Origin of the sequence: Chryseobacterium sp. YR221 (assembly GCF_900176315.1) — a bacterium.
Classification (GTDB): Bacteria; Bacteroidota; Bacteroidia; order Flavobacteriales; family Weeksellaceae; genus Chryseobacterium; species Chryseobacterium rhizosphaerae.
The window spans coordinates 634,385-692,055 of the sequence record NZ_FWXM01000001.1 but is presented as its reverse complement, the minus strand read 5'-3'; the positions used below and the strand labels follow the sequence as shown (position 1 = coordinate 692,055).

At 36.5% G+C, this 57,671-nt stretch carries 54 protein-coding genes (1 of these 54 cut by a window edge); 39 read left to right on the top strand and 15 right to left on the bottom strand.

The features are described 5' to 3' along the window. Window positions 1-75: 75 nt before the first annotated feature. The 4 genes from B8967_RS03195 to B8967_RS03180 all read left to right on the top strand — a co-directional run bounded on the left by B8967_RS03195 (window position 76) and on the right by B8967_RS03180 (window position 9,067). The gene (locus tag B8967_RS03195; protein ID WP_084084345.1) at window positions 76-2,361 is read left to right on the top strand and encodes a fibronectin type III domain-containing protein; all 2,286 of its coding nucleotides are present in this window, start codon (window positions 76-78) and stop codon (window positions 2,359-2,361) included. A gap of 377 nt (window positions 2,362-2,738) precedes the next feature. Next, window positions 2,739-5,087, top strand: a complete 2,349-nt coding sequence (locus tag B8967_RS03190; protein ID WP_084084343.1) for a T9SS type B sorting domain-containing protein — start codon at window positions 2,739-2,741, stop codon at window positions 5,085-5,087. 101 nt (window positions 5,088-5,188) lie between these two features. Further along, the gene (locus B8967_RS03185) at window positions 5,189-8,272 is read left to right on the top strand and encodes a T9SS type B sorting domain-containing protein (protein WP_084084341.1); all 3,084 of its coding nucleotides are present in this window, start codon (window positions 5,189-5,191) and stop codon (window positions 8,270-8,272) included. 423 nt (window positions 8,273-8,695) lie between these two features. Beyond that, complete coding sequence (locus tag B8967_RS03180; protein WP_084084339.1) at window positions 8,696-9,067, top strand: DoxX family protein; 372 nt, start codon at window positions 8,696-8,698, stop codon at window positions 9,065-9,067. A 102-nt stretch (window positions 9,068-9,169) separates the two neighbouring features. Here B8967_RS03180 and B8967_RS03175 read toward each other — a convergent pair whose 3' ends face one another. After that, entirely contained in the window at window positions 9,170-9,535 is a 366-nt protein-coding gene (locus tag B8967_RS03175; protein WP_084084338.1) for a winged helix-turn-helix transcriptional regulator, read from the bottom strand. Between the two features lie 261 nt (window positions 9,536-9,796). Then, on the bottom strand, window positions 9,797-10,480 hold the full coding sequence (locus tag B8967_RS03170; protein WP_084084337.1) for a hypothetical protein: 684 nt from the start codon (window positions 10,478-10,480) through the stop codon (window positions 9,797-9,799). A gap of 387 nt (window positions 10,481-10,867) precedes the next feature. Here B8967_RS03170 and B8967_RS03165 point away from each other — a divergent pair, with 387 nt between their 5' ends. Continuing rightward, window positions 10,868-11,236, top strand: coding sequence for a hypothetical protein (locus B8967_RS03165; RefSeq protein WP_047492913.1), 369 nt, complete (start codon window positions 10,868-10,870; stop codon window positions 11,234-11,236). A 36-nt stretch (window positions 11,237-11,272) separates the two neighbouring features. On the opposite strand, the gene B8967_RS03160 is transcribed toward B8967_RS03165, so the two are convergent. Further along, window positions 11,273-11,974, bottom strand: coding sequence for a hypothetical protein (locus tag B8967_RS03160; protein WP_228406005.1), 702 nt, complete (start codon window positions 11,972-11,974; stop codon window positions 11,273-11,275). Window positions 11,975-12,070: 96 nt separating this feature from the next. Here B8967_RS03160 and B8967_RS03155 point away from each other — a divergent pair, with 96 nt between their 5' ends. The 19 genes from B8967_RS03155 to B8967_RS03070 all read left to right on the top strand — a co-directional run bounded on the left by B8967_RS03155 (window position 12,071) and on the right by B8967_RS03070 (window position 27,195). Beyond that, window positions 12,071-12,643: a C40 family peptidase gene (locus B8967_RS03155; protein ID WP_143330450.1), complete on the top strand. Its 573-nt coding sequence runs from the start codon at window positions 12,071-12,073 to the stop codon at window positions 12,641-12,643. 16 nt (window positions 12,644-12,659) lie between these two features. Then, the gene (locus B8967_RS03150; protein WP_084084335.1) at window positions 12,660-12,986 is read left to right on the top strand and encodes a LytR/AlgR family response regulator transcription factor; all 327 of its coding nucleotides are present in this window, start codon (window positions 12,660-12,662) and stop codon (window positions 12,984-12,986) included. Window positions 12,987-13,094: 108 nt separating this feature from the next. After that, window positions 13,095-13,490: a DUF2255 family protein gene (locus B8967_RS03145; protein WP_084084334.1), complete on the top strand. Its 396-nt coding sequence runs from the start codon at window positions 13,095-13,097 to the stop codon at window positions 13,488-13,490. Window positions 13,491-13,585: 95 nt separating this feature from the next. Continuing rightward, the gene (locus B8967_RS03140; RefSeq protein ID WP_084084333.1) at window positions 13,586-14,194 is read left to right on the top strand and encodes a methyltransferase family protein; all 609 of its coding nucleotides are present in this window, start codon (window positions 13,586-13,588) and stop codon (window positions 14,192-14,194) included. An 85-nt stretch (window positions 14,195-14,279) separates the two neighbouring features. Beyond that, window positions 14,280-15,092, top strand: coding sequence for a 2,3,4,5-tetrahydropyridine-2,6-dicarboxylate N-succinyltransferase (locus B8967_RS03135; RefSeq protein WP_047492905.1), 813 nt, complete (start codon window positions 14,280-14,282; stop codon window positions 15,090-15,092). 24 nt (window positions 15,093-15,116) lie between these two features. Further along, complete coding sequence (locus B8967_RS03130) at window positions 15,117-16,280, top strand: glycosyltransferase family 87 protein (protein WP_084084332.1); 1,164 nt, start codon at window positions 15,117-15,119, stop codon at window positions 16,278-16,280. A gap of 3 nt (window positions 16,281-16,283) precedes the next feature. Then, window positions 16,284-17,213 (top strand): glycosyltransferase family 2 protein, encoded by a 930-nt coding sequence (locus B8967_RS03125; protein WP_084084331.1) that lies wholly within the window; start codon window positions 16,284-16,286, stop codon window positions 17,211-17,213. A gap of 1 nt (window position 17,214) precedes the next feature. Further along, window positions 17,215-17,991 carry a polysaccharide deacetylase family protein gene (locus B8967_RS03120; protein ID WP_084084330.1) on the top strand — a complete coding sequence of 259 codons (777 nt, stop codon included), beginning with the start codon at window positions 17,215-17,217 and terminating at the stop codon, window positions 17,989-17,991. Window positions 17,992-18,079: 88 nt separating this feature from the next. Next, complete coding sequence (locus B8967_RS03115) at window positions 18,080-19,177, top strand: glycosyltransferase family 4 protein (protein WP_084084329.1); 1,098 nt, start codon at window positions 18,080-18,082, stop codon at window positions 19,175-19,177. A gap of 248 nt (window positions 19,178-19,425) precedes the next feature. Beyond that, a complete protein-coding gene (hisG, locus tag B8967_RS03110) occupies window positions 19,426-20,283 on the top strand; it encodes an ATP phosphoribosyltransferase (protein ID WP_084084328.1) in 858 nt (285 codons plus the stop codon). An 11-nt stretch (window positions 20,284-20,294) separates the two neighbouring features. Further along, on the top strand, window positions 20,295-21,572 hold the full coding sequence (hisD, locus tag B8967_RS03105; RefSeq protein WP_084084327.1) for a histidinol dehydrogenase: 1,278 nt from the start codon (window positions 20,295-20,297) through the stop codon (window positions 21,570-21,572). Between the two features lies 1 nt (window position 21,573). Beyond that, a complete protein-coding gene (gene hisC / locus B8967_RS03100; protein WP_084084326.1) occupies window positions 21,574-22,605 on the top strand; it encodes a histidinol-phosphate transaminase in 1,032 nt (343 codons plus the stop codon). Continuing rightward, window positions 22,602-23,696, top strand: coding sequence for a bifunctional histidinol-phosphatase/imidazoleglycerol-phosphate dehydratase HisB (hisB, locus tag B8967_RS03095; RefSeq protein ID WP_084084325.1), 1,095 nt, complete (start codon window positions 22,602-22,604; stop codon window positions 23,694-23,696). Before hisC ends, hisB begins: the two co-directional genes overlap by 4 nt. A 2-nt stretch (window positions 23,697-23,698) precedes the next feature. After that, the gene (gene hisH / locus B8967_RS03090; RefSeq protein ID WP_084084324.1) at window positions 23,699-24,277 is read left to right on the top strand and encodes an imidazole glycerol phosphate synthase subunit HisH; all 579 of its coding nucleotides are present in this window, start codon (window positions 23,699-23,701) and stop codon (window positions 24,275-24,277) included. A gap of 1 nt (window position 24,278) precedes the next feature. After that, window positions 24,279-25,001, top strand: a complete 723-nt coding sequence (hisA, locus tag B8967_RS03085) for a 1-(5-phosphoribosyl)-5-[(5-phosphoribosylamino)methylideneamino]imidazole-4-carboxamide isomerase (protein ID WP_084084323.1) — start codon at window positions 24,279-24,281, stop codon at window positions 24,999-25,001. Next, on the top strand, window positions 24,994-25,746 hold the full coding sequence (gene hisF, locus B8967_RS03080; RefSeq protein WP_084084322.1) for an imidazole glycerol phosphate synthase subunit HisF: 753 nt from the start codon (window positions 24,994-24,996) through the stop codon (window positions 25,744-25,746). The genes hisA and hisF overlap by 8 nt, the downstream gene beginning before the upstream one ends. Beyond that, the gene (gene hisIE / locus B8967_RS03075) at window positions 25,743-26,330 is read left to right on the top strand and encodes a bifunctional phosphoribosyl-AMP cyclohydrolase/phosphoribosyl-ATP diphosphatase HisIE (RefSeq protein ID WP_084084321.1); all 588 of its coding nucleotides are present in this window, start codon (window positions 25,743-25,745) and stop codon (window positions 26,328-26,330) included. The genes hisF and hisIE overlap by 4 nt, the downstream gene beginning before the upstream one ends. Before the next feature lie 220 nt (window positions 26,331-26,550). Then, window positions 26,551-26,688, top strand: a complete 138-nt coding sequence (locus B8967_RS22645; protein WP_228406003.1) for a hypothetical protein — start codon at window positions 26,551-26,553, stop codon at window positions 26,686-26,688. A gap of 177 nt (window positions 26,689-26,865) precedes the next feature. Next, on the top strand, window positions 26,866-27,195 hold the full coding sequence (locus B8967_RS03070) for a hypothetical protein (protein WP_084084320.1): 330 nt from the start codon (window positions 26,866-26,868) through the stop codon (window positions 27,193-27,195). A gap of 27 nt (window positions 27,196-27,222) precedes the next feature. Here B8967_RS03070 and B8967_RS03065 read toward each other — a convergent pair whose 3' ends face one another. From B8967_RS03065 to B8967_RS03035, 7 genes are all read right to left on the bottom strand, one after another. After that, window positions 27,223-27,660: a hypothetical protein gene (locus B8967_RS03065; protein WP_084084319.1), complete on the bottom strand. Its 438-nt coding sequence runs from the start codon at window positions 27,658-27,660 to the stop codon at window positions 27,223-27,225. 146 nt (window positions 27,661-27,806) lie between these two features. Then, window positions 27,807-28,976 (bottom strand): M28 family peptidase, encoded by a 1,170-nt coding sequence (locus B8967_RS03060; protein WP_084084318.1) that lies wholly within the window; start codon window positions 28,974-28,976, stop codon window positions 27,807-27,809. 228 nt (window positions 28,977-29,204) lie between these two features. After that, window positions 29,205-30,380, bottom strand: a complete 1,176-nt coding sequence (locus tag B8967_RS03055) for a M28 family peptidase (RefSeq protein WP_084084317.1) — start codon at window positions 30,378-30,380, stop codon at window positions 29,205-29,207. A 75-nt stretch (window positions 30,381-30,455) separates the two neighbouring features. Further along, window positions 30,456-31,637: a M28 family peptidase gene (locus B8967_RS03050; RefSeq protein ID WP_084084932.1), complete on the bottom strand. Its 1,182-nt coding sequence runs from the start codon at window positions 31,635-31,637 to the stop codon at window positions 30,456-30,458. Window positions 31,638-31,868: 231 nt separating this feature from the next. Next, window positions 31,869-32,213, bottom strand: coding sequence for a 50S ribosomal protein L20 (gene rplT, locus B8967_RS03045; protein ID WP_034694451.1), 345 nt, complete (start codon window positions 32,211-32,213; stop codon window positions 31,869-31,871). Window positions 32,214-32,331: 118 nt separating this feature from the next. Next, window positions 32,332-32,529, bottom strand: a complete 198-nt coding sequence (gene rpmI / locus B8967_RS03040; protein ID WP_047492860.1) for a 50S ribosomal protein L35 — start codon at window positions 32,527-32,529, stop codon at window positions 32,332-32,334. A gap of 228 nt (window positions 32,530-32,757) precedes the next feature. After that, a complete protein-coding gene (locus B8967_RS03035) occupies window positions 32,758-33,579 on the bottom strand; it encodes an alpha/beta fold hydrolase (RefSeq protein ID WP_084084316.1) in 822 nt (273 codons plus the stop codon). A gap of 219 nt (window positions 33,580-33,798) precedes the next feature. On the opposite strand from B8967_RS03035, the gene B8967_RS03030 reads away from it, so the two are divergent. The 9 genes from B8967_RS03030 to B8967_RS02990 all read left to right on the top strand — a co-directional run bounded on the left by B8967_RS03030 (window position 33,799) and on the right by B8967_RS02990 (window position 44,681). After that, window positions 33,799-35,283 carry a hypothetical protein gene (locus B8967_RS03030; protein WP_084084315.1) on the top strand — a complete coding sequence of 495 codons (1,485 nt, stop codon included), beginning with the start codon at window positions 33,799-33,801 and terminating at the stop codon, window positions 35,281-35,283. 18 nt (window positions 35,284-35,301) lie between these two features. Continuing rightward, the gene (locus B8967_RS03025; protein WP_084084314.1) at window positions 35,302-35,934 is read left to right on the top strand and encodes a hypothetical protein; all 633 of its coding nucleotides are present in this window, start codon (window positions 35,302-35,304) and stop codon (window positions 35,932-35,934) included. 87 nt (window positions 35,935-36,021) lie between these two features. Then, window positions 36,022-36,537, top strand: coding sequence for a hypothetical protein (locus B8967_RS03020; protein ID WP_084084313.1), 516 nt, complete (start codon window positions 36,022-36,024; stop codon window positions 36,535-36,537). 64 nt (window positions 36,538-36,601) lie between these two features. Next, complete coding sequence (locus tag B8967_RS03015; protein ID WP_084084312.1) at window positions 36,602-37,051, top strand: hypothetical protein; 450 nt, start codon at window positions 36,602-36,604, stop codon at window positions 37,049-37,051. A gap of 208 nt (window positions 37,052-37,259) precedes the next feature. Further along, on the top strand, window positions 37,260-38,024 hold the full coding sequence (locus B8967_RS03010) for a hypothetical protein (protein ID WP_084084311.1): 765 nt from the start codon (window positions 37,260-37,262) through the stop codon (window positions 38,022-38,024). A gap of 47 nt (window positions 38,025-38,071) precedes the next feature. Then, window positions 38,072-39,289, top strand: coding sequence for a hypothetical protein (locus B8967_RS03005; RefSeq protein WP_084084310.1), 1,218 nt, complete (start codon window positions 38,072-38,074; stop codon window positions 39,287-39,289). A gap of 21 nt (window positions 39,290-39,310) precedes the next feature. Continuing rightward, on the top strand, window positions 39,311-41,779 hold the full coding sequence (locus tag B8967_RS03000) for a tetratricopeptide repeat protein (protein WP_084084309.1): 2,469 nt from the start codon (window positions 39,311-39,313) through the stop codon (window positions 41,777-41,779). Window positions 41,780-41,841: 62 nt separating this feature from the next. Next, complete coding sequence (locus B8967_RS02995) at window positions 41,842-44,049, top strand: tetratricopeptide repeat-containing sensor histidine kinase (protein WP_084084308.1); 2,208 nt, start codon at window positions 41,842-41,844, stop codon at window positions 44,047-44,049. A gap of 2 nt (window positions 44,050-44,051) precedes the next feature. Next, window positions 44,052-44,681, top strand: a complete 630-nt coding sequence (locus tag B8967_RS02990) for a response regulator transcription factor (protein WP_047492832.1) — start codon at window positions 44,052-44,054, stop codon at window positions 44,679-44,681. A 249-nt stretch (window positions 44,682-44,930) separates the two neighbouring features. Here B8967_RS02990 and B8967_RS02985 read toward each other — a convergent pair whose 3' ends face one another. Continuing rightward, on the bottom strand, window positions 44,931-45,497 hold the full coding sequence (locus B8967_RS02985; protein WP_084084307.1) for a hypothetical protein: 567 nt from the start codon (window positions 45,495-45,497) through the stop codon (window positions 44,931-44,933). A gap of 89 nt (window positions 45,498-45,586) precedes the next feature. Further along, window positions 45,587-46,711 carry a resolvase gene (locus B8967_RS02980; RefSeq protein ID WP_084084930.1) on the bottom strand — a complete coding sequence of 375 codons (1,125 nt, stop codon included), beginning with the start codon at window positions 46,709-46,711 and terminating at the stop codon, window positions 45,587-45,589. A gap of 160 nt (window positions 46,712-46,871) precedes the next feature. Here B8967_RS02980 and B8967_RS02975 point away from each other — a divergent pair, with 160 nt between their 5' ends. Next, on the top strand, window positions 46,872-47,435 hold the full coding sequence (locus B8967_RS02975) for a hypothetical protein (protein ID WP_084084306.1): 564 nt from the start codon (window positions 46,872-46,874) through the stop codon (window positions 47,433-47,435). A gap of 408 nt (window positions 47,436-47,843) precedes the next feature. On the opposite strand, the gene infC is transcribed toward B8967_RS02975, so the two are convergent. Beyond that, window positions 47,844-48,404 carry a translation initiation factor IF-3 gene (gene infC, locus B8967_RS02970; protein WP_081989141.1) on the bottom strand — a complete coding sequence of 187 codons (561 nt, stop codon included), beginning with the start codon at window positions 48,402-48,404 and terminating at the stop codon, window positions 47,844-47,846. 106 nt (window positions 48,405-48,510) lie between these two features. Further along, window positions 48,511-50,430: a threonine--tRNA ligase gene (gene thrS / locus B8967_RS02965; protein WP_084084305.1), complete on the bottom strand. Its 1,920-nt coding sequence runs from the start codon at window positions 50,428-50,430 to the stop codon at window positions 48,511-48,513. A gap of 380 nt (window positions 50,431-50,810) precedes the next feature. Between thrS and B8967_RS02960 the strand changes: the two genes are divergently transcribed. Continuing rightward, complete coding sequence (locus B8967_RS02960; protein WP_084084304.1) at window positions 50,811-51,785, top strand: dipeptidase; 975 nt, start codon at window positions 50,811-50,813, stop codon at window positions 51,783-51,785. A gap of 159 nt (window positions 51,786-51,944) precedes the next feature. On the opposite strand, the gene B8967_RS02955 is transcribed toward B8967_RS02960, so the two are convergent. Then, entirely contained in the window at window positions 51,945-53,489 is a 1,545-nt protein-coding gene (locus tag B8967_RS02955) for a hypothetical protein (protein ID WP_084084303.1), read from the bottom strand. A gap of 148 nt (window positions 53,490-53,637) precedes the next feature. On the opposite strand from B8967_RS02955, the gene B8967_RS02950 reads away from it, so the two are divergent. The 4 genes in view from B8967_RS02950 to leuB are tightly spaced (at most 29 nt apart) and all read left to right on the top strand, a layout consistent with a single transcriptional unit that may run on beyond the window. Further along, entirely contained in the window at window positions 53,638-54,801 is a 1,164-nt protein-coding gene (locus B8967_RS02950; RefSeq protein WP_081989143.1) for a 2-isopropylmalate synthase, read from the top strand. A 29-nt stretch (window positions 54,802-54,830) separates the two neighbouring features. Next, the gene (gene leuC, locus B8967_RS02945) at window positions 54,831-56,219 is read left to right on the top strand and encodes a 3-isopropylmalate dehydratase large subunit (protein ID WP_084084302.1); all 1,389 of its coding nucleotides are present in this window, start codon (window positions 54,831-54,833) and stop codon (window positions 56,217-56,219) included. 16 nt (window positions 56,220-56,235) lie between these two features. Then, window positions 56,236-56,844, top strand: a complete 609-nt coding sequence (gene leuD / locus B8967_RS02940; protein ID WP_047492608.1) for a 3-isopropylmalate dehydratase small subunit — start codon at window positions 56,236-56,238, stop codon at window positions 56,842-56,844. Then, window positions 56,825-57,671 carry the 5' portion of a 3-isopropylmalate dehydrogenase gene (gene leuB, locus B8967_RS02935; protein ID WP_084084301.1) on the top strand. The gene runs 278 nt beyond the window's last position, so only the first 847 of its 1,125 coding nucleotides appear in the window; it begins with the start codon at window positions 56,825-56,827; the stop codon falls past the right edge of the window. The genes leuD and leuB overlap by 20 nt, the downstream gene beginning before the upstream one ends.

The window sequence follows — 57,671 nt, the reverse complement described above, 5'->3', positions numbered from 1 at the left end:
TATAGGTAAGATCATATGGATGACCATGAAATTCTTCAACAATACGATACTATTCTTAACTCTAAAAAATAAAAAATGAAAAAGCATTACCTATTATGGATGATTTTACTTATTCCGTTTTTACAATTGAATGGGCAGACGTACTGTGTGCCGGTTGCAGGAACATCCTCCACCTATTATTTGAAAAATGCCATTTTTTCGGATCAGGGAGCTTTGTATTATGATGCCGCTGCCTATCAGGCTTATGTAGACAATTCTGCAGGCAATACAGTAACCTCGTATCCGGGAGGTACCGTGAAAGTGCATCTGGAATTCGCAGGAGGAGGAACCAAATCTTTGGTCTGGGTAGACTGGAATGCCAACGGGGATTTTAATGATTTCTATGAAAACCCAATAGGAACGTCTCCTTATTCGGTTGTAGATGACCAATTCTTTATTCCCCCGTCACAGGCGCCGGGAATATACAGAATACGGGTACAGACAGGAACAAATCTTACGACCTCACCAAACCCTTGCGGGCCTAATTCCGGTAATAATGGTAACTTTGTAGACTTCAGTTTAAAAATTGAAGCTGCTGCCCCTACATGCTTCGTTCCTTCCACTCTTACTTCAGGTAATACCACCACCAATACAGCTGCTATTTCCTGGATGTCTCCTTCTACAGCACCGGGAAATGGTTATGAATATTATTACACCTCTTCTCCATTGGTTCCTGATGCTTCTACGGTAGCATCAGGAACAAGTACAACAACTTCGGCTTCTATCAGTGGATTAGCTCCGTTTACGACCTATTATTACTATGTAAGATCGGTTTGCAGTACATCCAATAAAAGTGCATGGTCTTTAAGAGGAACATTTAAAACAAAGTGCAATCCTATGACCTATATGTTTGAAGATTTTGAAAATGCTACAACAGGAACGTTTTATAATTTGGATTGTTGGGATAAAATTATATTAGGAAATGGCTATCAGGCTGTTACTTCAGGAAGTGGAGTTGGTAATTCAAAAGGGATGTATCAGAGTGCTAACGGTGCAGCCAATATTGTGATTGCTGTGCTTCCTGCTTTCAGCAATGTGAATGCCGGAACTCATTGGCTAAGATTTAAGGGCAGATATGCCGGATCCACACAAGGTCCTTTAGATATAGGCTATGTAACCAATGATACAGATGCATCTTCGTTTGTGAATATCCAATCTGTAAATATGGTCAGCAGTGTATTTGATGGCTATGAATATTCGGTAGTTATTCCCAATACAGTTCCTGCTAACGCCAGATTGGCTATAAGACATGGGGGTACACCCTCAAACAGTTATTATCTGGATAATATCTACTGGGAGCCTAAACCTAGCTGTATGGCACCGTCCAATGTTGTTTTATCCGGTGCTACAAGTGCATCTGTCAGTATTGGCTGGACAGCTTCAGCATCTGCTCCCGTGTCAGGATATGATGTGTATTACAGCACAAGTAATACGCCTCCGACTTCTTCTACCATACCTAATCTAACAGGAGTAACAGCAAATCCTTATATGGTATCAGGACTTAACGCTGCAACAACCTATTATTTCTGGGTTAGAGCAAGATGCAGTGCAACAGATCAAAGTGCATGGACAAATATAGCTTCCGTATTGACACTTTGTGCTCCTCAAACATCACTTTTTGAAAATTTTGATTCTTATAACTCCGGATATATTACAAATGCGCCTTGTTGGGGAAGATTGGTGACGGGATCGGGAAATGTAAATATAAACGGAACAGGAGCCTATTCAGGAACGAAACATATTATACAAAGGCCTATCACAGGATCTTCCATGGCTATTTTACCTGAACTGAGCAATATAAGTGCAGGAACCCATTCATTAAGATTCAGAGCATATTGCAGTACCAATGCGGGGATCATGCACATCGGTTATGTCACCGATCCAACGAATATCGCTTCATTTGTATTGATCCAGGATGTAAATATTACCAATACATCTTATGCAGAAGGAAACGAGTACAGTATAGCGGTTCCCAATACGGTTCCTGCTACTGCTAGACTTGCCATATTGACCGACGGTGCCAATCTTAATTATTATTATGATGATATATCCTGGGCTCCTACTGCGCCTTTGGGAGTGAATGAAATAGCAGCAAAACATGATATCATTATATATCCAAATCCGTTTACAGACCGTATTAGCATCTCAGGAGAAATACCGCTAGAGTCTGTTTCGGTATATGATGCTTCGGGGAAGATGGTAAAAGAAATAAAATCTTCGGAAAGAACCGTTTCATCACATGAGCTTGAGTCAGGCATGTATATGATCCGATTAATCATGAAAAATGGTACTTCCAAAACTATAAAAGCAGTTAAAAAGTAAATATGTTGTCTGACATTCATCAAGCGGTGAGACTTTTTTCACCGCTTGTGAGGCAGCTTTATTCATGATCTTCTGTGACAGTATTATAAATTTTATTTCTCTCTTTGTATCGTTCAAATACATTATACTTCTATAACCAGAGGGATATTGACCCTTATTGCCTGAGAACTCCTGTTTTCTCTGATCAAGAGACAGATATGATAAGAGTATTTACTCCTAAACCATAAGCGGATCTCTGCGATAATAAACGTCGAAACTATTCCATCCCTTTTATGGCAGGTTTCCATCTTGATTATCGGGTTTATTCTTAATGCTGAAAACATTCAGAAAGATGATTAAGAGCGAAATCCATCCTTTCTTATAAAACAAAAATATTTATGATCCCTAAAGAAATATCCCATTATATAAAGCAATGGCTACACCTTTCAAAGAAGCTCTTGTTTAGCTTTTTATTACTCCTCTTTGCCAGCAATGATCTTTTTTCGCAAAGGGATACCGAACATTGGTTTGCTCCGATGAAACAAAGTTATTTTACGGATACCAACAAGCAGGCCTTATTTTTATCAACGGATTCTATCGTTCCGTTTCCAGTAAATATCTATAATAACAATACACTTTTAGGAACAGTGACAATCAGTAAAGGAAGTCCTGTTTCGTATGATGTTTCTAAGGATTTAATGATGACAAATGCCCAGTCGGGAGCATTTAGTGTCACTACCAGAGGACTTTATGTAAAAGGAGATAAGCCCTTTTTTTGCACATTCAGGTTCTCCGTTGATAAGCATGGCGAAATTTTGACCTCTAAAGGTAAGGCCGGAATCGGAACCCGGTTTTATACAGCATACGCCCCATTATCGGTTACCAATCCTAGTTTTAACTTTACCTGTGGTGTATTGGCTACAGAAGATAATACAAATGTAACGGTATCAGGCTACAGTCCGACAGTTCAGTTTTCCAATGGAACCACCGGATCAGGTAATTCCACCATAACTTTTACATTACATAAGGGGCAGTCCTATATTATAGAAGGAAATGGAAGCATAGCGTCTAATTTAAGTGGTTTTATCGGAGCCAAAATAGTTGCTGACAAACCGATTTCCGTCACTAATGGAAATTTTAACGGACAACATACATTGATTGGCAATGGAGCAGGAGGGCTTGATATTTACATGGATCAATCCATACCTGTAGAACGATTAGGTGAAGAATATATACTGATGAAAGGAATGGCTCCTCTTTCTTATGAGCTGGAAGGGGCTGTGGTTGTCGCTACAGAAAATAATACCCAAGTCTATGTAAATGATGAAACGACTCCGATTGCGACACTGGATGAAGGGCAGTTTTACCGCATTGGATCTACATCATTTATCAGCCAGAATTTTAGCGGTCATTATAATATGCGGATCAGAAGTACCCGGAAAATTTATGTCTATCAGCTCATGTCGGGAGGTGGTTCAGGAACGTATTATAACACGGGAGGAGCCAATTATATTCCACCAATTAACTGTTTTCTTCCTAAAAAAATTGATGAAATAGGGCTCATTAATACCTTACCTTATTTCACGGCTATTGATCCCAAAGTCAGGCTCAATATCATCACCGAATCCGGAGCAACGGTATCTGTAAACGGAACAACATTGTCAGGAATTCAGGGACCTTATCCCGTAACAGGAAACCCAAATTGGTCTACTTATTCCTTGGAGAATGTTACAGGGAATATTACTGTACAATCTACAAAAGCCATTACTGCTGGTATTGCCGCTGGCCATGAAGCTGTAGGTTATGGTGGATATTTCGCGGGATTTTCTTCTATTCCTGTTATTGCCAAAAAAAACGGGAATTGCATTCCGGGAATGGTTCTGGAAGTGGATGATAGCTATATTTCTTACCAATGGAATTTCAATGGAAGCCCTATTCCGGGAGCAACATCCAATACTTACACTCCAACTCAAGCGGGAAATTATACGGTAACCGTTTCGGTGGGAGGAAGCTGCCCTCCGGTAACAACTCCTGTATTTGAAGTGATAATGCCTCCTCATCAGCCTTCTTTGCTTGCCGACAAGGTAATTTGTTTTGATGAAACGACAATATTGGACGCCGGACCGGGATTTCAGTCATATGAGTGGAGTACAGGAGCTACCACCCAATCTATTTCCAATGTGGGTGTCGGAAATTATTGGGTTATTCTGCAATATAACGGCTGTTTCAGCAGACATGAGGTGTCTGTAACCTCAGCTCCGAAACCGGTGATCAAGAATATTGATATCGATAATAAAAGAGCTGCTCTCACGGTAATTGGAGGAACACCTCCTTATAGATACTCCACAGATAATATCAACTGGCAGAACTCTAATGTATTTACCAATATTCCGAATGGGCAGCAGAAGTTTTATGTTAAAGATGCTTACAACTGTAATCCCATAGAGGTAGAAATGACTGTGGTCAATATCATTAATGCTATTACTCCGAATGGAGACAACATTAATGATACGGTTTCCTACTCAGAACTTCGCTACAAGAAAGATCTTTCTTTTACCGTGTTTGACCGCTATGGAAACAATGTCTTTAAAGGTACAGCCTTCAACAACTATACTTGGGATGGACTGTTCAGTAATAAGAAAATAGCCTCCGGAGCATATTGGTATGTCATCTCGTGGAAAGAACCCAATTTGCCCAATACAGTTATTAAATATACCGGCTGGATCTTGGTGAAAAACTGGGAATAGCCTCTGAAAAAATATAACTAGTAATACCTGCAATATTAACAACAAAAGGCTTATTAAACGGCCGTTATGTTTTGCTTAATTTAAAAATCTCCTTATAATTTATGAAAAGGATCTTATTTATTTTTATGTTGCTTTTATCTCTGTTCATTCAGGCACAGAGAGATACGGATCATTGGTTTGCCCCTATGGCCGGAAGTCTTGCGAATGGCAGTCCCAGACAGGCTTTATATCTATCCACGGATAGTACTGTTCCCTTTCCCGTTACCATTTACAATAATAATGCGGCCATAGGAACCGTTACCATCAGTAAAGGAAGCCCTCAGACATTTGACGTTCCTATCAATCTCATGTTAGGTCAAAATCCCGCTGATGCCATGAGCGTAAAAACCAGAGGCCTATACCTCCATGGTGATCTTCCGTTTTTTGCAACCTATAGGTTTTCAGAAGTCAATCATGGTGAAATTCTGACCTCTAAAGGTAAAGCAGGAATCGGGACTACATTTTATGCAGTGTATGCTCCGCTGATGAATAACACCAATACATTGAATTTTACGTGTGGTATTCTGGCAACTGAAGATAATACGCAGGTTAAAGTTTCAGGATACGATATGACCACGTGGTTTATCAATAATTTTAATGGGCTTACACAGCCTACCATTAGCATTACCTTAAATAAAGGCCAGTCATATATATTTTCGGGTGTTGCTACCAGACCGGGAAATAAAGACGGATTTATAGGGGCCAAAATAGAAGCTACAAAACCTGTTTCTGTTACTAATGGAAATTTTCGTGGCCAGTTCGGGCTTGCTCCGCCTTATAATGGGGAAGATATCATTATGGATCAGTCGGTTCCAGTTGAACGTCTGGGAAATGAATTTGTCCTGATTAAGGGAATGGGAAATCTTACTCCGGAAATTGAAGGGGCTATTATTGTAGCCCCTGAAAACGATACCAAGATCTGGCTGAATGATAATCCAGCACCTGTGGCTACATTAAATGAAGGAGAATATTACCGTGTAAAGGCCTCCAATTATGTGGTAAACGGCCCTTCTCATCTTAATATGTATATCAAAACAAGTAAAAATGTCTATACCTATCAGCTTTTATCCGGTACGGCAGATAATGATGCTACGGAAGGATTTAATTATATCCCTCCTTTAAATTGTTTTCTGCCTAAAATCATCGATGAAATAGGAAAAATAGATGAGTTCCCTTACTCAACTGTTTTTAATCCTCCGCTTTTTGTAAAACTTAATATCCTTACCCAGACAGGAGCCAGTGTAACGGTGAATGGTGTTGCACCAACTGCTGCACAAGGACCTTTCCCTGTTACAGGAACTTCAAACTGGGTTTCATATACGATTCCCAATATCACGGGAAATGTTACCGTAAATTCCACAAATGCAGTGACAGCAGGAATTGCAGGAGGAAGTGGGAATTTAGGCTATGGAGGATATTTTGCAGGATTCAGCTCTGTTCCGGTCATCAGTAAATCTGTAGGAGAGTGTGCTCCGGGAATTGTTTTACAGGTTGAAAGCGGGTTCAACCATTATCAGTGGAATCTGAATGGGAACCCTATTCCGGGAGCCAACTCCCATACTTTTTCTCCTACGCAGGGAGGAAATTATACAGTATCTATCACTAAGGAAAATTGTGTATACACCACATATCCCTACAAAGTCTATTCTTGTCTGGTGAATACTGTAAAGTCACTAAACGCCTGTGGCGCCGGAATGCCTACGCTGATTACCCCGACATTCAGTAATTCAACACAGATTCTTGTTCCGGGAAGTGTACAGATTATAATACCTCCGTCCAACGGTACTTTAACAATAGATCCTGCTACAGGTTTACTGACCTATACAGCCAATGCAGGGACAACAACTGATACGTTTACCTATAAATTTTGTGGAAACGATCCTGAATTTACAGATTGTGAGCAGGTAAAAGTGAATGTTACCGTACAGCCTTTGATCCTTACAGATGCTATAGTAAGTGCCTGCAATATTAATGGATCAGGTATTTTTGATCTTACCACGGCCAATGTGGGAGGTCCCGCTACAGCCATTAAAAAATATTATCCGACACTGGCAGATTTAAATGCAGGAACCAATGAGATTATTCCTGCAAATGCATACCCATCGGGAGTACCGGCTACCGTTTATGTAAAAGTAACCACATTAGAAGGGTGCACGGCTGATGCGAAAATTACACTCCAGTATTATCGTGGTCCCGATGTGATAGATGCAGTGCTTTCCGGGTGTTTCATTTCCAATCATCCGGGGCAGGGGACCTTTAACCTGACAACGGCCATAGTCACTTCTACCAATCCCGTCACAAAAAAATATTACCCAACACTTAACGATACACTTAACGGAACCAACGAAATTACAGTACCAACGGTCTATGTTTCCCCGAATACAACGGTCTATGTAAAGATCACTACTGGTAACGGGTGTTCTGATTATGCCAAAATAACCCTGAATGTCATTCCACCCAAACCTTCTCCGCTTTTAGTGGATCAGTATATTTGTCCGCTTGCAGTTACCAAGCTGGATGCAGGTCCTGGCTATACTTCATATTTGTGGAGTACGGGAGCTACCACACAGGCTATTCAGAATGTACCGGTAGGTGACTATTGGGTGATCCTGACGGCAGATGGCTGCCAGACCAAACAGACTGTGAGTGTCTTTGCATTTCCGAGTCCAAGGATCAAGCGGATTGAGGTGAAAAATAATACCGCGACCATTACGGTAGAGGGAGGAGAGTCTCCTTATCAGTATTCCAGAGATGGAATGATATGGCAGAATTCCAATGTATTTACGGATCTTCCACGAGGGCGCAATACATTTTATATAAAAGATTCAAACAACTGTGATCCGGTTCAGGTACAGATTACAGTACCTAATCTTGTCAATGCCATCACCCCAAACAGTGATGGAATCAATGATGATCTGGATTATGGTGAACTGGCATATCTGAAAGATTTGAAATTCAATATATTCAACAGATACGGACAGCTTTTATTCTCCTCAGATAAAAATACCAGCCTGAAATGGAATGGTACCATTGGCGGAACTCCGGTAAGTAGCGGAACGTACTGGTACGAAATAACATGGACTGAACCGGATATCAGGACTCCTATCACTTATTCGGGATGGATTCTTGTAAAAAACAGAAACTAGGAATTTTTATGAATAAAGGGGGTATTATTATAAGCCTGTTTAAATGTTACCACAAAAGTCACAAAAGATTTTTAAACACTTAAGCTATTTAAATTATATACTTTGAGTACACTGAAGTTTTGTTGAGGTTTTCATCTTATGTGAACTTAATTGTGCGGTATTTTTTAAACTTTCTAAAGTGTATTAAAGTGTCTAAAAAATAAAAACTTTTATATAGTAATTATGCAGTAGATTGATGTAGAGAAACATTTTTGTTTAGGCAGTGCAAATCTTGATTTGTACTGCCTTTTACATTAATGACGGAAAGTATCATCCGGGCATTTGTGATTGCAGATCTGCTTTTCTCAAAATTTCCCTTTCCCTACAATTTAGTAAGTAAACAGGAAAAATATTTCTTTTTATGAAATTTGTAAAAAAAAAGAAATGGAAATTATTAAAACCGTTATTTATTGGGTGGGCTATGCCTATTATCTGTATGTTTTTGGGTATGCTTCTTTGTATAAAGTCTTTCAGAAGACCTCCATGATGCAAAGTATGAAGTCTTTAGGGTTCAATACCCCCTCGACCATTCTTATAGGAGCGTTGGAATTATTGGGAGTAGTGTTGTTGGTGGTAGGCCTGTTTAAACCTCAGTTTAGAAATATAGCAGCGCTGTATTTATTTCCCTTTGCAATAGGAGCTTTCACAGCTCACATGGCTCACAATGAATACAATCATTATTATAATTCTTTACTGATGTGTATTATTTCAGTTGTCTTGCTGGTACTCGATAAGAATTTTAAAATGATGGTCTGAGTAGTAATGAAAAGATCATCTCAAAATTAAGATAGCCTTTTTGTTTGAGCCACGAATGTGCGAATGTCTTATCCGTGTATTCGTGGTTTACAAATCACAGGCTTATTCATCTTGTTTTTCGAGGGCCTGATCTCCCCAGCGGTCCATCAAGTCAAGGATTTCTTTCAAAGACTTTCCTTTTTCTGTCAGAATGTATTCTACCTTAGGGGGGAAACCTTCATATTCAATCTTTTCTATCAACACATCATTTTCAAGCTCTTTTAACTTCGCACTGAGTACCCGCTCGGAAATGCCAACAAGCTTTTCTTTAAGTTCAGAATACCGAAGCTTTGGATAGTTCAGCAAATAGGTAAGGATATTAATTTTCCATCTTCCCCCTATCATGGCTAAAGTAACAGACAGTCCACAATTACTTTTCCAATACATTTCATTGTGATTATTTGTTGAATTTTCTTTTCTGGTGGTCATGGGGATAACTGCTGGTTTATATTTAAAATCTGATCAAGTAGAATGGAGTATACCTGTATTATTAAGCAAATGTACAAAAGGAGATTGAAGGTTTATTATAATTGATGGACAACAAAAACGGCTTATCAATGAATTAAACTGCTGAACATAAAAACATCTGACGGCCTTCATAACCACCTTGACTGCTTCTTAACCCTGTTTTTTCTAAAAAAAGAGCCCCAATAAAATATTGCGGCTCCTCATTGAAATCAATTATATATATTATAGACTTTTTGAACGGGCTACCGAAATAAGGTAGACAAGGTGTGCAAACATGCTTCGTTTTACAGATTCTATTTTGATATCCCCGGTAGTCTGATTAATGGTAGTTACCAGGTCGGTATTACATTGTCCGGAGAATGATCCGCTTCCCAGATAATTGGCCATGTTGGCGCTAGGATAGGAGATTCTTGGATAATCGGGAGGGATCTGATTGGCTACAGGTGCTGTGCCGGCAAACCCTTTATTGTCGATAAATCGGGCTGACCAGGTTCCTAAGAACTGTCCGTTTCCTGTATTAATGCCCTGTCCAACTACGATTTGGGTATCCACAGCATTGGTAAAACCGGCACATGAACTGTAATGATTGACAATAACAGTACATGAAGAGGCATTATCTGAAGGCTGGAAGCACTTTCCTTCATAAATAGTTGACCGCTGTTCAGTAGGGGATGTAGAAGTGTTGAGTATAGCTTTGGGAGAAAAAATTTCTTCAGGGGACATTAGGATTAGAACACCCTGTGCATCTGCCGAAACAATTTTTTTATCAGGATTTGCCAACCCTCTTACTCTTACCTGTCCATTTACATCTAATGTCTGAGTAGGAGTTGTTGTGTTAATTCCCACCTGAGCACTTAAACTTCCATAAAAAGCAAGTGCGGTCAAAAAAATAGTTTTTGTTTTCATGTTATTAAATTAAATCTATCTAATTTTTCACTAAGATAGGAAATATATATAATTTAAAATATTAATTATGTAAAAATATATAATACAGTAAGTTAATAACTGGATAATATTTAATTAAGAATAAATTAAACTTATGAGCGAAAGATTAGCTGAAAAATTTTGATCCCTGATATTGTTTGAAAAATATTTGTATTTTAGCCGAAATATGTTGTTTTTTAATAAACATATTGCCTGCTGATTAAAATTCAGACAATTTGAAGAAAAAATTAGTAGATTTGCACGAACAAAAAATAATAAATATTAAACACTATTCTTTGTCACAGAATGTTTTCTGAACAAAACGGAAGCAGAGAATAACAGGATTTAGGTTATAAAACTACTGAAACTATGAAGAAACTTTTTTTACTTTTATTAACGGCGTTTTTATTTATCGGTTGTAGCTCTGATGATGACACTATTTATGATTATATAGGAACATGGTCAGGAACTTATGAAGGGAGTGACAAGGGAGTCTGGAATATTGTGGTAGATAATGCCGGAAAAGTGACAGGTACCATGCATTCTGATGTAAATAACGAAAATTATAATATTTCCGGTAATCTAAGTACTTCAGGAGATTTAACGGCAGTAGTAGGGCTTCCGTCAAAAGGAGATTTCAGAGGAACCTTAAATACGGATAAAAAAGGAAATGGAAATTGGTCCAACTCACTTCCCACCCCTGCAAAATCAGGAAGCTGGAAGGGAGAAAAAAAATAAAATAGAAAGTCTGCAGAGCCCTGCAGACTTTTTTATTTACACAAATCCCATATGAGTAATCGTGTGGGATTCTTGTTTCAAGGCTACAAAATAGATCAGAAAATCATCCTCCGCGAATTGCTTTTTAAAACTGATCTTTTTCTTATTTTCCAGTATCATATGTTCTTCAGCATATTCAGCCGTGTAATGCTCGAAATCCAGCCTGATCGTTACAATATCAGCCCTATAAGATGGTAAGCTTTCATCCAGGAAAAGAGTCTGATCCCGGATTTCTGCTTTTGAGGATAAATTTTTTGTGTTACCCAACAGAAATCCTCTGAGAAGAGCTTTTCCTTCTTCTGTTTTTAACCCTTCCTTTACAGTTCTTTTACCTCTTTCAGATACGGTATCAAGGTCTTTAATTTCGGTCATCCGCTTCGCAAACTTCTGGTAGAGGAGGGGATCTCCTGCTTCTTTTATATAGTCGGTCAAACTGGCTCGTATGATTTTTCCGACTTTTGAACAGTGCCCAAATTCTGAACTGTTCTGTCTTACTTTTTCATAAGAAGGACTCTTTTTAAAAGCCGTTTTATTGAACCCACTTTTCTTCCGAACCACATTTTTGCCGTTCAGATTATAAAAAACCAGGTCACCCACAGCTCCTTTGATCTTGATGAGACTTTCATACGTTGCCATATTGCTATTGCCAAAATTGAATCCAAATATAGGAATAAATAATGGAGATTTAAATTTTAACATATATTTATCATATAGTTGTAGTATAGTTATACCGTAATTAAATTATAAAATGTATATTTGTATATAATTAGTTAATTAAGTAAAAATCAGAGGAGTATGGGACCGGAATTATTTGTGAAAAAACTAAGAATAAAACAGCTGGCTGTTCTAATGATAGCTTCTGCTATTGTCGTTTCCTGTGGATCATCAAAAAGTGCTTCTGCCCATAAAAAATCAGGATCTAAAACGGTGGCAAAATCTGAAAACCTTAGAAGACTTGATTCTAAATTTGATGGAAAAGTCCCAAGATCGGCGAATGATATCCTGAAAGATGCTGAGAAATATATTGGAACTCCCTATAAATTTGGAGGGAATACTTCGTCCGGATTCGACTGTTCCGGGTTTACGGTAAAAGTATTTGAAGAAAATGCTTTCACCCTTCCAAGAAGATCGTCAGACCAGGCTGATGCCGGGAAAAGCATAGATATTACCGATGTTAAACCCGGAGATCTGTTATTTTTTGCAACAGCGGGAGGAAGCAGGGTTTCCCATGTAGGAATTGTTCATGACATTGGACCCGATGGGGAAGTGAAGTTTATCCATGCTTCTACCTCAAAAGGAGTGATTATTTCATCCCTGAACGAAAAATACTGGAATAAAGCCTATCTTCATGCCCAAAGAGTTCTGTAACTCATTATAATTTGTAATGGAGAACAGGACATTTGCTTTTGTTAAAACAGATAAAAAACTGGTAAAGCTTTTCTTTAAAGATATTACCATCATTAAAGGATTGGGAAACTATGTTGAAGTCCATACCCTTGACCATAAAAGATATATTTATTATAAAAGCCTTAAGGAACTGATTGACAACTTACCCGATGGGTTTATGAGGGTACACAATTCATATATCGTCAATATCATTAATATAGAATCCTTTGAAGACAATCAGCTGATATGTGGAACATTGAAAATTGCTGTTGCTAAAAGCTATAAAGAATGCCTTACTACTGCTCTCAATACAATGATGCTTTAGACCATCTGGATCATAAAAATGTATAAAGACATACTGTTTTTAACCAGTTGAATAATAAAGTTTGTATTCTTTTCCTGTTATTCTAGTTTTACAAAAAAAACGTTGAGTATGAATAACAACAAAGCACTGGAGTACATAAAAACAAATTCTATTATCGGAATAAAAGCCGGAAACCGAAGACCTGATTTTTTAGAAATCTGGATGGTGGTCGTCCGGGATAGGATATTTGCCAGATCCTGGGGACTGGCCGAACGAAGCTGGTACCATTCTTTTGTAAAAGATTCTATGGGACAGATCCAGTGTGGAGATACCATCTACACTATAAAGGCAATAATTCCCGATGACATCAATGAACTTACCGACGAAATTAATCAGGCTTACCTGACAAAATACAATACAGGGCAAAATATCCGATACTCAAAAGGAATCATTCGTCAGAAACATATTGATCACACCATGGAATTGATTATTTGTAACGTATTCATCATTAGAAATGAAATCTAATGCCTCTGATAAAAAAATCATACTGTCAATTGAATTAAATGATTGCAATAGCATTGCATTCCGAATCTGATGAAATTTGTAGAAAACTATAGATTATGACAGACTTCATGAGATTTTTTATTCCTCTGTATTTTATTCTGTTCTTTACCGTTTCATTTTTGGGAATCAGTTTTACAGTAGCCCGAAAAATTGGTAAAAACCCGAATGTCCTTCCAAAAGATGACTCAGCCTATGGGCTAATTGGTTTTTATTTTAAAATCACTATAATAACGCTGTTCATCTATACTGTGCTTTTTCTGTTGTTTCCCCAGACTGTTTTTTCAACTTTCAGAATCAATATTCTGGATCTTGATAGCATAAGGTATGCTGGGATAACCTTAATGATAACCGCTTTTATTTGGGTGGTTACTGCCCAGGTTCAGATGAAAAACTCATGGCGTATCGGCATCGACAGTAAGACAAAAACCGAACTGATCACCCATGGATTATTCAGATTTTCAAGAAATCCTATATTTCTGGGGATGATGGTAAGTCTTATAGGATTTTTTCTTGCTTTCCCTACGGTCATTGCTTTTATCTTTTCACTGATGGGGTGTATTTTGATGCAGATTCAGATCAGGCTTGAAGAAGAGTATTTGCAAAAACAACACGGACAGGCTTATCTAACTTATAAAAAGAGGGTTGGACGGATGCTGAGCCTTTAGCAAAAGCATAAAGTTAACAGGTATTTTGCTGAACTTTTTTGTATCTTTGGCCGTATAATTTTTCAAACTAATTTAAATAAGAAACATGTCGTTACAACAAACAATTGAAAACATTTGGGATAACAGAGATTTATTACAAAATGAAGACAGCCAGAAAGCGATAAGAGAGGTGATTTCTTTACTTGATTCAGGAGAACTTCGTGTAGCTGAACCTACAGAAAATGGATGGCAGGTAAACGAATGGGTGAAGAAAGCAGTAGTAATGTATTTCCCAATCCAGAAAATGGAAACTATTGAAGTAGGGCCATTTGAATTTCATGACAAAATTCCTTTAAAGAAAAATTATGCAGAAAAAGGAGTAAGAGTTGTACCTCATGCGATTGCAAGAGAAGGATCTTTTGTAGCTTCAGGAGTAATTTTGATGCCTTCTTATGTAAATATTGGGGCGTATGTAGATTCAGGAACTATGGTAGATACCTGGGCTACAGTAGGAAGCTGTGCACAAATCGGTAAAAACGTACACTTAAGTGGTGGAGTTGGTATCGGTGGTGTATTAGAGCCGTTACAGGCTGCTCCGGTAATTATTGAAGATGATTGCTTCATCGGTTCAAGATGTATCGTTGTAGAAGGAGTTCATGTGGAAAAAGAAGCCGTACTGGGAGCGAATGTTGTATTGACAGCATCTACAAAAATTATTGATGTGACAGGAAGTGAGCCTATTGAAATAAAAGGAAGAGTGCCTGCACGTTCAGTAGTTATTCCTGGAAGTTATACAAAGCAATATCCCGCCGGAGAATATCAGGTTCCATGTGCTCTTATTATCGGACAGAGAAAAGAATCTACAGATAAGAAGACTTCACTTAATGATGCTTTGAGGGAAAATAATGTAGCTGTATAGTTTACAACCATAAAAAATGCCACATTGAAGGAAAAAATTTCATCATTTATACTAAACCCTAAATATATATTTGGGGTTTATATTATTACCGCCATTGCTACAGCCTTGTCAAAATATTCGAGGGGAGAGCGTGCCTACAATAATTACCTGATTTTTAAGAACGTTTTTTTTAACACGCTTAAAGAAAGAAACCTTTATCTTTCTTATCCGGAATACCTGGATGTTAATCATTATGGAGTATTCTTTAGCGTGATTATTGCTCCCTTTGCAATGCTTCCGGATTGGGCAGGTCTAATCCTGTGGAATGTAGCCAATGTGTTGGTTTTCCTACTGGCAGCGAAAAAATTACCGTTCTCGGAAAGAAATAAATCCTTTTTCTTATGGCTTTGTTTACAGGAGTTTATCACCTCCAGCCTTCACCAACAGTTTAATGTGGCACTGGCAGGATTGATTATTCTTTCTGCAGCTCATATTTACAGAAAAGAAGAAGTACAGTCTGCTTTATCAATCTGCATAGGTTTTTTTGTGAAGATCTATGGAATTGTAGGGCTTTCCTCATTCTTCTTCATAAAAGATAAAAAGAAATTCATACTTTCCTTTATTGTTATTTCCTTAGCATTTCTGGCTATTCCGATGTTATATTCATCTGTTCATTTCGGTCTGCAGTCTTATGTAGACTGGTTTGTAGAATTGAAACATAAAAATATGGAGAACCAGCAGCTTGGAAACTTTCAGGATATTTCCCTGATGGGATTTGTGAGAAGAGTACTTGGGGATGCTACAATTCCCAATACGATATTTCTGGCTATCGGAGTTCCGCTTTTCTTTTTACCTTACCTGAGAATCAGCCAGTATAAATATCTGGGTTTTAAACTGTCCATTTTAGCCTCTTCATTATTGTTTGTGGTGTTGTTCAGTTCAAGTTCTGAGCCGCCTACCTATATTATTGCTGTGGCGGGTGCTGTTATTTGGTTTTTGATTCAGGAAAAGAAAAGCCCGCTAGTGATTGCTATGTTGGTTTTTCTGATTCTGTTTACGTGTTTTTCAACTTCAGATTTATTTCCAAAAACAGTAAAAGAGAACTTTATTCTGAAGTATGCCATTAAAGCTGTTCCATGTGTGGTGATATGGCTAAGGCTTACCTGGGAGCTGATGACTAAAAAATATACAGATAAATTATCATACTAACTCATGAAGAAAATCTCAATTGTCATTCCTGCTCATAATGAAGAAGGTAATGTTGCATTAGTCCATGAAAGAATCAGGGATGTTTTTTCCGGGTTGGAAAACTATCATTATGAAGTTATTTTTGTTAATGACGGAAGCAGAGACAATACCCAGCAGCGATTGGAAGAACTGTCTCAACAGTTTGAAGAAGTAAAATATATTGAATTTTCGAGAAATTTCGGACATCAGCCTGCTGTAAAGGCCGGGATGGATAATGCCAATGGCAATGCTGTCATTTCGATGGATGGTGATCTTCAGCATCCTCCAGAACTGATTCCTGAAATGATCAAAAAATGGGAAGAAGGTTATGATATTGTATTTACTGTCAGAACTTATCCCAAAGAAATATCTTTTTTTAAAAGAAAAACATCAGACTTTTTCTATAAAATATTATCCGGTTTATCCGATGTTAATTTAACAAAAGGAGGAGGTTCAGATTTCAGATTAATGGATGCCAATGCTGTTGAAGTAATGCGTACCTTTACCGAAGACGATTTATTCCTCAGAGGTCTCACCAGCTGGATGGGATTCAAACAGGCCGGAATTGATTTTAAGGCTGATACAAGATTATCCGGGGAAAGTAGCTATAATTTTAAAAAAATGCTCACTTTTGCCTTTACGGGAATTACAGCTTTTAGTGTAAAACCGTTGTATCTGGCCGCTTATTTAGGATTTTTATTTTCAGCACTTTCCATTGTGGGATACGGCACTTATGTCATTCATTCATTTGTTGCAAAAACCGAAATTTCAGGTTGGGCATCTCTGATTATGACTATTGTCTTTTTTGGAGGACTGCAATTGATCATTATGGGAATTATGGGAATTTATTTAGGTAAAATATTTAAGCAGGTGAAAGACAGACCTAATTATATTATTAAAAACAAAAATTTTTAAAATGGTATTATTGAGTTTTGATATCGAAGAATTTGATATGCCATTAGAGTATAAGGGCGAAATTCCCTTTGAAAAGCAAATTTCAATTTCGCAGACAGGACTGGAAAGGATATTGGATATCCTTAAAAAACATCAGGCAAAAGCCACCTTCTTTTCTACGGTAGTTTTTGCTGAAAACAGCAAACACCTTATTGAAAGGTTATTAAAAGAAGGCCATGAGCTGGCTTCCCATACATGGTTTCATTCGGAATTTGAAGAAAAACACCTGAAAGAATCAAGGGAAAGATTACAGGAATTATTCTCAACAGAAGTAACGGGATTAAGAATGCCAAGGATGATGCCCGTGGATGAAAAAGCGGTTGAAAAAGCCGGATATTCTTATAATTCATCTGTTAATCCCACTTTTCTTCCGGGAAGATATAACAATTTAAAGGTATCAAGGACCTATTTCAAAGAGGGGAATGTAACCCAAATTCCAGCTTCAGTATCACCCAATTTCAGAATTCCTTTATTCTGGTTGAGTTTTCATAATTTTCCTTTATCATTCTATAAAAAACTGGCTTCAGATACCCTGAAAAAGGATAAATACCTGAATGTTTATTTTCATCCGTGGGAATTTGCAGAAATTAAAGAGGAGGCATTCAAGCTTCCCGGATTTACGGTGAAAAATTCAGGAAAAGATATGGTAGAAAGGTTTGATTCATTCGTGGGCTGGCTTAAAGAAAAAGGCCATCAGTTTGGTACCTTTCAGGAGTTTCAAAAACAGATACAACGATGATATTAGCATCAGCGAAGTTTCATCATAAACAAACCCAGACGAAAGTAACAATTGCCTGTGGTTTTATAAACAAAATAAACAGATCCCTATGAAAATTGCCTTTGACGCAAAACGTTTTTTTCACAATACGTCCGGTTTGGGTAATTATTCCAGAGACCTTATAAGAATACTTTCTCAATATTATCCTGATAATCAGTATATATTGCTTAATAAAAACACCTCTGAGCGGGGAAAAGATATTCTGGACCGTCCAGATGTCCTGTTTGTTGAAACCTCAAAAGGAAGTCTTTCAAGGCAGCTGAAAATGGGAAAAGATGCCCAGAAACAGGGTGCTGATATTTTCCATGGTCTATCCGGTGAACTGCCGTTGAAATGGGATAAAACACCTATCAAAAAAGTGGTTACAATCCATGATCTGATCTTTATGAGATATCCTCAGTATTATTCTTTTTTTGACAGGAAAATTCATTTCTGGAAATTTAAAAAAGCAGCTGACACAGCCGATAAAATTATTGCCATTTCGGAACAGACCAAAAGAGATATTATCCACTATTTAAAAGTTCCGGAAACTAAAATTGAAGTGATTTACCAGGGCTGTCATAAAGCTTTTAAAGAGAAGCAGTCTAAGGAATTTATGCAGTCTGTAAAAGAAAAATGTAAGCTTCCTGAAAGATTTATTCTGAATGTGGGAACGATAGAGGAGCGAAAAAACCTTCTGAATATTGTAAAAGGAATCCACGGAACAGATATTCCTCTGGTAGTAGTGGGAAGAAAGACAAAATATTATCAAAAGATAGAACGCTTCCTGAAAAAGAACAATATGGTAAAGCAAGTCCTGTTTTTGGAAGGTGTTTCCATGGACGAACTGGCTGCGATCTATAAGATGGCCGATATTTTTGTATACCCAAGTTTCTTTGAAGGCTTTGGAATCCCGGTGATAGAAGCACTTTTCTCAAAAACAGTGACGGTGACCAGCAATACGAGCTGCCTACCTGAAGCGGGGGGAAGTGATTCCGTCTATATTGATCCCAATAATGCTCTCGACATTGGAGCTAAAATAAAATTTTTATGGGAAAATGAATCCGAAAGGAAACGTCGTGTAGAAAGGAGTTTCGAGTTTGTTCAGAAGTTTAATGACCAACCTATTGCAGAGGAGCTGATGAATTTTTATCAAAAAATTATCTGAAAAAACTTTGCATTTTAAAAATAAACCCTACATTTGTACCACAATTCAATACAATGAAACCCATTTTTTTAGCATTACATCATTATTATCATCATCTCTGTTAGGCGGAATTGATTGATATATGTGCATGCTAAAATCAAAAATAATAAAAACCGTCTGAGTAAATAGGCGGTTTTTTTGTTTCCTGAATTCACCTCAGAAATTTTCAATCAATCAGTTTTTATTTACTCGGACTCAAAAAAGACGAAATGAGTAAAATAAAAATTGCAATCCAGAAAAGCGGCCGGCTCTACGAAGAATCTTTACAGCTTCTCAAAGACTGCGGAATATTTGTCAACAACGGTAAAGACCAGCTTAAAGTTTCGGTAGATAATTTTCCGATGGAAATCATGTACCTGCGAAACTCAGACATTCCTCAGTATCTTGAAGATGGGGTGGTGGATATCGCTATTGTAGGCGAAAATCTTTTGATAGAAAAAGCAAAAGATATCCGGATCATTCAGCAGCTTGGTTTTTCCAAGTGCAGGGTTTCCCTTGCTGTTCCTAAAGAGGTAGAAACGGATGAACTGTCTTATTTTCAAGGGCGAAAAATCGCAACTTCCTATCCCAATACCCTAAAGACTTTCTTAGAAAAAAAAGGAATTACTTCAGATATACACATCATCTCAGGTTCTGTAGAAATTGCACCTAATATTGGTCTGGCAGATGGGATCTGTGATATCGTAAGTTCTGGAAGTACTTTGTTTAAGAATGGATTAAGAGAAACCGTCAGCCTTCTTAAATCGGAAGCTGTGCTTGCCCAAACCCCTAAACTATCTCAGGATAAAGAAGTTATTCTCGAAAAGCTTTTATTCAGAATCAAGGCTGTTTTAAAGGCGAAAAAATCAAAGTATATCCTGATGAATGTTCCTAATGAAAAAATAGCGAAGGTAGCAGATGTTCTTCCTGTCCTTAAAAGCCCTACGGTAATCCCTCTGGCAGAAGAAGGGTGGAGCAGTATTCATTCTGTGATCGATGAAGAAAGATTCTGGGACGTGATTGACGAACTGAAAGAAAACGGAGCCCAGGACATACTCATTATTCCAATTGATAAAATGGTCATTTAAAACACATACCTATGAAAATATACAGATATCCGAATAAGAATATATGGGCAGATTTAGTACAGAGGCCCGTTTTAGAAAGAGCAGAAATCTCAGGACTTGTTGCTGAAATATTTGAAGAAGTAGAAAGAAATGGAGATTCAGCACTTCTTGCATTTAACAGGAAATTTGATCAGGCAGAAACTGATGGTGTCATCGTTTTGGAATCAGAAATTGAAGAAGCCGAAAAGCTGGTTAGCAGTGAGTTAAAGAAAGCTATTCAGCAGGCAAAAGACAATATCTTTCAGTTCCACGAATCACAGAAGCAGAAAGTTCAGAAAATTGAAACAACGAAAGGAGTCATTTGTTGGAGAGAAAATCGTGCTGTTGAAAAGGTAGGGATTTATATCCCGGGAGGAACAGCTCCTTTATTCTCGACGGTTTTAATGCTTGCCATACCGGCTAATCTTGCCGGATGTAAGGAAGTTATTCTCTGTACCCCACCGGATAAAAACGGAAATGTCAATCCTGCGATTCTTTATACGGCAAAACTATGTGGAATATCCAAAGTTTTTAAAACCGGAGGAGCTCAGGCAGTTGCTGCCATGACTCTGGGAACAGAAAGTATTCCCAAGGTATACAAAATTTTCGGACCGGGAAATCAGTTTGTGGTCGCTGCCAAAGAATATGCCCAACGATATGGAGTCGCCATTGATATGCCTGCAGGACCAAGCGAAGTTCTTGTGATTGCGGATGAGCAAGCTGTGCCGGATTTCTGTGCCGCAGACCTGCTTTCACAGGCTGAGCACGGCAGTGACAGTCAGGTGATTTTCGTGGCTACCGATCTTAAAGTTTTCAATGAGACAATGGGTGCTATTGATCAGCAAATCAAAAAATTGCCAAGAAATGAAATGGCAGGAAAAGCACTGGAAAATAGCTGCTTTATCCTGGTGAATTCCCTAGAAGAAGCTCTTGAGTTCAGCAACCTGTATGCACCGGAACACCTTATTTTGGCAATGAAGGATTTTAAAAAATATATTCCAATGGTCCAGAATGCAGGATCGGTTTTCTTAGGAAATTACTCCTGTGAGAGTGCAGGAGATTATGCCAGCGGAACCAATCACACGCTCCCTACAAATGCTTATGCAAGAAATTATAGCGGGGTTTCCCTGGATAGTTTTGTCAAGAAAATAACATTCCAGCATCTCTCTGAAGAAGGACTTCAGAATTTAGGAAAAACAATAGAGCTCATGGCAGAAGCGGAAGGACTCTTTGCTCACAAAAATGCAGTATCAATAAGATTAAAACGATAAAATGAAAAATATGAATATCAATACTTTAGTACGGGATAATATTTTAAAACTACAGCCTTACATCAGCTTCAGGGATCATAATGAATTTAGCAGTCCTGTGCTGCTGGATGCCAATGAAAGCCCTTTCGGAGAATTTAACCGTTACCCGGATTCTACTCAGAAAAAACTTAAAAATAAACTGGCGGGTCTTAAAAAGGTATCTCCTTCACAGATTGCTGTTGGAAATGGAAGTGACGAGCTTATCGATCTGATTATTAAGGTTTTTTGTGAGCCTAAAAAAGATTCGATACTCATGATGAATCCTTCTTTTGCCATGTATGGCTTCTACGCAGCGATCAATGAAAATAAAGTATTGAAGTTGGATCTGGATGAAAATTTTGAAATTGTCAAAGATGATTTTTTAAAAATTATACAGGAACAGCCCATCAAAATATTTTTTCTGTGCTCACCCAATAATCCAACAGGAAACAGCATAGAAGATATTGAATTTTATATTCAGAATTTTGAAGGAATTGTAGTGGTTGATGAAGCCTATATTGAGTTTTCTGAAAACAAATCAAGCCTGGAACTTCTAGATCAGTATCCTAATCTGATTGTTTTACAGACTTTTTCCAAAGCCTGGGGGACTGCAGGTGCAAGAGTAGGAATGGCCTATGCTTCTGAAGAAATTATATGCCTCATTAATACGGTAAAAGCACCTTATAACGTTAATTCTTTAAGTCAGCAGCTGATTCTGGAAACGATTGATAATGAAGAGAGACTTAAAGAAAACGTCAATAGTATCTTAAAAGAAAGACTATGGCTGAAAGAACAGTTTAAAGAGGTAGATTGTATTTCAAAAGTTTTTCCTACGGATGCCAATTTCTTTTTGATCGAACTGAAAAATGTGGACGGCGTTTATGACAGGATGCTGGAAAATGAAATTCTGACAAGTAAAAGAGATCCCGCAATTCCCGGATGTATCAGGATTAATATCGGAAACCGTAAAGAAAATGAAATGTTGATTACCATTTTAAAAAATATTCAATTATGAAAAAAGTGCTTTTTATAGACCGTGACGGAACCCTGATCATTGAACCTCCTACAGATTTTCAGGTGGATTCTCTGGAGAAACTTGAATTTTATCCGGGAGTATTTCAGAACCTTTCCAAAATAGCTAATGAATTGGATTATGAACTGGTAATGGTAACTAATCAGGATGGGTTGGGAACAGATAGTTTTCCTTTCAAAGATTTTATAAAACCTCACGATAAAATGTTGAAAGCTTTCGAAAATGAAGGCATATTTTTCAGTGATATTGTAATAGATAAAAGCTTTGAATATGAGAATCTGCCTACCCGAAAACCGGGTGTTGGAATGCTTGGAAAGTATATCTACGGGAATTATGACCTGGAAAATTCATATGTAATTGGTGATAGAGGTAGTGATGTGCAACTGGCTGTAAATTTGGGATGTAAAGCAATTTATCTTAATAATGACTTTAATAATGAATCTGCGCTTAGTACGACCCGGTGGGCAGAGATCTATCAGTTTTTAAAGCAAGGAATGAGAAGAGCTAAAGTATCCAGAAAGACAAATGAAACAGACATTGAAATTGAGATCAATTTGGATGGAAGCGGGAATTCTGAAATTTCTACAGGATTACACTTTTTTGATCACATGCTGGAGCAGATTGCCAGACACGGAAATATGGATCTTGTCATAAAAGTAAAAGGAGATCTTAAAGTGGATGAACACCACACCATAGAAGATACAGGAATTGTATTGGGAGAAGCCGTTGTAAAAGCCTTAGGTAAGAAAAAAGGAATTGAGAGATATGGATTTTTACTGCCTATGGATGATTGCCTGGCACAAGTGGCTATTGATTTCGGAGGAAGATCCTGGCTGGTATGGGATGCCGAATTTAAAAGGGAAAAAATTGGCGATGTGCCAACGGAAATGTTCTCACACTTCTTTAAATCTTTTACGGACGCTTCAAAATCCAATCTGAATATCAAAGCGGAAGGAACCAATGAACACCACAAAATAGAATCTATTTTCAAAGCATTTGCAAAGGCCGTTAAAATGGCAGTAAACCAATCTGATACCAACTATAATTTACCTTCTACAAAAGGAAGCTTATAATCATGATAGCTATAATAAAATATAACGGAGGCAATGTAAGTTCAGTTCAAAATGCACTGAACAGGCTGAAGGTAGATTCTGTAATTACAGATGATCCTGAGCAGATTATAAAAGCGGATAAAGTTATTTTTCCAGGGGTAGGCGAAGCCTCTTCTACCATGAAGCTGCTGAAAGAGAAAGGGCTGGATGTACTTATTCCAAGCCTTAAGCAGCCTGTCCTGGGGATTTGTCTGGGAATGCAGCTGATGTGTGGGGATAACGAAGAAGGAGGTATCCGCGGAATGGGAATTTTTAATGTGAAGGTAAAACGGTTCCCACCCACAGATTTAGTTCCTCATATGGGCTGGAATACGGTTTCAGACCAGGAATCATCTCTTTTTTTAGGAATTGAAAAGAATAATGATGTTTATTTTGTCCACAGCTTTTATTGTGAACTGTCTGATTTTACAACTTCTGTGTGTGATTATATCCTGCCGTTCAGTTCATCGTTGCAAAAGGATAATTTTTATGCTGTACAGTTTCACCCGGAGAAATCAGGAGGAATAGGAAGTCAAATATTAACCAACTTTATTAAACTATAACATGAAAATTATTCCAGCCATTGATATTATCGACGGAAAATGTGTGCGCCTGTCAAAAGGAGATTACACTACAAAAAAGATATATAACGAAAACCCTGTAGAAGTTGCCAAAGAGTTTGAAAATTTTGGAATCCGGTATCTTCATTTGGTAGATCTTGACGGAGCAAAATCAAAACATATTGTTAACCGGAAAGTCCTGGAAGATATTGCCGGAGCAACATCTCTTCATATTGATTTTGGAGGTGGGCTAAAGACACAGGAGGACATTGAAACTGCATTCAGTTCCGGAGCACAGCAGATTACATTGGGAAGTATTGCCGTTCAGGATCCTGAATTCTGTTTTGGAATGATTGAAAAATATGGTACTGAGAAAATCATCCTTGGGGCAGACTGTGACAACAGGAAGATTAAAACCTCCGGCTGGCAGGAAGAAAGTGATAAAGATATTATTGATTTTATTCTTCAATATCAGAAAAAAGGAATTCAGCATGTTATATGTACTGATATTGCCAAGGACGGCATGCTGGAAGGACCTTCTACAGGGCTGTATATTGAGATTTTATACAAAACGGGAATACAGCTTACGGCAAGCGGTGGCATTTCAGGCATCAAAGACGTCTATAAAATGAAAGATATCGGATGTTCCGGGACTATTATCGGAAAAGCCATTTACGAGGGAAAAATAAGCTTACAACAACTTCAGAACTTTATTGAAAATGCTTAAAAAAAGAATTATTCCATGTTTGGATATTAAAGAAGGTTCCACAGTAAAAGGGGTGAACTTTGAAGGACTTCGCAATGCCGGAGATCCTGTGGAGCTGGCTGTAAAATACGAACAGGAGGGAGCTGATGAGCTTGTTTTTCTGGATATTACGGCCACTATTGAAGAAAGAAAAACCTTTGTTGAATTGGTGCGAAAGATAGGTAACGAACTGAGCATACCTTTTACCGTAGGTGGTGGAATTTCCTCTGTTGTGGATGTCAGAAAGCTTCTGGAGGCTGGTGCGGATAAAATCAGCATCAATTCTTCCGCAGTCAAAAACCCACAGCTCATCTCTACTTTGGCAAAGGAATTTGGCAGTCAATGTGTAGTGGTCGCGATTGATACCCGTCTGGCAGGGAACATTGATTGGGTGCATATAAAAGGAGGACGCGAAAAAACAGAATGGATGACATTGGAATGGGCCAGAGAAGCAGAATCTTTGGGAGCAGGGGAAATTCTTTTAACTTCTATGGATGGCGACGGAACAAAAAATGGTTTTGATCTCCGGATTACAAAACTGGTTTCTGAAAATGTGGGTATTCCGGTCATTGCCTCGGGAGGAGCTGGAAATGCTGCTGATTTTCTTAAAGTCTTTAATGAAACAAAAGCTACAGGAGCCTTGGCAGCCAGTGTTTTTCATTTTAATGAAATCGGAATTATGGACTTGAAAGAATTATTGAAATCTAAAAAAATTAACGTAAGATGAAAATTAACTTTGATAAAAGCAATGGGCTTATTCCTGTCATTATTCAGGACAATAGAACCCTTCAGGTGGTGATGCTGGGATATATGAATGAAGAAGCTTTTGAAAAAACAAAAAAGGAAGGGGTAGTCACCTTTTTCAGCCGCTCCAAAAACAGACTCTGGACAAAAGGGGAAGAGTCCGGCAATTTTTTAACGGTAAAAGATATCAGAATAGACTGTGATCAGGATACTGTTTTAATAAAAGTGATTCCACGGAATGGGGTCTGCCATACAGGAAGCTTCAGTTGTTTTGGAAATAAGGATTCCAAGGGATTTCTGTATGAGCTGGAAGAAAAGATATCCCAAAGGATTGACAACCGGGTAGAAGAATCATACACCTATTCTCTGTACCAGCGGGGGATTAATAAAGTAGCTCAAAAAGTAGGAGAAGAAGCGGTAGAACTGGTGATTGAGGCTAAAGATAATAATGAGCAACTCTTTAAAAATGAAGCTGCCGACTTACTCTATCACGTCTTAATTTTACTGAAAACAAAAGGCTATACCTTGGAAGAAATAGAAGAGATCCTCCAAAGCAGAAACCGATAAAACCTTTGAAATTTTTCAAAGGTTTTTTATGGAATTGAATTATTTCCTAGAACAGTCTATGGATGATTTTAATTATTCAAACATCTAAACTAAGGTATTGGTGGAAATTTTACTTCGTAAGCAATTAATTATTGATATATTTTCACTATACAGTGATGTGATATTGCTTTGTGTTGCCTAAAAATACTAGTTTTGTGAAAGATATATCAACAATACAAATATGAAAAAACTTTACATGGGTACATTTACCTTATGTACCATTCTGAGTCTGTCTGCCCAGGAAGTGATCTGGCAGAAAGACATCAAATCTTCCACTCAGGATTTTCTCAATCAGGTGATTACAACCATTGACCAGTAATATCTTATCACAGGAAGCAGCATTCAGGTTAAAAACCAGTCTTTAGCTGCCAATAGCCAAAAGCTCAATAACGGTTACAATTTTCACTTAGTAAAACTCAACCAGCAGGGCGAGCAGGTTTGGGAGAATATTTTGCCGGACAAAATTAAAATTGGACATTCAAGTAATTAAATCGTTATGAAATCATTAATGCTTCTTAGCTTATTTCTTTTTATACTTTCTTGTGGAAAAGTTAATTGTGTTGAATATACCAAAATACTCTCCAAAGAAGAATGTATAATAGTAGTTGAAATTCCTCCTACATCTTCAGTTTGGTTTGAGGTGAAGGGTTATGATCCTGCTACTCAAATATCTAAAATATGTAAAACCAATAACAGGTGGTGGAATTTATATTGGAATGAAATAGAAGTTGGAGATACAATAGTAAAAAAGAAAGGGGAACTAACCTTTAATATTCACAAAAAAGATAGTATTATTACTCACTTCTGGAAATGTTATGAAGACTAAAATAAAGTGGAATATTAGTTCCACTTTTTATTTATTTGGAACAATGTCAAAATCTATTCTATAACCGGTGATTTTGATTGTATCATTTTCCTTTTTTAAAGAAATTATTTCTTTTGTTTTTCCATAGTTTCTATTAACGTCATAGGTTAACTCATATTCTGAAAAAGAGTTTGTTCCTTTAGAAACAAATGTTCGCCAGCTATTAAGACTATCACTTTGAATTTCTCCATATTCATTTTCTGTTTTATCAATAACTTGGTATAATTTATCTTTATGGGTCACCTTAAAAAAATTATTACCAAACAGTTTAGACATTTCTTCTCTGTTATTTTGTTTTATTAATGAATAAAAACTATCAACCACCTTTTGAGCCTCTTGTTTATCAGACTCTCTATTTTCATAGGTGTTATTAAAATTACAGCTTGTTAGAAAAAAAGAAATAAAAAATAATATATGTAGTTTCATTATCATTTGATTTTTTAATAGACAAATTTAATAATTTTAATTGGTCTTAAAAATAGGAAAGTTTACACTAGAAAATAATCATCATTACAAAAGCCAACTTTCATAAGTTGGCTTTTGCTTTTATATTCAAAAAGTATGATTACATTTTACCTGTCAATCAATATATTTTTGACTAGGGTCTGATCACCTACTTTTAAAATGCCGATATACATTCCTTTTTGAAGAGTGGAGACATCGATTTTGGTTTCGTTATTTGTTTTAAGTAATGATCTTCCTACCAGATTGGTCATTTCAAAGCTGAAATTAGTGGTTGGAGAAGGAAGCTCAACGTGTAAAATATCGTTAGCCGGGTTAGGGTAGATCTTTACATCTTCCAGAGTGTTGGTCGGAGTTTGCTTATTGGCTGAAGATACTGAGGCTGTTGCAAAATGTTGTAAAGCACCTACGGCAGCTTTTCCAATATTATAAACATAAACAGGGTCTACATTAGCAAAGGTGTCTTTAGAGGTGTGTGGGTAGTTACTTCTTATTTTTTCAAAAAACCCGGTAATCACTTCTCCTTTTTGTTCAAAAGGAATATAGTCCGTGGCTTCGGCAGGGTCAACAGCGGTCTGAAGAGGCGAGTAGAGTGTTGTACAATTTCTGAGTTGTTGGGTTACTGCGGCAGAAGCGGCATTATTGCTGGACACTCCTCCCTGATCTTCGTCGCAATACACCGTATTGTTATTATTCCCTTTTACGCCACCTACCTGGTCAAGGTTAAAGACAAGTTGGATATCCAATTTGCGGACACCTCCCTGGTATACAACATTATTCACATAATGGCTGCTGCCTACCAAACCTTGTTCTTCCCCTGAAAAGTGAATAAATTTAATAGAGTATTCTGTAGGAACATCTTTCAATATTCTGGCAGCTTCCAGGATAATGGAAGTACCACTGCCGTTATCATTAACCCCCGGACCATTAATGGTATCGTAATGTCCGCAGATAATAACATATTTGTTAGGGTAAAGAGTTCCTGTCTTGGTAATGATCAGGTTCTTTGAACTCGATGATCCATACGTAAAGGAACTTTCCACAATTTGACTGGCAGAATATCCGTAAGAGGTATATTTATTTTTAATCCAGGTCAGCGTGTTGTTGTTTGCCTGTGAGCCGGTGGTCTTTATTCCTAAATTACCGAATTCCTGAAGATTGGCGGTAATATTGGCCTGGGTAACCATATCAGCTCTGTTTTTATAAGCCTGAATAAAAGATTGAGCTCCGATACTCTGTATGACCAATGAAGTCAATAAAAATGTTGTGATTTTTTTCATATTATATATAATGGTTTGTAAATACGAATGTAGTAAATAAATCACAACGATGTGTTTAATAATTTAAAAATATAATAAATTTTATACAATTTTGTTATGCGGAACTTATCATGTCTCTGCCGGTATTTTGTGAGATTTGTTGTTAAATTTGACAATACGATCAACACAAAGCCCTTTGAAACAGTTCAAAGGGCTTTGTATGCTAAAAGCTGGTATTTTGAATGAAATTTATCTCATAATCATAACTTTTCTTACCACAGTTTGATCAGCGGTTTTTAAAATTCCAAGATAAGCGCCATTTTCCAGGTTGGAAACATTAATTTTTGTTTCGTTAGTCGTTTTTAGAATTGAACGTCCCGGAAAGTCAGTGATTTCAAAGCTGAAATTTTTTATCTTAGAATCAGGAAGCTCAATATTAATGATATCTTTTACAGGATTGGGATATATTTTTACAGCTTCCAGTGGATTTTTTGAAACATTTTCCTGAGTTCCCAACAGAGTACTGGCAACAGCAAAATGCTGTAATGCTCCCACGGCAGCTTTTCCGATATTATAAATATAAACAGGATCTGTATTGTTAAATGTATCACTGGAAGTATGTGGATAACTACTTCTTATTCTTTCAAAAAAACCGGTAATAGTATATCCTTTTTGCTCAAAGGGGATATAATCTGTAGCTTCAGCAGGATCTACAGCGGTTTGAAGTGGAGAATAAAGAGTAGTACAGTTTCTGAGTTCCTGAGTGACTACAGCAGATGCCGCATTATTGGCAGGGTCACCCCCTTGATCCTCATCACAATAAACAATGTTGTTATTATTTCCCATCACGCCACCTACCTGATCCAGATTAAAGACTACTTTAATATCCAGCATACGAACACCTCCCTGATAAGCTATGTTATTTGCATAATGGTGACTTCCTATTAAGTTTTGCTCCTCCCCTGAAAAATGAATGAATTTGATAGAATAGTCTGTAGGAACATCTTTCAATATTCTGGCAGCTTCCAGGATAATGGAAGTACCACTGCCATTATCATTGACCCCTGGTCCATTGATTGTATCAAAATGTCCGCAGATAATTACGTATTTATTTGGATAAACGGTTCCGGTTTTGGTAATCACTAAATTTTTTGAATTTCCGCCTCCAAAAGTAAAAGGATCTTCTGCTATCTGACCGGCGGTATAGCCAAAAGAGGTATACTTACTTTTTAACCAGTTCAGAGCATTTGTATTAGCTGTTGAACCAGTCGTTTTTATCCCATAACTGGCAAAGTTCTGAAGATTATTAATGATGTTGGTTTGAGAAACAGCATCAGCACGGTCTTTGTATGATTGGATAAAGCTTTGTGCTTCAATATGTTGAATAATGATAGAGGTAAATAAAAAAACAGCGATTTTTTTCATTTTTTGATATATTATATAGGTAAGAAGTACACAATGAAAATGTATTTTTTCAAGATGTATGACGGTTGATAGGACTTATTTTTCAATGATTATTTTTCTGGTCAGATTACCTGCACTTGTTTTTATGGTAATGGTATAAACACCATTTTGAAGCGCTGAAGTATTTATTCTATTTTGATTTTCAGAACTCAAAACCACATGTCCGGCCATATCATTGATTTCAATGCTAAACTGTTTACTCTTTTCTGTTTCTACTGTAATCATATCCTTGGCAGGATTTGGATATATTCTGATATTTTGTAACGGATCCTTAGCAGGCGCTTCATTCACCTGTAAGTTATTGTTATTGCTGGTACTGGCAACAGCGAAATGTTGCAAGGCGCCTACAGCAGCTTTCCCCACATTGAAAACATACACAGGATCTATATTGGTCAGATTATCATCCGTACTATGTTCATTCTCACTTTTGATATACTCATAAAATCCGGTAATAGTATATCCTTTCTCTTCAAAAGGAATATAGTCAGAGCTATAAGCATAAGAAATAGAAGTCTGGAGAGGAGAATAGAGTCCGGTACATATCGCCAGTTCCTGTGTCGCAGTATTAGAAGCTGCATTATTACTGGATATTCCACCTGTATCTCTTTCGCAGGTAATCTTGTTATTTAAATTTCCTATCTGACCTCCTACCTGATCAATATTTAAAACCAGCTTTATATCCAGTTTTTGTATACCTCCCTGATAGGCTACATTATTTACATAATGGTTACTTCCTATCAGTCCCTGTTCTTCACCGGAAAAATGAATGAATTTGATAGAATATTCTGTAGGAATATCTTTTAATATTCTGGCTGCTTCTAAAAGAATGGAAGTCCCGCTGCCATTATCACTGACACCCGGTCCTACAATGGTATCATAATGCCCGCAGATAATAATGTATTTATTCGGATACACCGTACCCGTTTTGGTGATCACCAGGTTTTTAGAATTTGTACTTCCAAAGCTGAAAGGATCTTCAACCATCTGGCTTGAGGAATATCCATAAGAAAGATATTTGTTTTTAAGCCAGTTTAAAGCATCGGTATTAGCGGTTGAACCTGTGGTTTTTACTCCAAGATTGGAAAACTCCTGAAGGTTGTTACTGATATTGGCCTGAGTAACCATGTCGGCTCTGTCTTTATAAGCCTGGATAAGATTTTGAGCAGCAATATTTTGTAATGCTACAGATGTAAATAAAAAAACGGCAATTTTTTTCATTTCTTCAATCAAATTATTTTTTGATTGCTAATATACTAATTAATTATCATTTGGTGTTATTGATCCGTATTGTTTATTCTGTTTTAATTGGTTATTCGTTATCGATATAGGGATATATGGTAGATGAGTGTAATTAAAATCATACAAAGAGTGGAAGGACTATAGGACAGCAAACAAAAAAATCCCGGGAAAACCCGGGACTTATATTGATAACAAAAATAGTATTCTACATTATTTTACTTGATCTACAACAGCTTTGAAAGCTTCAGGGTGATTCATTGCTAAATCTGCTAAAACTTTTCTGTTAAGCTCAATGTTGTTCTTTTTAAGAGCTCCCATAAATTGAGAGTAAGACATTCCGTGCTCTCTAGTTCCCGCGTTGATACGAGTGATCCAAAGTGCTCTGAAATTTCTCTTTTTCTCTTTTCTACCACGGTAAGCATATTGCATTGCTTTTTCTACCGCGTTTTTAGCTACAGTCCAAACGTTCTTTCTTCTACCGAAAAAACCTTTAGCTTGCTTAAAAATTTTCTTTCTGCGAGCTCTTGAAGCTACCGCATTTACTGATCTTGGCATAATTTAAATTGTTTTTTTGAAAAGGGCGGCAACATATGTTGCTCTTGTTAGCACCGTTCCAGGGTTAAAATGATGAATTTGTTTGAATTCTTATAAACCGAATATAGATTTATAAAAACTACTTAATTGCTAATTGACGTTGAACGCTTTTTTCGTCCACTTTAGCTACGTAAGAAGTGCTAGTAAGATTTCTCTTCTGCTTAGTTTCTTTCTTAGTTAAGATGTGGCTTTTGTAAGCGTTTTTTCTTTTGATCTTACCAGAACCGGTAAGAGCAAAACGTTTCTTAGCACCTGATTTCGTTTTTAATTTTGGCATTGTCTTGCTTTTTTATTGTTTTTGTTATCAATATCTGTTTTGGATACTCCTAAGGACATTAGGAATAATAGTGTGCAAAGATACAAAAAAAATCAATTCGAACTTTTATAATCTGTGATTTTATCGTAGTAAATAAGAAGACCGCCCCTACTGGAACGGTCTTTTTATGATATGTTCTGTCGGAAATCTACATTTTTCATAGTTTCTCCCCAACATTATTAGCTCAAATTATGACTGAAAAAACGCTAATAAGTCTTTATTAATAGTTTCAGCTTCTGTGGTAGGCATCCCATGGGGAAAACCTGGATAAGAAATTAATTTTCCGTTTTTAAGCAGGGTAGCAGCTACTTTCCCCGTAGTTTCAAATGGTACAATCTGATCATCTTCACCATGCATTACCAAAACAGGAATGTCCACACTTTTAAGATCTTCGGTGAAATCAGTTTCAGAGAATGCTTTAACACAATCGTAATGGGCTTTGAGAGAACCATTCATTCCTTGACGCCACCAGTTTCTCTGAATCCCTTCAGAAATCTTAGCACCTTCTCTGTTATATCCATAGAAAGGGAAAGTAAGATCTATAAAAAACTGCTGTCTGTGTTTAGCCGTATTATTTCGGATATCATCAAAAACTGAAATAGGAACTCCATTGGGATTATTCTCATTCTGAACCATGATAGGAGTTACTGCACTTACTAAAACGGCTTTTGAAACCCTTCCGTTACCATGCTTTGCTACATATCGGATCACTTCACCTCCTCCTGTAGAATGCCCCACATGGATAACGTTTTTTAAATCCAAAGCGGCAACAATTTCTGCCACATCAGAAGCATAGGTGTCCATATCATGTCCATAAGGGGTTTGTTCAGATCTTCCATGACCCCTTCTGTCGTGGGCAATCACCCTATATCCTTGTTCTAAAAAGAAAAACATTTGTGCATCCCAATCATCACTGGAAAGTGGCCATCCGTGATGAAAAAATACAGGCTGTCCTTTCCCCCAATCTTTGTAGTAAATTTCTGTTCCGTCTTTTAATGTAAGTGTATTCATTGTTTGTTTTTTTATGATTAATAAATTAATAATGTATTTTATTTTTTACATTCACAAATTTATATGGAAAATATTCACAATACATTGATCTAGGATAATATATTAATAAAAATGCAAAAGCAATGGAAGCCGTCATTAAAATATAGCTGATAATCGGGATTGTTTTATTCTTCACTTCTCTTTAATATTGATTCATTAAGAAGAATTGAATTTTGAAGTATGAAAATAATAGCATTCAGTATATTTTGTATGTTGACTTCAGTGACAGCGTGCACACAGGAAAGGAAATATAACTCTCCATGGATTCCTTCAAAACCCAAGGCAACACATGCCATTCCGTTTTTAACCGGGCAGAGTGATTTTGTCTATGTAGATAAAACAAGCTTAAAACCTGTTACGAATCAAAAATTTCGAAGTGCATCAGTTTTTACCGCTACAGGTTTTGCTGTTGTTGGAAATGGAAAAAATGAATATGCAGTCATTGATGAAAATGGAAAAACTGTTTTGGATTTTTCAACCAGCGAAATCAATTTAAATGTAGTAAATGGACTTACCTTTTATAAAAGAGATATTGAATATGAAAAGAAAATGCCTGTCTGGAAATGGGACTGGAATATCATGGGAAGTGGCATTAAAAAAGAACAGACTTATCATAAAATAGAGATTGGAATTTTAGAAAGTAAACAAGTCTTACTTCATGAAGACATTCCCTACTTAGAGGATAATTATTATCTCGATTGTATTGCTGTAGATGAAAGCCACCTATTTTGGAATGGAACTCTTTATGAAATCAAAAAAAATGGTTTAAGTAAAATCGAAAATAATATTGCTGAGTTGTTAGAGAACAAACGATTTCTCAAATCTTCAAATGTCAATTTTTCAATGTATGAACTGGGGCAGAAAAAAGCTATTCACAGCGGATTGAAAGGTACTGAAGCTCTTTCACTTCAATTTGGGAGGGAAACTATATTACTGAAAGATATTAATAAAGAACGCTATGAGCCGGAAATCCCTAAGCTTTTACTAGATAGTAAGACCAATGATGTTTACCCTTTTCCACAATACGAAAAAGTGTTTCCTAAAGAAATTATAAAAGCAACAGCTTCGCAGATTGATTTCATCAAAAAAACTTCTTTGGTGTATTCTATAACCAATTCACCTTATTTTCTGTTGGGTGTTTTTAATTATGATCACGATATTTGGGCGTATGACTGGCTGTATATTGATACCAAAGGAAATGTGACAGATTCCATTGATACATACAGCTTTAAAGTTCTGGATCAGGTTGGAAATATGGTTTGGCCCGATAGAAAAATGATCTTACCCACCCAGTTCATTGACAAAAACTGGAAATTTGGAAAGATAAATTCTTATCAAGGCATGAATGATACATACTTTATCCGAATAGAAGATGAAAAAAAATTGAGAACCATGGGACTGTGGAATAGCAAAACAAAGATTTGGGAGATAAAACCTGAATACCATGACATCTCAGTCTTGGATGCGGAAAAACAGATGTATGCGCTGCAAAAAGAGGAAGACGGTCTGTACATACTTTATGATCAGAAGAATAAAAAGAATATCGGATCAAAAGGGTACAGGTCTATTAATTCGGATGGGCTGGTAACTGTTCAACTTAATTCAAGGGAAAATATATATTATTATATTGATATTTATTCCGGAAAAGAATACAAAGAGAATTAAATAATACATTGAAAAACTATGATTTTTAGAAAGCTGTTACCTGTTGCTGCTTGTATTGTGAGTGTACTATCATTTGCTCAAATGAGTACAGGAGTATATTTTTCTTCAGATAAAAAATACAAGGAGATTATGGAAGAGGTTGGAAATCCATTATCAGGAAATCCGGTAATGATTGTACAATCATTTGTCCCTAATCATGGGAGTTATATTTGGTTTTTGAATGAAAGCAAAGCTAAAAATCCTACTTATTTAGGTGAAAATCCAAAAGATTTGCACTCAGGTATTTTTCTGGAGGACCATGGTGGATTACTTCCAAAAATAACCTTTAAAGATTTTGCAGCAGGATTGGCGCAGCCTCGATACATGATTAACTTCTGTGAAATTGGAGATGCAGACAAAGATGGTTTTCCTGAGTTTTATCTTACTTATTTTGAAGAATCAGACGGATTGGATGCCAAACCATTGAAAGTGATTGTATATACAAGTTTAGGTGAGAAAACATTTTCGAAATCAAAAATTACCGGCTGGATTCCATTTCAGGAAGAAGATCAGTATCGGGAAGTAAAGGATGAGAATTTCAAATTATTGCCTAAAGAAATAAGACTGAAAGCGGAAAAACTGTTGAAAGATGCCAAAAAAGAAATAAACTAGAGCTCTTAAAAAAACACCATTATCAGGGATATTTATGTCCGCCTCCTTTAATTATCTTTATTTAAAAATAAAGCGGTGAAAAACCTCATGATTTTAACTTCATTTTTAGTGCTGTCTGGCTGTAAAACAAATGCTCAAAAATTAAAAATTTCCAGTATTTATAGTGAGCCCAAACAAGTTACAAAAGAAATTCCTGAAACAGGTAAAACACATACATATACCACTCGAAAGGAAGTTACTGAACGCCTTGATCCCCTCATTTTTATGCTTTCCAAAAATGCCGGAACACTTACATTTCGTATACAGGGAAATATCAGTTCCAGTGGACATTCCATTCATCAGGTGAGAAAAATTCGTTTTGAAAGGGGAGCGCAAAGTGGGAATACTGTTACGCTGAAGTATTACGTGGAAATTAAAAAAGTTCCTGGTAAAGAAAGTGCTAATGTGCTGGGATATAATTACACAAAAGATGAAACCTATAAAATACCTAATGATATTAAAATCATAAGAATAGAATTATATGAAGAACGGATCAATGATACATCAGCGACAAAACCAAAGCTTATTGCCCAACAGAGCTTTAATTTCTTTCCCAAAATTTAAATACTTGAAAATGATAATATGGGCTTTGGAGAAGACTGAATAAGCAATGATAAACTAAGCTACAATGAAAAATACTTTTGTTTTCTCATTTTTGAGCATCATTTTGGTAATGATCTTAAGTTGCAAGAAACCTGAAAGAAAAAAAACAAATTTCAAGAATTATCTGAAAAATACGGAGTGGATTGTGAATGAAGGAGGGCTTATTATTCCGGATGGTGGAAAAATCTATTATATGTCTCCAAGAGATACTGCATTGATCTTCAACTTTCACGCGGTAAAATTTTTGGATGAAGAAAAATTCAAAAGCTATGATGCATGGCAATGTGGAAACGATTGCTTCACAGAGATACATGGCAGATATTATTTTACGGAAGCCAACCAGATAAAAATGGAAGTCGATAGCATCAGAAAATCTGAATTTTGTGACGTGCCTACACAAACATTCAAACCATCCAAAGTCATGTCTTTTAACCTTGCAAAAGAAGGAGAACAGCTAAAACTTATAAGAAAATAAAATGATAGATTTAATAAGAAGAAGTTTCAAATGTCAAATTTCAGTATAATATGAAAGATAGGCGAGAAGGATTTTACGACAATTAAGTTCACATAAGATGAAAATCTTTGATTTCTTATACACAAAGTATATACCTTGAAATAGCTTAAGTGTTTAAAAATCTTTTGTGACTTTTGTGGTAACATTTAAACAGACTTAAGAAAATAATATGACAGATTTAATAAAAATTTTCCCGGAATATGAAGACGTATTTTATGATGATATCGAAAATCATAAAAAATATTTTCTTCCCATTTGTTCAATTAATTTAAAAATTATTAATCCCTCAGAAGATCAATGGCTTCATATTGTTTCTGTAAAGGAAATTTGCGATGGCTGTGTTGGGGAAAATAAATCGGAATATCATACAGAATATACCAAAGCAGATATGTTTGGTTTTGATGTAATGGAAGGCAAATACAAATTTGATGCAGACTGGAACTATTTTTCAGCCCATACCGAGATCTCTCCGGAAGATTATGGGAACAGTTATTCCGATTTAGAAATTGAATACAATATGAATGAAGCCATGTATCAATTGAAAAAAGAATATTACCAAAAACACAATAAGCTTTATGATAAAGACAGTTATCGGCCAGGTTTAATGGTAGATGATATCCGTCGTTTAGAACGTTTGCGTAAGCTTACGGTTGAAGATTTGGAAAAAGATGATTACTCAAAATATGCAGAGGAACGTTTGCAAAAGAAAGTGTATGAGGTTTTTGATGAGCTGAATACCGCCTCTCTTCCTGTAGAAGAAACTCACTTTGGTGCAGATAACCTGATTGAGAAACCTTATAAAAATGATGGTACATTGATGGATTATATCGGATGTATGGAAGGCTATGATTTCCAGAATTCAGCAGCAGATCTGTTATATTTATTTTATGACAAAGAGCTTAAAAAAGCCGTCATTTGTTTAGAATACACTTAATCTGACAGAAAATTCAACTTTGTGAAATATAGTAAGAGAAACAGTAAATGGAAAATAAAGAAATCTGGATAGAAGGAGATATACTTTTTTATAAAGATCATGGTAATGTTGAGAATGCAAACATTCAGTCATTAAAATATGCTTACGCACAGATTTTAGGAAATGTGCCTTTTTTGTTTGTTTTTGCAGATCATCAACACTATATATCTACTGAATTACAGGGGTTTGGAGAAGTGTATCACAAACTGTCGGATAGATTTCGTTTTGATGACGAAACTTTTTTTGCCGTATGTAAAGCTAGAAAAGAAGATGAGAAAGTGAAAATTTGGGCAAAAAAAATGCCTCAGAATTACCAGATCCTGGACGAGTATCTGAATGATGGTGATTTTGGCTACGAGGTATATACAGAGCCTAAACAGATGATATCCTGGGACACTACTTACGAGCAATTGGAAGCATTGGGTTGTATAGAAGCTTATTTTACCGATTTTGGCGCTAAATATTTAAGATTCAAATATCCGGTCAGAATAGAAGGTATCCTTATTGATCAATTGGAGGTGTATGCAGACAACGTAAGCACTAATCGTCCTGTACAGGAGTTTTTTGTAGATCTGTATGATGAAACCAATACCGATAAAAGCTACAAAAAACTACGCGAACTCTGGATTGATGACGATGTTGATATTAATCAATACGGTTATGAAAGAGATGACCAGTGTTATCTGCAATTTGCTTTGGCCAATGGTATAAATGCTTCTATTTGTTATACCTATGATGAAGAGTATGCTTATGACGATGGAAGCACATCGCTTCATTTCTATAACAAGCGTGAATACAAGTCTTTTTTAGAAAATAAAGAATATGAAGAAGTGATGGAAATATCCGGATTACTATCATTCCCCAATAAATTGGATATAAATGTTAAATATATTGATCATGATGGAGTAAAGCATATTCCACTAAAAGTAAAAGAATTATTGAAAGAGAAAAGTGATATCTGGCTCGACAGTGTTAATCATAAAATTGGATTTGCAGGAACAGATACAGCACTGATTTTAGATCTTGAAAAAATTACATATTTTACAATTCAGAATGTTCTTCCCGCAAAAGGATCCGGATATGCCGATTTTATGGTTCATCTTACAACCGAAGATTATCTGTATGTTTTTATAGAAGACACTTATTTCTTCGACCAGTTTGCTGGGCAATTGGAGCAAATGACAAAAAAATCAGTTGAAATTCCTGAAGCGTATTATAACTGTTAAAACCACACATAGTATATCTATATGGCACACCGTATTTATCTATACAATTACGATCAGAAAACAAATCAATCGTTCGATACCTATTTAGGCGAGTGGAACTATGAAATTCCATTATTGCTGTACCCACTTATTGCAGAAGACGTCAAAGTGGAAGGCGTTGAGTTTTTCTCTAATAAAGAACAGGGAATTATTCGCCTGCGCTACTTCTTCAATTTACTGGCTGATACCTACCAATTGCACTACAAGAAAGCTTACTACGAACCTGTCAATACAATGTTTGAGTTCCTGGAAGCATTACCGTATGATTCCTTCGTACTGAATGCAACGGATGTGTTTAATATGAACGAAGAAAAGCATAAAGTACAGGCTAAGGAATGGCAGGTAGAGATTCAGCAGAAAAATAAACTGTATAAAAAAGCAGTAGAAACTCAGAATCTTTCATTATTAGACTCTTTGTTTTCACCATACGGTTACTCGTCATTTCTCGATATTTTACAAACCGACTGGATCAATTACGGATTGGGCTATTTTGAGGAGCTTGCTTATAAGAAAGTAGCATCTTCTGTATTTGAAGAAAGTGGAAAGTTTGGACTGAAGGACGCAAAAGGCGCTATTTTAGCTCCGGCCATATATGATGAAATTTTTGAAGCAGACTATAATTACGGCATATCAGTGATTCAAAAAGGTGAGCGGTTCGGTTACCTGCAGAGTGACGGAAAAGAATTGGTTCCTCCAATATATGAAGATGCTTTTGATGTGTTCGATTTTGCACAGGAACCTTTAGGAGAGGTAAAAGTGAACGGCAAATCGGGGATTTTAAAAATCTATTCAAAAACCTGGTTGGTTCCTGCTGATTATGGCACAATCGAAAAACTGACCTATGGATTTTTAGGGGTAGAAAAAGATGGAAAATTTGGAGTTTATGACGATGAAAGCAGACTTCTTCTTCCCGTTGACAGTGAAACGCCTTATGAATATGATTACTTTCCGGAATTGTTTTTTACCAGACAAAAAGAAACCCGCAAGCGTAGATATTATACGAAAGAAGGAAATTATCTGGGTGATTTTGTAGAAGATAGTATCCTAAATGCCAGTACCTGTTTCTGGATCAAACCGAATAAATTTGACAAAAAAGGCAGACTGATAGATGAAAAGGGGAATCTTATAATCGATGAAGCTGATCAACTGATTTTAATAGATAATTTTGAAACACTGGCGATTCGCAAAGACAAAAACTGGAAGATTTATAATACCTTAAAACATCAGTTTCTGTTAGAAAATGAACATATTACCAAAGTAAAAGCAGAATCGAGTATCGGATATAAAAACAATGTGTTTACCCTGGAAGTCCAAAACGGATTGGGACTTTTCGATGCAGACAATGAGAGTTGGTTAATTACTCCTCATTCCGAAATTAAAAAGATCCATTATTTGGAAAATGGGTTTTTATCGGTTCAAAAGAAAGAAGGGTATCAATTGTTTGATTTTGAAAATGCTTTGTCAGAGAAATTATATGATTATATTTCTAATCCTTTGAATTATAGAGCTGATGAAGGCTTGCTGTTTCTGTATCAGGGTGAACATATGTTGAGAATCAATGAAGACAGAAGCATTCAGGTGGTAGAGGTGGCTGATTATGGATCTATTTATCTGGATCGGTATTCATTTCGGGGAAAAGACTTAGAATACTTTAATTCCTTTTATACTCGTTGGAAAGATAGTGTCGGCAGCAATTCCGAACAGTTCATGGATGTTGAAATCATTAAAAAAATGGCTTTTGATGCAAAGGAAAATCAAAATTATAAGGAGGCGTTGCGCCTGTTTGAATTATCTGCTCAAAGAAACGACATCGATAGCTGGGTAGAAATGGGTATATTATTCACCGATCCTGAAATTGAAGTGTTGTTTGACCCACAGAAAGGGATTGACTGTTACGAGAAAGCAGCACAACAAAATCATCCTGTAGCCTGGAATAATATAGGCGCTTTGTATCACAACGGAATAGGGTATTCTTTGAATATCAAAAAAGCGATTCGGGCCTACGGGAAAAGTGCTGAGCTTGGTGACGGAATGGCACTAGCCAACCTAGGGGATCTGTATTATTTCGGAGAGTATGTCATACAGGATTACGATAAAGCTTTGGATTTTTACCAAAAGGCCGAGAAAAAATACTACTATAATTACGATAAAATTTCAGAAATCTATTATCAGTTAAGAGATTATAAAAATCTTTTGGTGTATCTGAAGAAAGACTATGATCAGTCTTATTCAGGCATCTATTATGGTATTATCTACGAACATGGGATGGGTATACAATCAGATTTGAAAAAAGCCATTAAGTACTACGAGCAAGCTAATGCTTACAGCGCCTATGAATATGCCACGCAACGCCTGGTGTACTTCTATGGAGAAGATCCGACATTTAAAAATGATAAGAAATTTCAGAAGTGGAAATCTTTCGCTGAACAGCATGGTTTCGAAATAGACTAGCTGGTATTTTGCCTATATTTACGTTCTTTACAATAATAAAATTTAATAGAGTTAAGGGTTTGATGTACAGGTTGTTATTTATATTTACTTTGTTTATTTGTTCTTTTTTTGCTCAGGCACAAGATGTTGTAAGCCAATTAGAGAGGGAATATAACAATGCTTCAAATAAAACAATAGAGCAGTTGGATCTGGCTCCCAAATACGCGAAAGCATTATTTTTACATAACTTAAAATCAAAATCTTACCAGGTTTTGGAAACCAGTATTTCCATTGCTAGAAAACAAGCTGATGGGAAATATGCCACCATCTTGTATGCTGTTCAAGCTATGAATTATCGACTTGATAACAAAGGAACTGAAGCTTTGAAAAGTCTTGACATGGCCAATGTGTATAGCTTAAAAACGAACAGTAACGAAGCTAAAGGTTATTTTCAATATGCAAAGGGGTGGATTCTGATACGTAATAATAAAACGACTGATGCGGTTGCCGCTTATCTGAAAGCTATTCAATACTACGAAAACTCACCAACGACTTCTACACTGTACGGAAGATTTGGTAATACAGCCAAAGAATTATCCACTATTTATTCCAACCTGAATGAATACCTGCTGGAAGAAAAATACAGTAAGCAGTTTTTGTTGCTGGCCTCCAAACAGCATGACCCCAACCTTATCTTCGATGCCTATATGCGGATGGGGTATGTATATGAACAAAAATACGGTCAAAATCCATCGGATGTAGGGTTGAGAAATAAAGCAGAGCAGTATTATTTGCAGTCTATTGCGACTTTCAATAAGAATAAAGAGGCTATGCTCAACAAGACGAACCTTTCCTATGCAGCCATCAATTTAGCCAATCTGTATACTGGTTTTGATAGAGATAAGGCGATGAAATATGCCCAATTAGCCAATACCGTGAGCCTGGAAACCGGTGATGCCATCCATATAGCTTCCTCATTTGGTATTTTGGCAGAGTTAGCTATACAGGATAAAGACTATGATTTAGCAAAATCTTACTTTCTGAAAGCTTCTATGGAAATCGGAAAAAGCCCGGTTAGAGATCATAATATAGAATTATCTATTCTTGAATCTTTATCCCAACTTAGCGAAGAGCAAGGCAATTACAAAGAAGCCCTTAATTATTATAAAAGTTATGTCAACAAATACAAAAGTATTTATGATCAGGAAAAACTGGATATTACCAAAAGGTTAGAATCTCAGTTCGACAAAGAACGACAGGAACAGAAGTATATAAAATTACAGCTGGAAAGTGATAAAAAAGCACAGCAAATTAAGTTGATCAACATAGTGCGGGCACAACGTGAGCAGGTTTATAACAACTTAAAATTAGTGGAGGAAAATCAACGCGAGCGACTGAAGTTTTCAGAATTGGAATCGGAGAAAAAAGAACAGCAACTTCGGTTGGCAAAGTTAGAAACCGAACAGAAAAACAATGATATCAACAACTTTAAAAAGCTGTTGACATTCAAAGAAAAGATCAATACCTATTACATTGTTTTTATTTTCATTTTTATCGTTTTGATCATTTTACTGCTGTATGCGTATAAACAACGTGCAAAATCAATGAAGCAAAGAGACGAATTGCATGCTTTAGCTATGGAGAAAGAGAAACAAAATTCAAAAATATCCACACTTACAGCGTTGTTGGAAGGGCAGGAACAGGAACGTGGCCGTTTAGCCCGTGATCTTCATGATGGATTGGGCGGCTTGCTTTCAGGAACCAAACTTCAGCTGTCTTCTTTAGACCCTCACAAATCCGAAAGTATAGAAGATGAAATTTCAAAATCCATTACCCAGATTGATGGTGCTGTAGAGGAGCTGAGACGTGTAGCGCATAATTTAATGCCCGATTTATTAATGAAATATGGGTTGGAAGTCGCCATTCAGGAGTTTGCTTCCCGCGTGTCCAATAGCGCATTAGAGATCCACACAGAATTTATCAATTACACCAATTCCATATCAGAGGAAAAGCAACTGATCCTATACAGAATCATCCAGGAATTGGTGAACAATGCCATAAAACATGCTGATACTTCCGAAATTATTATTCAGATAAGTGAAGAAGAAAATGTATTGAATCTTACAGTTGAAGACAACGGTAAAGGTTTTGACCTTACAGGCTTAAACGTAAGAAAAACAGCAGGCTTTCATAATATAGAATCAAGAGTCCAGTTTTTAAAAGGAACGATGAATATCACCTCCGAACAAAATATTGGGACCAGTATAGAACTTCAAATTCCTATTCATTAGACATGATAAAAGTAGCCATAACAGATGATCATCCACTTCTATTAGAAGGGTTGAAAAATATTTTAGGAAACAGCGATACGATAGATGTTGTAGATTGTTTCAAAAGCGTTTCAGAAATGAATGCCGGTCTGGCAAAACAAGCTGTCGATATTTTGTTGTTGGACATCAATCTGGTAGATACCAACAGCATAGAACTTATACAACCTTTAAAGAAGAAGTACGAAAACCTTCAGATTATTATGCTTAGCGTTCACAATGAACTGCCCGTGATTAACAGTACTTTGTCTGAAGGTGCTTTGGGGTATATTCAAAAAAATGCCTCAGTTTCCGAAATTCTGGAAGGCATCAGTACCGTCTATTCCGGAGACCGATTCTTATGCTCACAAACCAGGTCTGTTTTGGAGAAGAAATCATCGGATGGCTTACACCAGGTTCCAAAATTAACGCGAAGAGAAAAAGAAATCTTAGCCGAAGCAGCGAAAGGACTTACCACCAATCAAATGGCGGAAAAGCTTTTTATCAGTCCACACACCGTAGAAAGTCACCGAAAAAATCTTATCGAAAAATTTCAAACGTCTAATCTTAGTTCAGCTATTAAACTAGCCATAGAATACGGATTGATTATCGAATAATATATTCAAAGGTGTAGCAAAGCTGCTGGCTAAACGTTCGCTTAAAAAGAATCAATTTTATTAATTCACTGCTTTGCTCCCTTAAAATAATACATTACTAAAAATAAAACCTTTGCGTCTATAAAATTCAGCGTAAATAATTTGCATTCAATTTTTGGAAACTGATTCATATTCATACCAGCAAAAAGGTCTGCTTACATCGTAAAAGCAGACCTTTTCTATATAAATTTAAAATTAGGTGTTCAATTATTAATCTTTGAATCTCAGCACAGCCTGGAACAGATTTTTCTTTCCTGTTAAATCATATTCGTCGTTATATACCGGCTCATACATGAATAGATAGACTCTTTCGTCAAAATCTTTTAAATTGACAGGCTGGGCCACCATGATGTCATAAAGCCTCGTAATAGTACGCGTAGCCGTCCATTGTTTTGAGTTTCCTTTAGGGGTTTTATCAAATCTGTGATCTTTTGCATCTGTATAATACCAATATGATGGTGCCTGATCCATTAAAAACAGTTCTTTGTCCTTGTTATACAGTTCCTCTGCCATACCTGTACTTTGAAACCAGGGAACTTCAGCATTGAAAAGTCCTAGAGCCCCTGCATAAATATCCTTATTGGTCGTTGCTCCCACTAAAAAACCTTCAAGATTGGAAGCCGTAAACTCAAATATAAAAGGTGACTTTTTCAGATCATAAACATCATTGACCGGTTCAATTACTTTTCCGTCCTGTTTAATAACTACTTTTAACGATTGTGCAAAAGCCATTAAGCTGAGTAAAGAAAAAAGAATGGTTAAACTTATTTTTTTCATTGTATATCTTTAAATAACTGCTGCAAAGATATTGTACTTTACCTCCATAAACACTGGCTGGTTTCAGGGGTTTTTATCTTATTTCTTTCCTAGTTGGGCCAATTGCTATAAGGGTTATAATACTTTTTTTTCATTCGAAACAGATCAGCCTTCAGCTTAATTTTTATGAAAGCCGCTTTTTGCTTTTTGCCATTTGATGAAGCTGAATTGGTAGGATAAACTTCGGCATAAAAGGTTTCATCATCCGCCCAAAAAGCTTTTGTGCCATCGGCTATTTTGAACTTAGTAAAGTTGACATACAAAAGGTCTTCAAGATTATAGCTTTCTGCTACATATGTACTGATTGCAAAATCGCTTCCCACATCATTGTTTGAAACAATATAGGAAATCCAGTTTTTCTTGGGAAGAATCTGTGGATAACCCGCTGTAAAGAGTTGAAAATTGGCTGTAGATTTTACATTATAAAAAGAATAATACGTATCTGAAGTCTCCATTGAGCTTTCTTTGAAAACCTGTAAATACAGGTAAGGGGATACTCCTATATATTCATAGGATAAGAGTCCGTCTTCTGTAGATACATTCTCATGTTCCGTAATCAGTTTTTTTTCTGTTGTGCTATTGATGTACAGCCATTTATTACCTTCCAGGATCACATGTGGATCTTTTATTAAAGCTTCATCGATTCGTTTGTTAGAGGCTGTTTTAAATTCCTGTTCAGAGACTTCCGTTATGGTACCATACGTACTGAACGATTTATTTTTTAAGTCCTGAGACTTTTTAAATACGCTGCTTCTGATCTCGTAAAGATCAACACCTTGTAAAGTCAAGTCAAATGCTGCAGTGAATTCTGATTTCAAAACAAAAGCTTCAATGCTGTTCGAAATATTATTATTAATGCTGTAATGAATAGAGTAGAAGTCATCAAACTCTTCAAATCCATAATAATTATCCAGTTTATTGTAAGCTATTTTCAAATGCGCTGCATCTTTATCTGGAGCTACAAAAAACCTTACAGAATCCAGCCTGGTAAATAATTGAAAGGGTACATCCTGTACATTATCTACACCTTTTATCTTTTTAAAATCAGCAAATGTTATGTTTTTCTGTGTAACTTCAGCTTCCGGTTTATGCGTTTCTGATGTTTTATTCTGTGGATTACATCCCACAAAAACAACAACCATAGAGGATATAAAGAATTGTGATAAGGGTTTCATTTCTATATTTTTTTCGCCAAAGGTATCAGTATTCAGGGTTGTGACCAACAAAATTGCCTGATACAGGGAATAAATGGCTGAAAACAGGGATATATTGAATGGTAAATTTTGATCAATTTTACAAACGATAAATTAAGCGTTGTAAATTATTTTTATATAAATGAAAAATATAATAATCAACTGTTCAGTGATGCTAAGTCTGTTAACTTCTTGTTCACCTGCTACAGAAAAAAAAGTGGACAAAAAAGAAGATGCTACGGAGGTAAAAGTCAATACAGTTTCTACATCTGATACAGAAAAGAATACAATACCAAAATCAGATATACCGGATGATTTTTCAGTATTAATTCCTATTGATGTATTGGATAGCAAAAGTACAAATGTGTATGAAAAATATGGTATAGAGTTCTCGGGTAACTGTTATTCATGCGATTTAGCAAGCTTATCTGTGACAAAGGATAAAATGGTGTGGACCAATATCTGTGATGAACATGATACTTTTAAAATTGATAAGTTTTCATTCTCTACCGAAGGAAGTAAAACCGTTTTAAAAACAGCTGAAAGAACTTATACTGTAACGCAAATAGATAAAGCACCCGTTTACGAGTTGGTCGTAGAAGGTGAAAAACTGGAATTACATAATAAAAGAGTATCCAGATATTTTACCACCAAAAAAGCGTTACCGCTTTTCAAAGAACACGACTGTGGTAATTTTGAAGGATAATACAACCGCATATATCTATTTTTGAAGATGAACAGTTGATCCTAACAGGAGAGTAGTATGGATCAACGGGTCAGTCTTAAAAGTTGAGGGAGGATCTTTAGGTATTCGAAAGAAACGTACATATAAAATGATCTGCTTGTATAAAAACACAAAATCATATATATAGTCATTTTATTTGTAAGTAAGCTATACAGGTAGGAAGGAGCCAATAAAGCTGCCTCTTACACATATAGCATCAGATACTAAACCTTTGTATGAAGTACACTGCACAGGTTAGTCTCCCCAACTTTGACGATTGATCCGCATCAATGATCTCTTCCTATGTCTCATAAAACTTATCCATGAAAATTTTATTATAAAAAAACCTCAAAGTAATTTGAGGTTTTTATATTAAGATAAATGACTTAATTATTTTGCTGGTTTTTTAGGACTCATCATCATAATCATCCTTTTTCCTTCAAGCTTAGGTAACTGATCTACTTTACCAACATGCTCCAGTTCCTGAGCCAGTTTTAAAAGTAAGATTTCACCCTGATCTTTAAAGATAATCGAACGTCCTTTAAAAAATACGTAGGTTTTCAATTTTGAACCTTCTTCAAGAAACTTCTCAGCATGCTTTTTCTTAAATTCATAATCGTGATCATCTGTCTGTGGTCCAAAACGGATTTCCTTCACAACTACTTTTACTTGCTTAGCTTTTAATTCCTTTTGTTTTTTCTTTTGCTCGTATAGAAACTTTTTGTATTCTAATATTCTTGCAATGAAAGGTTCAGCCTTATCAGAAATTACTACTAAATCCAATTCCTGGTCCGCAGCAATTTGTCTTGCTTTGTCAATTGGATAAATTCCCGGCTCTACGTTATCGCCCACCAAACGAAGCTCTCTCACACGAATTTTATCGTTGATTAAGTGTAAGTCCTCTTGTACAGGACGTCTTTGTGGGCCCCTGTTGTTAAATCTTTGTGCTATTGTATTATAATTTTATTGGTTAATTACTTAATTTAATTGATTTAAAGATATCAAGATCGAAAGATTCCATTCATTTTTTGAACCCTTCCATCTTTTCATTTTAAATTTATATTGCTGCTTCTTTTTTGAAGTAAGAAACGAAATCCTCCATTTTCATTACTCCAAGATCTCCTTCGCCACGTCTTCTTACAGAAATAGTCCCCTCATTTTCTTCATTTTCTCCTATAACAAGCATGAATGGGATCTTTTTCAATTCAGCATCACGGATCTTTTTACCCGTCTTCTCATTTCTGTCGTCAATCTGACCGCTAATATCGTGATTTTCCAAAAATTGTGAAACTTTTTTTGCATAATCTACATATTTTTCACTGATTGGTAGAATAATAAACTGATCAGGGCTTAACCATAATGGGAAGTCTCCTGCAGTATTTTCTAATAAAATAGCAATAAAACGTTCCATAGAACCGAAAGGAGCTCTGTGAATCATTACCGGTCTGTGCTTTTCATTATCGTTTCCAATATAGTGAAGATCAAATCTTTCCGGTAGGTTATAATCTACCTGAATTGTTCCCAACTGCCATTTTCTTCCTAAAGCATCCTTAACCATGAAGTCAAGTTTAGGACCATAGAACGCAGCCTCACCATATTCAACAACCGTTTTCAGACCTTTTTTCTGAGCCGCATTGATAATGGCACTTTCCGCCTTTTCCCAGTTCTCATCAGAACCAATATATTTCTCTCTGTTTTCAGGATCTCTTAAGGAAACCTGTGTTACAAAATCTTCAAATCCTAAAGATTTAAATACATACAGAGTTAAATCAATTACTTTTTCAAATTCTTCAGAAAGCTGATCCGGAGTACAGAAAAGGTGAGCATCATCCTGAGTAAATCCACGAACTCTTGTCAATCCGTGAAGTTCTCCACTTTGCTCATATCTGTAAACCGTTCCAAATTCTGCATATCTTTTAGGAAGATCTCTGTAGCTCCATTGTGAAGTTTTATAAATCTCACAGTGGTGCGGGCAGTTCATTGGCTTCAATAAAAACTCTTCTCCTTCGTTAGGTGTTTTGATCGGCTGGAAGCTGTCTGCTCCATATTTATCCCAGTGTCCTGAAGTTACATAGAGTTCTTTGGCTCCGATATGTGGAGACATTACAAATTCATAACCTCCTTTTTTCTGAGCATCACTAAGGAAATTCTCTAATTTTCTTCTTAAAGCAGTCCCTTTTGGTAACCATAACGGAAGACCGGCTCCTACTTTTTCAGAAAATGCAAAAATCCCAAGTTCTTTACCTAATTTTCTGTGATCTCTTCTTTTAGCTTCTTCTAGTCTTTCAAGATACTCAGTAAGTTCTCTCTGCTTAGGGAAAGAAATACCATATACTCTTGTTAGCTGAGGGTTCTTTTCATTTCCTCTCCAGTATGCTCCGGCTGCATTTAAAATCTTAACAGCTTTTACAATTCCTGTGTTAGGAATGTGTCCACCACGACATAGGTCCGTAAAGTTATCATGAGTCACAAAAGTGATTTCTCCATCGTTAAGATTAGAGATCAATTCTACTTTATATGGATTGTCTGCGTAGATTTTTAAAGCTTCATCTTTAGAAACCGGATATAGAGAGAATGTTGACCCTTTCTTGGCATTTTCAAGAACTTTCTTTTCAATTTTCTCAAAATCCTTTTCAGATAAGCTCTCATCCCCGAAATCAACATCATAATAGAACCCGCTTTCAATAGCAGGACCGATAGTCAACTTAGCATTAGGATAAAACTCAAGGATAGCCTGCGCCAAAAGGTGCGCAGAAGAATGCCAGAAAGCTTTCTTTCCAAGATCATCATTCCAGGTCAATAGTTGTACCGTAGAATCCGTGGTTATAGGTGTGGTTATTTCTACTTGTTTGTCATTAACAATTGCGGAAATGGTATTTCTAGCCAATCCCTCGCTTATAGATTTTGCCACATCTAGGGGAGTAACTGCTCCCTCGAATTCTTTGACACTACTGTCTGGAAGTGTAATTTTTATCATTGTTTACTAAGAAATTTTAAGATGCAAAAATACGCATTTTTTAGATAAAATACTACATCAGCACCTATTTAGAATGATAATTAATATAAAAATGTAAAAGATTTCACCGGTTTTGGATGGACTCAGTTTTACTTTCAGCTTTTCATCGGGGGGAATTATGCTGTTTCATGCCTGTAAATGGTATATTAGGCTTTTTATCTGCAAAAATATTTTTGATTAAACATATTAAAATAATAGATATTTTAAATGTTGTGAACTCATTTAAAATATAACTTTTACTGATTAATAATAGTATTTTTAAAGGTCCGGAAATAAGAGAAATAGAGATGGGGGATGAATCCTCATCATAAATACATGAAAATCACAATATAATTTCTACTATGAATACTATAAATATTGATCTGCACTGCGATCTGTTGTATTATCTGCTCAATTCAAATGTGAGCCTTGATGATAAGGAAATTGGCTGCTCACTGCCTTATCTAAAGCAGGGAAATGTAAAACTCCAGGTTATGGCCATATATGCAGGAACGGGAGAAGGCAGTACTGGGTATGGACTACATCAAAGCCAACTATTTTCAGAACTCATTAAAAATGAAAACTTTTTCCTTTTTAATGACGACAATTATCAATCGTCTGAAAACAAAGACAGGGTAGGAGTTATCGCTTCCATTGAAAATGCATCAGCTTTCTGTGACGAAAATGAAAGCCTGGACTCCGGGTTTAAAAAGCTTGAAAATATAATCCAAAATACACAGAAAGTATTCTATATTGGAATTACTCACCATTTAGAAAACCGTTTTGGAGGGGGGAATAATGCAGAAGCAGGGTTAAAAGACGATGGAAAAGTATTAATCGACTATATCGCTGACAGAAAAATTGCCATAGACCTGGCCCATACAAGCGATCAGCTGGCTTATGATATCTTTACCTATATCGATCAGAAAAATTATTCTATTCCTATTTTGGCTAGCCACTCCAATTATAGAAGTGTTTATAAGAATAACAGGAATCTTCCCGATGAACTGGCTAAAGAAGTCATCAGAAGAAAAGGACTTATTGGGCTTAACTTTATCAAAGACTATGTTGATCTAGAACAGCCGGAAAGATTATATGAACACATCCAATATGGGCTTGATCTGGGTGGAGCAGACAGCATAGCATATGGAGCAGACTATTTCTACTGGAAAGACCATCCGGATACACCCCGCCATCCGTTTTTCTTTCCTGAACATTCTAATGCCTCAGTGTATCCATCCATCAATAAAGAAATTGAAGAAAGATTCTCTGCCGAACTGGTAGAAAAAATCAGCCATAAGAATGCTTTACAGTTTATCGAAAATATGTATAAATAATAGCTATACTTAGATTCCTGCGGAATGGCAAATACTGTGGATCTCATTGAATAAAATGATACCTGAAAATATCATTCTGCAGGAATACAAACTCTCAAAATCGACTTCTATCACGCTCTCTGGTCTGCATTGAGTTTAAGTTGGTGTACAAATGATCCGTTAGCTTTTTCTTTTGTATTTCACTTTTTGCTTAATAATCTCAATGACATCCACATGTTGAACTTTAGATTTTATCCATCCGTGAATATCGATATAAAATAATGACCTTCTGTAATATTCGTTGTTGGAAAATTCCTCCAGTTTTTTGTCAAAAGTTTTAAAAGCTTTTTGCTGTTGATCTAAAACCTGGTTATTCAGATTTTTAAAAAATTCAATGCTTTCGAAATGGAAAACTTCCGGTTTCTTCATTTTTTTGGCAAATTTCAATGTAGAAGCCACAAATTCATCATAATCTTCGTCATTTCCTGATTCATACTTAGCCATTAATATCAGAATCCGGGTATGGAACAGCAAATCTTCCTGTACATTTCCTTTTGATTCTATCACCCTCATTGAGTAATCAATGGATTTTTTAAACATTTTACTTCCAAAAAACATCGCCGCCATCTTAAGATAAAGAATCATAAAATGGTGTTCATCAATTCTTTCCCGAAGCTTGTCCATTTTTAGTTCAATCTCAGGAATAAGTTTTGTCCCGGTGAAAAACTCGCCCTTTACAAAATGAATATTCATCAAGGTATTATAGTGAGTCAGAAAAATAAGCGACTGAAGATTTTCGTTTTGGGCAAAATTCTCGGCATTGACTACTTTATTAAAACTTTCAAAATGGTCTTCCAGAATATCTATATTTCCATAGAGAAACAAAATTTTAAGCAGATATGTATTTCCCTTAATATACCAAACCGGATGACTATAGATCATTTCAGGATTTTTATGAAATAAGTCTACCCACTGATAAGCATATTTCAGGGTGTATTTATAATCCTGTAACAGCTGGTTTTTCCACACATGCGCTTTAAAGTACCATAGTTTTTCGGTGAAATTCAGTTTTTCAAGCCTGATATTTTTGATTTGGGAATTGAAAAACTCAAGAACTTCCTCTCTGTCCAGATCATTTTTTATATAGCCATGAGTAAGCATTTCACTGTACAGTTTCAGTGAAAGATTGGAAAGCTTTGTCGTATACCGGTTCTGTCTGCTTATCTCCTGAGATTGCCTGATCAATTCGTCAGCGCGTCCTTCGATACTTCGCGTAATAAACTGAGATTCAATTACTTTTTCGAGGTCTATAATTTCGGAAGCTATACTTTTCTCATCCAGTTCCAGAGCACTTTGCTTCGTTTTGTCCAGTATTTTCAAGGCTTGCTTATAAAGACCTTTCTGATACAGGATATTGGCAAAGTCGAGCTGCTCCCTAAGCTGAATTCTATAGTTTTGGTGGCTTGGGTTCATGCGGAGACTCACCAGAATCTGTTTATAGAGGTGAGCCTTCAGATTGGAAAGCTGCTGTTTCGTTGAAATTTTTTTCTCGATGATAATGCTTTCATCGTACTCTTTCATCTTATCCATTTCTGAAAATAAAAGAAGAAATTTGGCATCTACATTAATACCGAGACGGTTGACATACAACTTAAACTGACGTTTTTCGGAGGTGGTCAATGACTTTACCAGTACAAACAAGAAATCTTTCTGCAATTCTGCCATTGTAAATTTTTATAATTTAAAACTTTAATTATCAAATACATACAACTGTTTATTTCATTATTGAATATTGTATTTTTTACAAAATATAAAACCCTGAAAATATTTCAAGCTGTAGTTTTGAACCAAAATTAAGTAAAAAACTTCATTTATGAATTCCGAAAAAATTGAAATTTTTGATACCACACTGAGAGATGGGGAGCAGGTTCCGGGGTGTAAACTGAATACGGAACAGAAACTGATTATTGCTGAAAGGCTTGATAAGCTAGGGATTGATATCATTGAAGCGGGATTTCCAATTTCCAGTCCCGGAGATTTTGAATCTGTTTCAGAAATTTCAAAACTCGTAAAAAATGCTAAAGTATGTGGACTCACTAGAGCCAATAAAAAAGACATAGATGTAGCAGCTGAAGCACTGAAATTTGCTAAAAGACCGAGAATCCATACGGGAATCGGAACTTCCGAATCTCACATCAGATATAAATTCAACTCCACAAAAGAAGATATTCTGGAGCGTGCTGCTGAAGCGGTAAGATATGCTAAAACTTATGTGGAAGATGTTGAATTCTATGCAGAAGACGCCGGGAGAACCGATAATGAATATCTGGCCCAGGTATGTGAAGCCGTGATTAAGGCTGGAGCTACGGTTTTGAATATTCCTGATACAACAGGATACTGCCTGCCTGAAGAATACGGCCAGAAGATAAAATATTTACGTGAAAATGTAAAAGGAATCGAAAAAGCAGTGCTGTCATGCCATTGTCACAATGACTTAGGATTGGCAACCGCTAATTCTATTGCAGGAGTAATGAACGGAGCACGTCAGATAGAATGTACAATCAACGGTTTAGGAGAGAGAGCAGGAAATACCGCTTTGGAAGAGGTCGTCATGATTTTAAAACAGCATAAAGATCTTAATCTTCATACCGATGTCAACTCCAGAATGCTGAATGAGATGAGCCTGATGGTCTCAGATCTTATGGGAATGTCTGTACAGCCCAATAAAGCCATTGTTGGAGCTAATGCATTTGCCCACAGCTCAGGAATCCACCAGGACGGTGTGATCAAAAACAGAGAAACTTACGAAATCATTGATCCTGAGGAAGTAGGAGTAAGTACATCTTCCATTATTCTTACGGCAAGAAGCGGACGTTCGGCATTGGCTTACCGATTTAAACATATTGGCTATGATGTGACTAAAAATGAACTCGATTATCTGTATCAGGAGTTTTTAAAAGTGGCAGATCTTAAAAAAGAGATTGGGAACGACGATTTAAGCAGAATTATAGAGACTTTCAACCGAAAAATAGGATAGGTTTGATGTAAAATCAAGATAAAATAAAAATGAAGAACGATAAAAAGACACTTTTTGATAAAGTTTGGGATGCCCACGTAGTGGAAACTATTCCGGACGGACCTCAGATTATTTATATTGACAAACACCTGATTCATGAAGTAACCAGCCCCCAGGCTTTTGCAGAACTTGAATCCAGAAATCTTGAAGTTTTCCGACCGGAACAGATTGTAGCAACAGCTGACCATAACGTGCCAACCCTTCATCAGGAAGAACCAATAAGGGATGAATTGTCCAGAAATCAGGTTCAGCAACTGACAGAAAACTGTGAGAAAAATAACATAAAACTGTTTGGTCTTGGGCACGAATATCAGGGGATTGTTCACATCATTGCTCCCGAATTAGGAATTACCCAGCCGGGTATGAGTATTGTTTGCGGTGACAGCCATACTTCCACACATGGTGCTTTTGGAGCCATTGCTTTTGGAATAGGAACAAGCCAGGTGGCTCAGGTTTTTGCAAGCCAATGTCTGTTACTCAACAAGCCCAAGTCAATGAGAATTACCGTAAACGGCAGATTGAATGAAAATGTTCTGCCTAAAGATGTGATTCTTTATATCATTTCAAAAATAGGAACAGATGGCGGAACGGGATATTTCTGTGAATATGCCGGAAACGTATTTGAAGAAATGTCTATGGAAGGAAGGATGACTGTTTGTAATATGAGTATTGAAATGGGAGCCAGAGGAGGAATGATTGCTCCTGATGAAATTACTTTTGAGTATGTAAAAGGAAGAGCTTTTGCGCCGGAAGGTGAAGAATGGCAAGAAAAAGTAGCATATTGGAGAGGCTTAAAAACGGATGAAGAAGCTGTTTTTGATAAAGAACTGACATTTGATGCTTCAGAAATTTATCCCATGATCACCTATGGAACAAATCCAGGAATGGGGATCTCAATCCGTGAGCTTATTCCGGTTCCTCAGAATGAATCGGAAGAAAAAGCTTTACGCTATATGGGATTAAAGGCAGGGCAGGCGCCCTCCCATATTAAAGTTAATTATGTATTCATCGGAAGCTGCACCAATGCAAGGATAGAGGATTTCCGGTCTGCAGCTCAATATATCAAAGGAAAAAGCAAGTCTGAAACAGTACAGGCATTAATTGTTCCGGGTTCTCAGCAGGTAGTAAAACAGATCTATGAAGAAGGGTTGGATAAAATTTTCAATGAGGCCGGATTTCAGATCCGTCAACCCGGATGTTCAGCTTGTCTGGCCATGAATGATGATAAGATCCCGGAAGGGGAATATTGTGTATCCACATCAAACAGAAACTTTGAAGGCAGGCAGGGACAGGGAGCCAGAACCATTCTTGCAAGCCCGCTTACCGCTGCCAAAGCAGCCATAGAAGGCAGAATTTCTGCTTTTGAAAGTTTAAACTAAACAGATTAAAAAGTACATGCAAAAATTAGTTGTTTTAAAATCCCGAGCAGTACCATTGCCGGCAGAAAATATAGATACCGATCAGATTATTCCGGCCAGATTTCTAAAAAGCATAGACCGAAAAGGATTTGGAGAAAATCTGTTCAGAGATTGGAGGTACAATATCCAGTCAGGAGAACCTAATCCTGATTTTGTGCTGAATAATCCAAAGTTCGAAGGGGAAATTTTAGTGGCAGGAAATAATTTCGGATGCGGAAGCAGCAGGGAACATGCAGCCTGGTCTTTAACAGATTATGGTTTTAAAGTCATTGTTTCAAGCTATTTTGCCGATATTTTTAAAGGAAATGCTTTAAATAACGGGCTCCTTCCGGTAAAGGTTTCTGAAGAGTTTTTAAAAGAAATTTTAGAGGGAATCACTGAAAATCCCAATAATGAAATTGCCATTGATGTAGAGCTGCAGTCCATCAGTTTTAAAGATACAACCGAAACCTTTGAAATTGATTCTTACAAAAAAATATGCCTATTGAACGGCTATGATGATATTGATTTTTTAATCAGCAGAAAACAGGTGATACAAGAATTTGAATTAAAAACACAAAAGAAAAATGAGCGACAAGTATTTTAAAATTGCGGTTCTTCCCGGAGACGGAATTGGACCTGAGATCATTAAAGAAAGTATAAAAATACTGGATGTTATTGCTGAAGTCTTTCAGTATGAATTTAAGTTTGAATATGGATTGATTGGTGCAGAGGCTATTTTTAAAACCGGAGATCCTTTACCCGAAGAAACGCTGAAGATCTGCAGAAATTCTGATGCCGTTCTTTTTGGAGCAATCGGTGATCCTGTTTTCGATAACAACCCTGAAGCTAAAGTAAGACCCGAACAGGGGCTTTTAAAACTTCGTAAAGAGCTGGGCTTATTTGCGAACATCAGACCTTTGAAAACTTATTCTTCGCTGATTGACAAAAGTCCGCTTAAAAGAGAAATCATTGAAGGGGCAGATATTCAGATCTTCAGAGAATTGGTAAGTGGAATCTATTTTGGTGAAAAATTTACGGATCCTGAAGGGGCCTATGCTTATGACGTATGCAAATATAGCCGTGAAGATATTCTTCCTATTGCCCATATGGCGTTTCAGGAGGCTCAGAAGAGAAATAAAAAACTGACCCTTATTGACAAAGCCAATGTATTGGATACTTCAAGACTTTGGAGAAAGATCTGTCAGGAAATTGCGTCAGAATATCCGGATGTACACTTGGATTATATGTTTGTAGATAATGCAGCAATGCAGCTGATTCTTAACCCTAAGCAGTTTGATGTTATTGTAACTGAAAATATGTTTGGTGACATTATTTCTGATGAAGCTAGTGTGATCGGAGGATCTATCGGATTGCTTCCGTCAGCTTCCATTGGTGAGAAAAATGCATTGTTCGAACCTATCCACGGTTCTT

What these genes read in the sequence shown, in the direction of transcription:
- B8967_RS03145 (WP_084084334.1), top strand. Translation starts at nt 13,095, where the DNA reads ATGAATAACAACAAAGCACTGGAGTACATAAAAACAAATTCTATTATC.
- leuD (WP_047492608.1), top strand. Translation starts at nt 56,236, where the DNA reads ATGCAAAAATTAGTTGTTTTAAAATCCCGAGCAGTACCATTGCCGGCA.
- rpmI (WP_047492860.1), bottom strand. Translation starts at nt 32,529, where the DNA reads ATGCCAAAATTAAAAACGAAATCAGGTGCTAAGAAACGTTTTGCTCTT.
- B8967_RS02975 (WP_084084306.1), top strand. Translation starts at nt 46,872, where the DNA reads ATGAAAAATATAATAATCAACTGTTCAGTGATGCTAAGTCTGTTAACT.
- B8967_RS03030 (WP_084084315.1), top strand. Translation starts at nt 33,799, where the DNA reads ATGAAAATAATAGCATTCAGTATATTTTGTATGTTGACTTCAGTGACA.
- B8967_RS02980 (WP_084084930.1), bottom strand. Translation starts at nt 46,711, where the DNA reads ATGAAACCCTTATCACAATTCTTTATATCCTCTATGGTTGTTGTTTTT.
- B8967_RS03155 (WP_143330450.1), top strand. Translation starts at nt 12,071, where the DNA reads ATGGGACCGGAATTATTTGTGAAAAAACTAAGAATAAAACAGCTGGCT.
- B8967_RS03135 (WP_047492905.1), top strand. Translation starts at nt 14,280, where the DNA reads ATGTCGTTACAACAAACAATTGAAAACATTTGGGATAACAGAGATTTA.
- B8967_RS03050 (WP_084084932.1), bottom strand. Translation starts at nt 31,637, where the DNA reads ATGAAAAAAATTGCCGTTTTTTTATTTACATCTGTAGCATTACAAAAT.
- B8967_RS03140 (WP_084084333.1), top strand. Translation starts at nt 13,586, where the DNA reads ATGACAGACTTCATGAGATTTTTTATTCCTCTGTATTTTATTCTGTTC.
- thrS (WP_084084305.1), bottom strand. Translation starts at nt 50,430, where the DNA reads ATGATAAAAATTACACTTCCAGACAGTAGTGTCAAAGAATTCGAGGGA.
- hisB (WP_084084325.1), top strand. Translation starts at nt 22,602, where the DNA reads ATGAAAAAAGTGCTTTTTATAGACCGTGACGGAACCCTGATCATTGAA.
- B8967_RS03160 (WP_228406005.1), bottom strand. Translation starts at nt 11,974, where the DNA reads ATGTTAAAATTTAAATCTCCATTATTTATTCCTATATTTGGATTCAAT.
- B8967_RS03115 (WP_084084329.1), top strand. Translation starts at nt 18,080, where the DNA reads ATGAAAATTGCCTTTGACGCAAAACGTTTTTTTCACAATACGTCCGGT.
- B8967_RS03170 (WP_084084337.1), bottom strand. Translation starts at nt 10,480, where the DNA reads ATGAAAACAAAAACTATTTTTTTGACCGCACTTGCTTTTTATGGAAGT.
- B8967_RS02990 (WP_047492832.1), top strand. Translation starts at nt 44,052, where the DNA reads ATGATAAAAGTAGCCATAACAGATGATCATCCACTTCTATTAGAAGGG.
- B8967_RS03000 (WP_084084309.1), top strand. Translation starts at nt 39,311, where the DNA reads ATGGCACACCGTATTTATCTATACAATTACGATCAGAAAACAAATCAA.
- B8967_RS03120 (WP_084084330.1), top strand. Translation starts at nt 17,215, where the DNA reads ATGGTATTATTGAGTTTTGATATCGAAGAATTTGATATGCCATTAGAG.
- B8967_RS03185 (WP_084084341.1), top strand. Translation starts at nt 5,189, where the DNA reads ATGAAAAGGATCTTATTTATTTTTATGTTGCTTTTATCTCTGTTCATT.
- B8967_RS03055 (WP_084084317.1), bottom strand. Translation starts at nt 30,380, where the DNA reads ATGAAAAAAATCGCTGTTTTTTTATTTACCTCTATCATTATTCAACAT.
- B8967_RS03060 (WP_084084318.1), bottom strand. Translation starts at nt 28,976, where the DNA reads ATGAAAAAAATCACAACATTTTTATTGACTTCATTGGTCATACAGAGT.
- B8967_RS03195 (WP_084084345.1), top strand. Translation starts at nt 76, where the DNA reads ATGAAAAAGCATTACCTATTATGGATGATTTTACTTATTCCGTTTTTA.
- B8967_RS02960 (WP_084084304.1), top strand. Translation starts at nt 50,811, where the DNA reads ATGAATACTATAAATATTGATCTGCACTGCGATCTGTTGTATTATCTG.
- B8967_RS03010 (WP_084084311.1), top strand. Translation starts at nt 37,260, where the DNA reads ATGACAGATTTAATAAAAATTTTCCCGGAATATGAAGACGTATTTTAT.
- B8967_RS03025 (WP_084084314.1), top strand. Translation starts at nt 35,302, where the DNA reads ATGATTTTTAGAAAGCTGTTACCTGTTGCTGCTTGTATTGTGAGTGTA.
- B8967_RS03020 (WP_084084313.1), top strand. Translation starts at nt 36,022, where the DNA reads ATGATTTTAACTTCATTTTTAGTGCTGTCTGGCTGTAAAACAAATGCT.
- B8967_RS03125 (WP_084084331.1), top strand. Translation starts at nt 16,284, where the DNA reads ATGAAGAAAATCTCAATTGTCATTCCTGCTCATAATGAAGAAGGTAAT.
- B8967_RS02950 (WP_081989143.1), top strand. Translation starts at nt 53,638, where the DNA reads ATGAATTCCGAAAAAATTGAAATTTTTGATACCACACTGAGAGATGGG.
- B8967_RS02995 (WP_084084308.1), top strand. Translation starts at nt 41,842, where the DNA reads ATGTACAGGTTGTTATTTATATTTACTTTGTTTATTTGTTCTTTTTTT.
- hisD (WP_084084327.1), top strand. Translation starts at nt 20,295, where the DNA reads ATGAAAATATACAGATATCCGAATAAGAATATATGGGCAGATTTAGTA.
- hisG (WP_084084328.1), top strand. Translation starts at nt 19,426, where the DNA reads ATGAGTAAAATAAAAATTGCAATCCAGAAAAGCGGCCGGCTCTACGAA.
- B8967_RS03180 (WP_084084339.1), top strand. Translation starts at nt 8,696, where the DNA reads ATGGAAATTATTAAAACCGTTATTTATTGGGTGGGCTATGCCTATTAT.
- hisF (WP_084084322.1), top strand. Translation starts at nt 24,994, where the DNA reads ATGCTTAAAAAAAGAATTATTCCATGTTTGGATATTAAAGAAGGTTCC.
- B8967_RS03175 (WP_084084338.1), bottom strand. Translation starts at nt 9,535, where the DNA reads ATGACCACCAGAAAAGAAAATTCAACAAATAATCACAATGAAATGTAT.
- B8967_RS03165 (WP_047492913.1), top strand. Translation starts at nt 10,868, where the DNA reads ATGAAGAAACTTTTTTTACTTTTATTAACGGCGTTTTTATTTATCGGT.
- rplT (WP_034694451.1), bottom strand. Translation starts at nt 32,213, where the DNA reads ATGCCAAGATCAGTAAATGCGGTAGCTTCAAGAGCTCGCAGAAAGAAA.
- B8967_RS03150 (WP_084084335.1), top strand. Translation starts at nt 12,660, where the DNA reads ATGGAGAACAGGACATTTGCTTTTGTTAAAACAGATAAAAAACTGGTA.
- hisH (WP_084084324.1), top strand. Translation starts at nt 23,699, where the DNA reads ATGATAGCTATAATAAAATATAACGGAGGCAATGTAAGTTCAGTTCAA.
- B8967_RS03190 (WP_084084343.1), top strand. Translation starts at nt 2,739, where the DNA reads ATGATCCCTAAAGAAATATCCCATTATATAAAGCAATGGCTACACCTT.
- B8967_RS03005 (WP_084084310.1), top strand. Translation starts at nt 38,072, where the DNA reads ATGGAAAATAAAGAAATCTGGATAGAAGGAGATATACTTTTTTATAAA.
- hisIE (WP_084084321.1), top strand. Translation starts at nt 25,743, where the DNA reads ATGAAAATTAACTTTGATAAAAGCAATGGGCTTATTCCTGTCATTATT.
- B8967_RS02955 (WP_084084303.1), bottom strand. Translation starts at nt 53,489, where the DNA reads ATGGCAGAATTGCAGAAAGATTTCTTGTTTGTACTGGTAAAGTCATTG.
- B8967_RS22645 (WP_228406003.1), top strand. Translation starts at nt 26,551, where the DNA reads ATGAAAAAACTTTACATGGGTACATTTACCTTATGTACCATTCTGAGT.
- B8967_RS02985 (WP_084084307.1), bottom strand. Translation starts at nt 45,497, where the DNA reads ATGAAAAAAATAAGTTTAACCATTCTTTTTTCTTTACTCAGCTTAATG.
- B8967_RS03035 (WP_084084316.1), bottom strand. Translation starts at nt 33,579, where the DNA reads ATGAATACACTTACATTAAAAGACGGAACAGAAATTTACTACAAAGAT.
- leuC (WP_084084302.1), top strand. Translation starts at nt 54,831, where the DNA reads ATGAAGAACGATAAAAAGACACTTTTTGATAAAGTTTGGGATGCCCAC.
- hisC (WP_084084326.1), top strand. Translation starts at nt 21,574, where the DNA reads ATGAAAAATATGAATATCAATACTTTAGTACGGGATAATATTTTAAAA.
- hisA (WP_084084323.1), top strand. Translation starts at nt 24,279, where the DNA reads ATGAAAATTATTCCAGCCATTGATATTATCGACGGAAAATGTGTGCGC.
- B8967_RS03070 (WP_084084320.1), top strand. Translation starts at nt 26,866, where the DNA reads ATGAAATCATTAATGCTTCTTAGCTTATTTCTTTTTATACTTTCTTGT.
- B8967_RS03065 (WP_084084319.1), bottom strand. Translation starts at nt 27,660, where the DNA reads ATGAAACTACATATATTATTTTTTATTTCTTTTTTTCTAACAAGCTGT.
- B8967_RS03015 (WP_084084312.1), top strand. Translation starts at nt 36,602, where the DNA reads ATGAAAAATACTTTTGTTTTCTCATTTTTGAGCATCATTTTGGTAATG.